61 protein-coding genes, 2 pseudogenes and 1 riboswitch (1 of these 64 cut by a window edge) are annotated in these 54,226 nt (G+C 62.8%); of the genes and pseudogenes, 35 read left to right on the plus strand and 28 right to left on the minus strand.

Translation table 11 applies throughout. The features are described 5' to 3' along the window. Nucleotides 1-73: 73 nt before the first annotated feature. The 3 genes and pseudogenes from B7Y43_RS13195 to B7Y43_RS13205 form a co-directional block, all read left to right on the plus strand. Nucleotides 74-742: pseudogene (locus tag B7Y43_RS13195) on the plus strand (cold-shock protein); the annotation flags it as partial. 228 nt (nt 743-970) lie between these two features. Further along, a pseudogene (locus B7Y43_RS13200) lies at nt 971-1,357 on the plus strand (GNAT family N-acetyltransferase); the annotation flags it as partial. A 76-nt stretch (nt 1,358-1,433) separates the two neighbouring features. Beyond that, nucleotides 1,434-2,105 carry an aspartate/glutamate racemase family protein gene (locus B7Y43_RS13205; protein ID WP_374132127.1) on the plus strand — a complete coding sequence of 224 codons (672 nt, stop codon included), beginning with the start codon at nt 1,434-1,436 and terminating at the stop codon, nt 2,103-2,105. Nucleotides 2,106-2,191: 86 nt separating this feature from the next. Here the strand turns inward: B7Y43_RS13205 and B7Y43_RS13210 are convergent, their stop codons facing one another. The 5 genes from B7Y43_RS13210 to B7Y43_RS13230 all read right to left on the minus strand — a co-directional run bounded on the left by B7Y43_RS13210 (nt 2,192) and on the right by B7Y43_RS13230 (nt 6,535). Further along, complete coding sequence (locus tag B7Y43_RS13210; RefSeq protein ID WP_374132128.1) at nt 2,192-3,784, minus strand: ATP-dependent DNA ligase; 1,593 nt, start codon at nt 3,782-3,784, stop codon at nt 2,192-2,194. A gap of 10 nt (nt 3,785-3,794) precedes the next feature. After that, on the minus strand, nt 3,795-4,349 hold the full coding sequence (locus tag B7Y43_RS13215) for a DUF3833 family protein (RefSeq protein ID WP_374132129.1): 555 nt from the start codon (nt 4,347-4,349) through the stop codon (nt 3,795-3,797). Between the two features lie 92 nt (nt 4,350-4,441). Continuing rightward, nucleotides 4,442-5,134, minus strand: coding sequence for a phytanoyl-CoA dioxygenase family protein (locus tag B7Y43_RS13220; RefSeq protein ID WP_374132130.1), 693 nt, complete (start codon nt 5,132-5,134; stop codon nt 4,442-4,444). A gap of 110 nt (nt 5,135-5,244) precedes the next feature. Continuing rightward, complete coding sequence (locus B7Y43_RS13225; RefSeq protein WP_374132131.1) at nt 5,245-5,658, minus strand: VOC family protein; 414 nt, start codon at nt 5,656-5,658, stop codon at nt 5,245-5,247. A gap of 25 nt (nt 5,659-5,683) precedes the next feature. Beyond that, on the minus strand, nt 5,684-6,535 hold the full coding sequence (locus B7Y43_RS13230; protein ID WP_374132132.1) for a hypothetical protein: 852 nt from the start codon (nt 6,533-6,535) through the stop codon (nt 5,684-5,686). 287 nt (nt 6,536-6,822) lie between these two features. Here B7Y43_RS13230 and B7Y43_RS13235 point away from each other — a divergent pair, with 287 nt between their 5' ends. From B7Y43_RS13235 to B7Y43_RS13245, 3 genes are read left to right on the plus strand one after another with little or no spacing between them, the layout of a single operon-like run. After that, complete coding sequence (locus B7Y43_RS13235) at nt 6,823-7,335, plus strand: hypothetical protein (protein ID WP_374132133.1); 513 nt, start codon at nt 6,823-6,825, stop codon at nt 7,333-7,335. Between the two features lie 49 nt (nt 7,336-7,384). Next, the gene (locus tag B7Y43_RS13240; RefSeq protein WP_374132134.1) at nt 7,385-7,648 is read left to right on the plus strand and encodes a type II toxin-antitoxin system ParD family antitoxin; all 264 of its coding nucleotides are present in this window, start codon (nt 7,385-7,387) and stop codon (nt 7,646-7,648) included. Beyond that, complete coding sequence (locus tag B7Y43_RS13245) at nt 7,638-7,925, plus strand: type II toxin-antitoxin system RelE/ParE family toxin (RefSeq protein WP_374132135.1); 288 nt, start codon at nt 7,638-7,640, stop codon at nt 7,923-7,925. The genes B7Y43_RS13240 and B7Y43_RS13245 overlap by 11 nt, the downstream gene beginning before the upstream one ends. On the opposite strand, the gene B7Y43_RS13250 is transcribed toward B7Y43_RS13245, so the two are convergent. Together B7Y43_RS13250 and B7Y43_RS13255 are read right to left on the minus strand one after the other, a co-directional pair. After that, a complete protein-coding gene (locus B7Y43_RS13250) occupies nt 7,868-8,551 on the minus strand; it encodes a Fic family protein (RefSeq protein WP_294101948.1) in 684 nt (227 codons plus the stop codon). The two genes, B7Y43_RS13245 and B7Y43_RS13250, sit on opposite strands and share 58 nt — an antisense overlap. Further along, the gene (locus B7Y43_RS13255; protein WP_374132136.1) at nt 8,548-8,724 is read right to left on the minus strand and encodes a hypothetical protein; all 177 of its coding nucleotides are present in this window, start codon (nt 8,722-8,724) and stop codon (nt 8,548-8,550) included. Before B7Y43_RS13255 ends, B7Y43_RS13250 begins: the two co-directional genes overlap by 4 nt. Before the next feature lie 42 nt (nt 8,725-8,766). Between B7Y43_RS13255 and B7Y43_RS13260 the strand changes: the two genes are divergently transcribed. Continuing rightward, entirely contained in the window at nt 8,767-8,976 is a 210-nt protein-coding gene (locus B7Y43_RS13260) for a type II toxin-antitoxin system RelE/ParE family toxin (RefSeq protein ID WP_374132137.1), read from the plus strand. A gap of 34 nt (nt 8,977-9,010) precedes the next feature. Here B7Y43_RS13260 and B7Y43_RS13265 read toward each other — a convergent pair whose 3' ends face one another. The 4 genes from B7Y43_RS13265 to thiC are packed head-to-tail and all read right to left on the minus strand — an operon-like array spanning nt 9,011 to nt 12,160. Further along, the gene (locus tag B7Y43_RS13265; RefSeq protein WP_374132138.1) at nt 9,011-9,733 is read right to left on the minus strand and encodes a hypothetical protein; all 723 of its coding nucleotides are present in this window, start codon (nt 9,731-9,733) and stop codon (nt 9,011-9,013) included. A 2-nt stretch (nt 9,734-9,735) separates the two neighbouring features. Next, nucleotides 9,736-9,927 (minus strand): hypothetical protein, encoded by a 192-nt coding sequence (locus B7Y43_RS13270; protein WP_374132139.1) that lies wholly within the window; start codon nt 9,925-9,927, stop codon nt 9,736-9,738. Nucleotides 9,928-9,950: 23 nt separating this feature from the next. Further along, nucleotides 9,951-10,274, minus strand: a complete 324-nt coding sequence (locus B7Y43_RS13275) for a DUF2834 domain-containing protein (protein ID WP_374132140.1) — start codon at nt 10,272-10,274, stop codon at nt 9,951-9,953. Between the two features lie 2 nt (nt 10,275-10,276). Further along, entirely contained in the window at nt 10,277-12,160 is a 1,884-nt protein-coding gene (gene thiC / locus B7Y43_RS13280) for a phosphomethylpyrimidine synthase ThiC (RefSeq protein ID WP_374132141.1), read from the minus strand. 55 nt (nt 12,161-12,215) lie between these two features. Further along, nucleotides 12,216-12,327: riboswitch (TPP riboswitch) on the minus strand. Between the two features lie 108 nt (nt 12,328-12,435). On the opposite strand from thiC, the gene B7Y43_RS13285 reads away from it, so the two are divergent. Continuing rightward, nucleotides 12,436-13,344, plus strand: a complete 909-nt coding sequence (locus tag B7Y43_RS13285) for a hypothetical protein (protein ID WP_374132142.1) — start codon at nt 12,436-12,438, stop codon at nt 13,342-13,344. A gap of 99 nt (nt 13,345-13,443) precedes the next feature. On the opposite strand, the gene B7Y43_RS13290 is transcribed toward B7Y43_RS13285, so the two are convergent. The 3 genes from B7Y43_RS13290 to B7Y43_RS13300 all read right to left on the minus strand — a co-directional run bounded on the left by B7Y43_RS13290 (nt 13,444) and on the right by B7Y43_RS13300 (nt 15,618). Then, nucleotides 13,444-14,319: a MipA/OmpV family protein gene (locus tag B7Y43_RS13290; RefSeq protein ID WP_374132143.1), complete on the minus strand. Its 876-nt coding sequence runs from the start codon at nt 14,317-14,319 to the stop codon at nt 13,444-13,446. Nucleotides 14,320-14,408: 89 nt separating this feature from the next. Continuing rightward, complete coding sequence (locus tag B7Y43_RS13295) at nt 14,409-14,873, minus strand: DUF2141 domain-containing protein (RefSeq protein ID WP_374132144.1); 465 nt, start codon at nt 14,871-14,873, stop codon at nt 14,409-14,411. Then, on the minus strand, nt 14,764-15,618 hold the full coding sequence (locus B7Y43_RS13300) for a sterol desaturase family protein (protein WP_374132190.1): 855 nt from the start codon (nt 15,616-15,618) through the stop codon (nt 14,764-14,766). Before B7Y43_RS13300 ends, B7Y43_RS13295 begins: the two co-directional genes overlap by 110 nt. A 136-nt stretch (nt 15,619-15,754) precedes the next feature. On the opposite strand from B7Y43_RS13300, the gene crtY reads away from it, so the two are divergent. The 6 genes from crtY (at nt 15,755) to B7Y43_RS13330 (ending at nt 22,293) form a co-directional block, all read left to right on the plus strand. After that, complete coding sequence (gene crtY, locus B7Y43_RS13305) at nt 15,755-16,942, plus strand: lycopene beta-cyclase CrtY (protein WP_374132145.1); 1,188 nt, start codon at nt 15,755-15,757, stop codon at nt 16,940-16,942. Continuing rightward, on the plus strand, nt 16,939-18,420 hold the full coding sequence (locus B7Y43_RS13310; RefSeq protein WP_374132146.1) for a phytoene desaturase: 1,482 nt from the start codon (nt 16,939-16,941) through the stop codon (nt 18,418-18,420). The genes crtY and B7Y43_RS13310 overlap by 4 nt, the downstream gene beginning before the upstream one ends. Then, a complete protein-coding gene (locus B7Y43_RS13315) occupies nt 18,417-18,824 on the plus strand; it encodes a surface-adhesin E family protein (RefSeq protein WP_374132147.1) in 408 nt (135 codons plus the stop codon). Before B7Y43_RS13310 ends, B7Y43_RS13315 begins: the two co-directional genes overlap by 4 nt. Beyond that, complete coding sequence (locus tag B7Y43_RS13320) at nt 18,821-19,402, plus strand: LOG family protein (protein ID WP_374132148.1); 582 nt, start codon at nt 18,821-18,823, stop codon at nt 19,400-19,402. Before B7Y43_RS13315 ends, B7Y43_RS13320 begins: the two co-directional genes overlap by 4 nt. After that, entirely contained in the window at nt 19,399-20,358 is a 960-nt protein-coding gene (locus tag B7Y43_RS13325) for a phytoene/squalene synthase family protein (RefSeq protein WP_374132149.1), read from the plus strand. The genes B7Y43_RS13320 and B7Y43_RS13325 overlap by 4 nt, the downstream gene beginning before the upstream one ends. 105 nt (nt 20,359-20,463) lie before the next feature. After that, the gene (locus B7Y43_RS13330; protein WP_374132150.1) at nt 20,464-22,293 is read left to right on the plus strand and encodes an ABC transporter ATP-binding protein/permease; all 1,830 of its coding nucleotides are present in this window, start codon (nt 20,464-20,466) and stop codon (nt 22,291-22,293) included. Here the strand turns inward: B7Y43_RS13330 and B7Y43_RS13335 are convergent, their stop codons facing one another. From B7Y43_RS13335 to B7Y43_RS13345, 3 genes are all read right to left on the minus strand, one after another. Further along, nucleotides 22,294-23,196, minus strand: a complete 903-nt coding sequence (locus B7Y43_RS13335; protein ID WP_374132151.1) for a hypothetical protein — start codon at nt 23,194-23,196, stop codon at nt 22,294-22,296. An 82-nt stretch (nt 23,197-23,278) separates the two neighbouring features. After that, nucleotides 23,279-24,079, minus strand: coding sequence for a glucose 1-dehydrogenase (locus B7Y43_RS13340; protein WP_374132152.1), 801 nt, complete (start codon nt 24,077-24,079; stop codon nt 23,279-23,281). Beyond that, nucleotides 24,076-24,843 (minus strand): hypothetical protein, encoded by a 768-nt coding sequence (locus B7Y43_RS13345; RefSeq protein ID WP_374132153.1) that lies wholly within the window; start codon nt 24,841-24,843, stop codon nt 24,076-24,078. The genes B7Y43_RS13340 and B7Y43_RS13345 overlap by 4 nt, the downstream gene beginning before the upstream one ends. A gap of 51 nt (nt 24,844-24,894) precedes the next feature. On the opposite strand from B7Y43_RS13345, the gene recQ reads away from it, so the two are divergent. From recQ to B7Y43_RS13385, 8 genes are all read left to right on the plus strand, one after another. Then, on the plus strand, nt 24,895-26,658 hold the full coding sequence (gene recQ / locus B7Y43_RS13350; protein WP_374132154.1) for a DNA helicase RecQ: 1,764 nt from the start codon (nt 24,895-24,897) through the stop codon (nt 26,656-26,658). After that, nucleotides 26,655-27,083 carry a TIGR01244 family sulfur transferase gene (locus tag B7Y43_RS13355; protein WP_374132155.1) on the plus strand — a complete coding sequence of 143 codons (429 nt, stop codon included), beginning with the start codon at nt 26,655-26,657 and terminating at the stop codon, nt 27,081-27,083. The genes recQ and B7Y43_RS13355 overlap by 4 nt, the downstream gene beginning before the upstream one ends. Before the next feature lie 7 nt (nt 27,084-27,090). Beyond that, on the plus strand, nt 27,091-27,480 hold the full coding sequence (locus B7Y43_RS13360) for a hypothetical protein (RefSeq protein ID WP_374132156.1): 390 nt from the start codon (nt 27,091-27,093) through the stop codon (nt 27,478-27,480). A 9-nt stretch (nt 27,481-27,489) separates the two neighbouring features. Beyond that, nucleotides 27,490-28,455 carry a sterol desaturase family protein gene (locus B7Y43_RS13365; protein WP_374132157.1) on the plus strand — a complete coding sequence of 322 codons (966 nt, stop codon included), beginning with the start codon at nt 27,490-27,492 and terminating at the stop codon, nt 28,453-28,455. Then, entirely contained in the window at nt 28,389-29,975 is a 1,587-nt protein-coding gene (locus B7Y43_RS13370; RefSeq protein ID WP_374132158.1) for a GMC family oxidoreductase, read from the plus strand. The genes B7Y43_RS13365 and B7Y43_RS13370 overlap by 67 nt, the downstream gene beginning before the upstream one ends. A 17-nt stretch (nt 29,976-29,992) precedes the next feature. After that, a complete protein-coding gene (locus B7Y43_RS13375; protein WP_374132159.1) occupies nt 29,993-30,184 on the plus strand; it encodes a hypothetical protein in 192 nt (63 codons plus the stop codon). Nucleotides 30,185-30,304: 120 nt separating this feature from the next. Next, on the plus strand, nt 30,305-30,994 hold the full coding sequence (locus B7Y43_RS13380; protein WP_374132160.1) for a YafY family protein: 690 nt from the start codon (nt 30,305-30,307) through the stop codon (nt 30,992-30,994). A 101-nt stretch (nt 30,995-31,095) separates the two neighbouring features. Further along, entirely contained in the window at nt 31,096-31,467 is a 372-nt protein-coding gene (locus tag B7Y43_RS13385) for a VOC family protein (protein WP_374132161.1), read from the plus strand. Between the two features lie 152 nt (nt 31,468-31,619). Here B7Y43_RS13385 and B7Y43_RS13390 read toward each other — a convergent pair whose 3' ends face one another. The 4 genes from B7Y43_RS13390 to B7Y43_RS13405 all read right to left on the minus strand — a co-directional run bounded on the left by B7Y43_RS13390 (nt 31,620) and on the right by B7Y43_RS13405 (nt 34,363). Then, on the minus strand, nt 31,620-33,071 hold the full coding sequence (locus tag B7Y43_RS13390) for an ammonium transporter (protein ID WP_374132191.1): 1,452 nt from the start codon (nt 33,069-33,071) through the stop codon (nt 31,620-31,622). Between the two features lie 23 nt (nt 33,072-33,094). Continuing rightward, a complete protein-coding gene (locus tag B7Y43_RS13395) occupies nt 33,095-33,433 on the minus strand; it encodes a P-II family nitrogen regulator (RefSeq protein ID WP_374132192.1) in 339 nt (112 codons plus the stop codon). A gap of 159 nt (nt 33,434-33,592) precedes the next feature. Then, entirely contained in the window at nt 33,593-33,799 is a 207-nt protein-coding gene (locus B7Y43_RS13400; protein WP_374132162.1) for a putative signal transducing protein, read from the minus strand. A 3-nt stretch (nt 33,800-33,802) separates the two neighbouring features. Further along, entirely contained in the window at nt 33,803-34,363 is a 561-nt protein-coding gene (locus tag B7Y43_RS13405; protein WP_374132163.1) for a pyridoxamine 5'-phosphate oxidase family protein, read from the minus strand. Between the two features lie 45 nt (nt 34,364-34,408). Here B7Y43_RS13405 and B7Y43_RS13410 point away from each other — a divergent pair, with 45 nt between their 5' ends. Continuing rightward, nucleotides 34,409-34,660: a type II toxin-antitoxin system CcdA family antitoxin gene (locus B7Y43_RS13410; RefSeq protein ID WP_374132164.1), complete on the plus strand. Its 252-nt coding sequence runs from the start codon at nt 34,409-34,411 to the stop codon at nt 34,658-34,660. Next, nucleotides 34,660-34,956 (plus strand): CcdB family protein, encoded by a 297-nt coding sequence (locus B7Y43_RS13415; RefSeq protein WP_374132165.1) that lies wholly within the window; start codon nt 34,660-34,662, stop codon nt 34,954-34,956. The genes B7Y43_RS13410 and B7Y43_RS13415 overlap by 1 nt, the downstream gene beginning before the upstream one ends. 10 nt (nt 34,957-34,966) lie before the next feature. On the opposite strand, the gene tldD is transcribed toward B7Y43_RS13415, so the two are convergent. Both tldD and B7Y43_RS13425 read right to left on the minus strand, forming a co-directional pair. Further along, entirely contained in the window at nt 34,967-36,397 is a 1,431-nt protein-coding gene (gene tldD, locus B7Y43_RS13420) for a metalloprotease TldD (protein ID WP_374132166.1), read from the minus strand. A 19-nt stretch (nt 36,398-36,416) separates the two neighbouring features. Then, the gene (locus tag B7Y43_RS13425; RefSeq protein ID WP_374132193.1) at nt 36,417-36,647 is read right to left on the minus strand and encodes a zinc-finger domain-containing protein; all 231 of its coding nucleotides are present in this window, start codon (nt 36,645-36,647) and stop codon (nt 36,417-36,419) included. A 95-nt stretch (nt 36,648-36,742) separates the two neighbouring features. On the opposite strand from B7Y43_RS13425, the gene B7Y43_RS13430 reads away from it, so the two are divergent. The 9 genes from B7Y43_RS13430 (at nt 36,743) to B7Y43_RS13470 (ending at nt 47,088) form a co-directional block, all read left to right on the plus strand. Further along, nucleotides 36,743-37,279 carry a hypothetical protein gene (locus B7Y43_RS13430; RefSeq protein WP_374132167.1) on the plus strand — a complete coding sequence of 179 codons (537 nt, stop codon included), beginning with the start codon at nt 36,743-36,745 and terminating at the stop codon, nt 37,277-37,279. Between the two features lie 32 nt (nt 37,280-37,311). Next, nucleotides 37,312-37,692: a glyoxalase gene (locus B7Y43_RS13435; protein WP_374132168.1), complete on the plus strand. Its 381-nt coding sequence runs from the start codon at nt 37,312-37,314 to the stop codon at nt 37,690-37,692. A 76-nt stretch (nt 37,693-37,768) separates the two neighbouring features. Then, complete coding sequence (locus B7Y43_RS13440; protein ID WP_374132169.1) at nt 37,769-38,749, plus strand: ABC transporter ATP-binding protein; 981 nt, start codon at nt 37,769-37,771, stop codon at nt 38,747-38,749. Continuing rightward, a complete protein-coding gene (locus B7Y43_RS13445; RefSeq protein WP_374132170.1) occupies nt 38,750-39,139 on the plus strand; it encodes an endonuclease domain-containing protein in 390 nt (129 codons plus the stop codon). Then, complete coding sequence (gene nadB / locus B7Y43_RS13450; protein ID WP_374132171.1) at nt 39,136-40,716, plus strand: L-aspartate oxidase; 1,581 nt, start codon at nt 39,136-39,138, stop codon at nt 40,714-40,716. The genes B7Y43_RS13445 and nadB overlap by 4 nt, the downstream gene beginning before the upstream one ends. A 204-nt stretch (nt 40,717-40,920) precedes the next feature. Then, entirely contained in the window at nt 40,921-41,970 is a 1,050-nt protein-coding gene (gene bla, locus B7Y43_RS13455) for a class A beta-lactamase (protein ID WP_374132194.1), read from the plus strand. 60 nt (nt 41,971-42,030) lie between these two features. After that, nucleotides 42,031-42,747 carry a 2OG-Fe(II) oxygenase gene (locus tag B7Y43_RS13460; RefSeq protein WP_374132172.1) on the plus strand — a complete coding sequence of 239 codons (717 nt, stop codon included), beginning with the start codon at nt 42,031-42,033 and terminating at the stop codon, nt 42,745-42,747. Nucleotides 42,748-42,820: 73 nt separating this feature from the next. After that, complete coding sequence (gene polA, locus B7Y43_RS13465; protein WP_374132195.1) at nt 42,821-45,574, plus strand: DNA polymerase I; 2,754 nt, start codon at nt 42,821-42,823, stop codon at nt 45,572-45,574. Further along, complete coding sequence (locus B7Y43_RS13470) at nt 45,571-47,088, plus strand: lipopolysaccharide biosynthesis protein (RefSeq protein ID WP_374132173.1); 1,518 nt, start codon at nt 45,571-45,573, stop codon at nt 47,086-47,088. The genes polA and B7Y43_RS13470 overlap by 4 nt, the downstream gene beginning before the upstream one ends. 19 nt (nt 47,089-47,107) lie before the next feature. On the opposite strand, the gene purH is transcribed toward B7Y43_RS13470, so the two are convergent. From purH to B7Y43_RS13490, 4 genes are all read right to left on the minus strand, one after another. Next, the gene (gene purH / locus B7Y43_RS13475) at nt 47,108-48,697 is read right to left on the minus strand and encodes a bifunctional phosphoribosylaminoimidazolecarboxamide formyltransferase/inosine monophosphate cyclohydrolase (protein WP_374132174.1); all 1,590 of its coding nucleotides are present in this window, start codon (nt 48,695-48,697) and stop codon (nt 47,108-47,110) included. 33 nt (nt 48,698-48,730) lie between these two features. Next, a complete protein-coding gene (locus B7Y43_RS13480) occupies nt 48,731-50,467 on the minus strand; it encodes a heparinase II/III family protein (protein ID WP_374132175.1) in 1,737 nt (578 codons plus the stop codon). Next, a complete protein-coding gene (gene rpe / locus B7Y43_RS13485) occupies nt 50,464-51,126 on the minus strand; it encodes a ribulose-phosphate 3-epimerase (protein WP_374132176.1) in 663 nt (220 codons plus the stop codon). Before rpe ends, B7Y43_RS13480 begins: the two co-directional genes overlap by 4 nt. Before the next feature lie 88 nt (nt 51,127-51,214). Beyond that, entirely contained in the window at nt 51,215-52,528 is a 1,314-nt protein-coding gene (locus B7Y43_RS13490; RefSeq protein WP_374132177.1) for an RsmB/NOP family class I SAM-dependent RNA methyltransferase, read from the minus strand. Between the two features lie 50 nt (nt 52,529-52,578). On the opposite strand from B7Y43_RS13490, the gene B7Y43_RS13495 reads away from it, so the two are divergent. After that, on the plus strand, nt 52,579-52,746 hold the full coding sequence (locus B7Y43_RS13495; protein ID WP_374132178.1) for a DUF1674 domain-containing protein: 168 nt from the start codon (nt 52,579-52,581) through the stop codon (nt 52,744-52,746). A gap of 11 nt (nt 52,747-52,757) precedes the next feature. After that, nucleotides 52,758-53,774 carry a hypothetical protein gene (locus tag B7Y43_RS13500; protein ID WP_374132179.1) on the plus strand — a complete coding sequence of 339 codons (1,017 nt, stop codon included), beginning with the start codon at nt 52,758-52,760 and terminating at the stop codon, nt 53,772-53,774. Nucleotides 53,775-53,787: 13 nt separating this feature from the next. Here B7Y43_RS13500 and B7Y43_RS13505 read toward each other — a convergent pair whose 3' ends face one another. Beyond that, a protein-coding gene (locus B7Y43_RS13505; RefSeq protein WP_374132180.1) for an NAD(P)H-dependent glycerol-3-phosphate dehydrogenase crosses the window boundary here: on the minus strand, nt 53,788-54,226 show its end. The gene runs 542 nt beyond the window's last position; 439 of the gene's 981 nt are visible here — the last part of the coding sequence; its start codon lies off the right edge, out of view; it ends in the stop codon at nt 53,788-53,790.

Here is a 54,226-nt window from a genome sequence, read left to right on the forward strand (position 1 = left end):
GGAGACCTGCGTTTGTCGTCCGACGCTCGGGTTCTTGCATCAATTACGGGCGAACCGGGAAGACGAACAGGGCATGAGTTTCGATAAAGGGCGCCGCGGGGATCGCGGCGGGCGCGGCAAAGACAAGCGCGATGGTTTTGGCGAAGGCGGTTTCGACAGCGGCTTTGGTGGCGGTGACCGATTCGGTGGTGGCGGTGATCGCTTTGGCGGTGGCGGCGATCGCTTCGGTGGCGGTGGCGATCGCTTCGGCGGCGGCGGCGGTGGGTTCCGCAGCGGCGGCGGCGGCGGCTTTGGCGGCCCCGGTGGCGGTGGCGGCGGTCGCGGCATGCCCCCCCAGGTTGTTGGGGAAGGCACCGGCGTCGTCAAATTCTTCAACGGGCAAAAGGGCTTTGGCTTTGTTGTTCGCGATGATGGCGGCGAAGATGTGTTCGTGCACATCAGTGCTGTCGAGCAGGCCGGGCTGACCGGTCTGGCCGAGGGTCAGCCCTTGGGCTTCACGCTCGTTGATCGTGGTGGCCGCATTTCGGCGACTGATTTGAAAATTGATGGCGAGCCAATGCCCGTCGAGGACCGCGGCCCGCCGCGCGATCGCGACGCTGGCCCGGGTGCCCCCCGTGGTGGTGCCGGCGGCGCCGGCGGTCCACAGCGCCAGCTGACCGGGGAAAAGGCAACCGGCACGGTCAAGTTCTTCAACGCGATGAAGGGCTTCGGCTTCATTCAGCGCGATGACGGCCAGCCCGATATAAGCCGTTCCGGCTTACGGATGACGACCAAAAACCCGGTGCGCAACCAGCGTGCCGGGTTTTTGCCTTTTTGGGGAAGCAACCGAATGACGATCGCGATTCGTCCGGCGACGTCGGGCGACCTACCCTTGCTGAGTGCGCTGATCGAGAGCGCCTATCGCGGGACGACGGCCCGCAGCGGATGGACGCATGAAGCTGACCTGCTTGGCGGGCAACGCACCGATCTTGACGCCCTTGCCGAATCGCTCGCCGACCCCAGCCATTGCCTGCTCGTCGCCAGCACGAGCGACCACCTGATCGGCTGTGTCGAGATCACCGACAAGGGATCAGGGCTGTGCTATCTCGGGTTGCTCTCGGTCTCCCCAGAGGGCCAGGCACAAGGCCTGGGCAAGCAGCTGATCGCTGCCGCCGAAGCCGAAGCGCAAACCCGCTTTGCCGCCAGCATCATGGAAATGACGGTCATCCGGCAACGGGCCGAGCTGATCGCCTTTTACCAACGCCGCGGCTACCAATTGACCGGCGAAGAACGCCCCTTCCCCTATGGCGATGAACGCTTCGGCCAGCCCCGCCGCGATGACCTGGGGTTCGTGGTGCTCGCGCGCGATCTCGCTTAGGCTGCCAAGATTGGCAGGTTTTGGCGGCCGGGCAGGATAATGGCGCCGCCTAAAATTGTGTTACCGGGAGATGCAGGTGCAGATCGGATTGATAGGCGGTATCGGCCCCGCTGCGCAGGACTATTATTGCCGACAATTGATCCGCCTTTTCGCCCAGGCTGAACGGTCCTTGGACATGACCATTGTCCATGCCGACACCCCAACGCTGTTGGCCAATTTGGCCGCTGATCGACGCATAGAACAGGCGGACATTTTCGCGAACTTGGCCGACCGGCTCGATCGGGCTGGCGCTGACCTTATCGGCGTAACATCAATCGCGGGCCATTTCTGCCGTCATGAATTCGCTGCGCGCTCCCCCCTGCCGGTGGTGGACATGATTGATGCGGTGGCGCACGATGTTGCAGAACATCGCTTTGAGAAGATTGGTATTTTAGGAACGCGTACCGTTATGGAATCGCGCTTCTATGACGGCCTTGCAAGCGTCGATGTCATATCACCACCGGGATCAGCGCTGGATGGCGTCCATGCGGCTTATGTCGAAATGGCCAAGACCGGCCGAGCAACAACAGCGCAGCGCGCCATTTTTCACGACGCGGCAACGCACATGATCAACACCTCGGGCGCCCAAGCAATCATGCTTGGCGGCACCGATCTTGCGCTTGCCTTCGATGCCGAAACTTGCCCCTTTCCGCTGGTGGATTGTGCGGCGATCCACGCCCGGGCGATCTTCAAAAAGGCGATTGGCTAAAGGCGCAACGCTGTTCACCAGCAATCCGGTCGTGAACGCCCTGCCTCGGGCACTGGCCGCCTATCACTTGTCGCCAACGCCAGCGATCACGTCACCAACCGCTTGAGCCCCGCCACCCTATCCGCCTCCGCTGCCGGCTTGTCGGTCCTGATCCGCGCGATGCGGGGAAAGCGCATCGCCACCCCTGATTTGTGCCGCTTTGACAAATGGATCGAATCAAACGCGATCTCCAGCACCAGCGTTTTTTCCACCTCGCGCACCGGCCCGAAGCGCGCCGTCGTGTGATCGCGCACAAATTTGTCGAGGAACTTCAGCTCTTGATCGGTGATGCCCGAATAGGCTTTTCCCACCGGCAGCAACTCGCCCTCCTCGGTCCAGCAGCCAAAGGTGAAGTCGGAATAGAAGGATGATCGCCGCCCGCTGCCGCGTTGCGCATACATCACCACGCAATCGGCGGTCAGCGGATCGCGTTTCCATTTATACCACAGGCCAGTCCGCCGCCCGGTGACATAGGGCGAATCGCGGCGTTTGAGCATCACCCCTTCGATCGCCGCATCGCGCGCGCCGTCACGAATCGCCTGCAGCGCAGCGAAATCATTGGCGTCGATAATCCGGCTGAGATCGAACCGGTCACCGTCCAGCGCGACAACAAACCGCTCCAACCGCGCGCGGCGGGCGTGCCAAGGCAGGTCGCGCAGATCAGTGGGCCCGTCGAACAGGATGTCATAGAGCCGGACAAAGGCAGGATAATCGGCCAGCATCCGTGCCGACACCGCCTTGCGCCCCAGCCGCTGCTGCAGCGCGTTGAAGCTCGCCGCCGCCCCGCCCTCGGCTGCGCTCCCCTGTGTATCGCCGCGCACCATCAGCTCGCCATCGACCATGCCGGGCGTCGCAAAGCCACGCGCGACATCGGGGAAGCTGGCGGTGATATCTTCCCCTGCCCGGCTATAAAGCCGCGTCTCACCGCCGACATGGACGATCTGCACGCGGATGCCATCCCATTTCCATTCGGCGACATACTCATCCAGGCTGAGCTGCTGATCCTCCAGCGGATGGGCGAGCATGAACGATCGGAACACCGGCAGATGGGTGGCGGTCGGTTGCGGCGCGCGCCCCTCTCCCCAGGCGAACAGCGGCGCATAGGGCGGCGACAGGCCATGCCACACCTCCTCCACCGCATCGACATCCAGCGCAAAAGCCTGGGCCAGCGCGGTCTTTGCCAGCCGGGCGGATACGCCAATCCGCAGCGCGCCCGTGGCCATTTTCAGCACGGCAAAGCGCTCCGTCGCGCTAAGCCGGTCGAGCATCGCCGCCAGCACCGCCGGCCCCTCTGCCCGGCTGGCACCGGCAAGGCTATCCACCACAGTGCCAAGCGTCAGCGGGGCCAGATCGGCTCGAGGGCCAGGCGGATCGGGCCAGAGCAGCGCCACTGTTTCCGCAGTATCGCCAACATAATCACGGCTCATCCGGTACAGCACCGGATCGACTCGCGCCTCGATCAGCGCCCGGATGATCGCGGGTTTCACCGCCGGCATATCGAGATTGCCGGTCAGCGCAGCCATCGCCCAACCGCGATCGGGATCGGGCACGGCGCGCAGATAATCAGCGATCAGCTTCAGCTTGGCATTGCGCGACGGCGTGTAGATCAGCGCATCGAGCAAGGCAGCGAAGGACCGCATCGCCAGTGACCTATGGACCGACCCGGGTGATGATTTCATCCAGCACCGCCACGGTGATCCCGAACTTACGCACCACCATCACATTATGCGCTGATTGTCCGTCGGGCCGCAGTGTCAGGAACTGCTTCGCCCGATACCCGCCCTTCATCGTGAAGCGCAGCACCAGCCGGTTGCCCCGCGTTACCCCGGTGACGCCACTGATCGCGTCGGACAGCGTGCCCGTGTAATGATCAGGTGCCGTTTCGCGGATGCGCCATTGGCGCTTCTTCGCTGGCTGGCCCGCTTCCTCGACCATCTGATCAAGCACCAAGCTGCCATCGGGCTCCAAATGGCCAGTGCCGTGCACCGCCACGGGATGGCGCGTGCGCAGGATGACCTTCACCGTCGCGCGCCCCTCTGTCTGCCCGGCAAAAAAGTCGGTCGCGGCAAAATGGGGGGCGGGCGCGACGCGTTCCAGGCGCGGCATCGCCACGCAGCCGCTGAGTAGCATCATGCCCAGCACCAAGAGGAGGCCCATGCTGCGGCGCTGCCCGCGCCCCGTCATCGCTGATGCTGCTGTCTTCATGCCGCCCGTCTTCGGCGGTTGGGGATCGCGCTGCAAGCAGATTAGCGCTGGGGTCAGCGTAGCGCAGGCGTGCAGGATCAGTGCCCCTCCCGCTAGCCGGGCAGCCGATCGTCCCCGCCAAAGATCTCGCGCATATCCATGCGGACGCCGCGAATCGCCTCGCTCTCGCGGTGCTGCGCCTGCAGCGCGGCCACGGCATAGGACAGCAGCAGCGACCGGCGCGGCGCACCGCTGGCATTGCTGGTCGCGCCGTGGAGAAGATCGGGATCGAAGATCAACACGTCCCCCGCTTCGCCGGTCAGTATCTGCGGCGCCACTGATTCGCTGGCATCCATGCGATGCGATCCGGGCACCAGCTGCGTGGCGCCATTATCCGGGCCATAGCGGTCCAGCCACACCATCGCCGCCATCAACTGCCCGTGAAGGCCCACGCCATCGCGGTGCAGCGGTTGCGGCATATTGCCCTGGCGGGGCGCGCGCCCCTCCACCTGCGACAGGAAGAACGGCGCTTTCAATCGGTGACGGACCGCATCGATCAGCGCGGGCAAGCGGCAGACGCGCTGGACATATGGGTCCAAATCAACCTGGGCATGGCACCAGTCCATCTGGCGCGGGACCGGCCATTGGTCGGACGCCAGTACCCCGGCATCGAACGCCGCGCGCAACCGAACGATCCAGTCGGCCGGGACAGCATGCCGCAGCAGCAAATAGCCCTGCGTATCGAGCTGCCGCAGCGCTGCCGGATCAATCCAGCAATCGGGAGTTGAGAAGGGCGCGGCAGGCATGGCGCAAGGATAGGTGGCGGCAAGCAGCCGGGCAAGCCGCTGCGCTTGGCGGACGACTGGCCAACACCGCTTCTTCTATGGCGTGCAGCCCGACGGCTGCAGCGGCCCGCTCAGTCGGTCTCGGCGGATGGGGTGAACTCGACCAGATCCCATAGATTCCCGTAAAGATCGGCAAACACCGCGACCGTCCCGTAATCATGGGTGGCGGGCGGGCGGACCCACTTTACTCCAGCGGCAGTAAAGGCAGCATAGTCGCGCGCGAAATCATCGGTGGCGAGGAACAGGAAGACGCGGCCGCCGGATTGGTTGCCAATGGCCGCCACTTGCTCGGGTGAGGTGGCGCGGGCGAGGAGGATGGTGGTGGCGTTATCGGGCGCGCCGGGCGGGCGGATGGTGACCCATCTTTTGTCCTGTTCGGGCTGGTATGTGTCCTCCACCAGCGTGAAGCCGAGCTTGGCCGTGTAGAAGGCAAGCGCTTCGTCATAATCGCGGACGACAAGGGCAATGTGGGCCAGATGGGGCATGGCCAGCCTATAACGCGACCGAGCGCTATTTGGCGATCACCCAGCGGCCATCGCGAAAGCGGTAGAGATGGGGCGAAATGCAGCGTTCCTGCGCCGCGCAATCATCGACCACCGCCTGTTTGAGGTCTTCCAAAGCGGGTCCATCCGGCACCTGCCCGACGAAAACGATATGATCAGCCACGACGGTCATGAACAGGGTTGGTCCCACCCGGGCGGCGAGCTTCTCCCACGCCGGCAGGTCAATCAGCAGGCTCGCGAGATAGTGCTGCTCCGGATAGCTAACCGCCGCTTTGCGCAGCGCGGCTGGCTTGGGCAGCGGCGGGAGGATCGCGCGGGTCTGCGCCTCGGCAAGCGCCCAGGCCCGATCAGCGGAGAGGCCGAGCTTCTTGAGCGCGAGATCGCCGACCACCGCGACCGTGTCCTCGCTATCGGCGGCGAGCACCGCGTAAAGATCGTCGCCGATCGGGCGATATTTCGCGATATCGCCCTTCTCCGGGAATTTCGCGGCATAGGCATCGATGAAATCCATATAATCGCGATCACGAACGACCAGGCGCAGGCTGGCGGGGGTGGGATCGGGATGGGGTCGCGACATTTTCATAACGAAATCGGCCTTCGATGCCGCGCAATCGGCAGCGCTGGCGGTGCGGCAATAGCCGACCAGCGTGTCCAGGTTGAACGCCCCTTCGGTCCCGTCGGCGCGCGTGAAAAGGATGGTGAGCGGCTGATCCGGATCGGCGGTGAGCGTCGCGCCCGGCATCGCCTTGGCAAAGCGCGCCATCATGTCGGCGCGAAAACCGCGGGGCCGGGCAGCGGCAACGGCGGCGCAAGCGGCACCAAGCGCCAGCAGTGCCAACAGGACGACCAACACACGCATGATACCCTCTTGAAATAGCCGGGCGAGTTTAGGGGCAATGCACTGCGGGGCAAGCGAATCGTGCCGAAATGGAGCTGGTTGTTGATTGATATTGCCCAATATTTTGGCCAATGACGGGCGATGTAGACGATCACCTATTCTGAGGCGCGCGACAATCTGAAGCGCCTGATGGACACGGCGGCGGCTTTGGACGTGCTCAGCTGCCGGGATCATTATTGAATGCGGTAAAGCCCGGCGCGATCGATCAGCACTTTGCGGTTTGCACGGGCGCGCGATAGTAGCGTGCCATGCGCAGCTCGACATACCGCACCCGCCTCCGCGCGTTCCAGGCCATGCGCGGCGATGATCCGCCGCCGGGTTTTATCGCTGATCTGGAATTTCTGGAAAATCGCGATCTCGACCTGTCGGTGCGGATCGGCGGGATGCTGGCGTTCAACGCGCTGATGGTAACGATCGGCACGCACCCGATTTCGGCGAGCCCGGGCGCGCCGCTCAGCGTCGATGCCGCCAGCCAGCCAGTGCTGACGATCGCGAGCCTGATCGGGGTCGCGCCGCTGATCGCCTCGAGCGTGCTGTGCCTGCGCGCGCTGCTGCTGGGCGAGGAATTCGACACCGACGGGCTGGAGGGCGACGGTGACGACGGCCCGGCGAAGCTGCAACGCCGCCTGTTCGCGGCCTTTGTCCATTCGATCGACGCGCAAAGCCGCCTGCTCCGCCAAGCCGTGGTGACGACGCTGATCGGCGGCACGCTGACGCTGATGGTGTGGGCGGCGATATTGGCGGACAAGATGGGACGGTAACGAAGGCGCCTCGTTGCCAAAGTTAGCGCAGAATCGTATAAGCGTTCCGATGGCCCAGATGAACATCTCCATCCCCGAAGCCCTGAAAAGCTGGGCCGAGGCCCGCGTCGCTGAGGGCAGCTACAGCAGCACCAGCGACTACGTCCGCGATCTGGTACGCCGCGACCGGGACTATGCAGAGAAACTGAAGGCGTTGCAGGCAGCGATCGATGTCGGTCGGGCGTCAGGGGTGAGTGAACGCGATCCGTTCGAATATCTCGAAGAACTGCGCGCCGGGCTACGTGCGCAAGGCGCGAGTGCTGATGCGGCTTGAACTAAGTCGCCAGGCGGAAAACGATCTGGCGGATATCCGGGATTACAGCGTCGAGCAATTCGAGCTCGCGCGCGCGATCGGCTATCTCGACGCTATCGAGCAAGGGTTCCGGCGGATCATGATCTATCCGGAAATTGGGATTGTCCATGATACGATCGGGTCACCGGTCAAGTCGCTCGCCTGCCACCGGCATCGGATTTTCTACGCGGTGGAGGACGGTCAGTGCAGCTTGCGGTCCTTGGCGGCACCAGCGTCGGGGTTCTTCGCATCGTCATAGGCGGACAGCAATTGGGTCGCCAGGTGGCTGTCTAACAGCTTTTCCAGCGCCGAAAGATCGAGCGCCCCCGCCTCAAGCGAAAGATCGGCGGCCTCAAGCGCCCGGTAATAAGGCAGCTTGTCCGCTGCGATCTGTTCGGGAACGGTTTCGTGGCCGGGCAACCGATAGCCGATCTTGGCGCACAGCACGAAATAGGCGAGCGCGCGCGACGTGCGGCCATTGCCGTCGGTGAACGGATGAATCCAGTTCAGCCGCCACATCACATAGGCGCACAGGTTAAGCGCCGAGCCATCGGCGAAGTTATCCATCACATGATCGCACATCTCGTCGATCAGGCTGGTGACGAGATGCGCGGGCGGCGGGACGTGCTTGCTCAGGCCGATCTCGATACTGCCGGGCCGGAAGTTCCCGGCATAGGCCGACAGGCCGTCGAGCACGATCCGGTGCAGATCGAGAATGGTCGAGGTGCGGATACGGAACGGACGACCGCCGCGCACGACATCGTCGATGAGATCGAGCACGCGATCGAACTGCGCAACGGCATTCTCGGATTCGCGGCGCGCCTGTTCAAGGGGATCGGTGATCAGCGCAGCCTCTTCGGCTTTGCTGTGCCGATCGTCGCTCAACCGTTGTGCTTCCCGATTTTCTCTGCCGCCTCGTCAACCATTTCGCGCGTGACCCGGTCATTTTCGATATGCGCATTGCCATAGGCGAAGCTGCGGCGCTGCGCCTCTGCCTCTGCTTCCGACATCGGCCGGTCGCGCGATGCGTCGATCAGCTTTTGCAGCCTCGCGTCCATGATCGTCTCTCCTGTAAAGCCTTGTTTGAGCAAAATGCAGCCATGGTCGTCAACGGGAATGCGATGGAATGGTGGCTGGCGGAGTCGCCGGTGGAGCACGCCCTCCGCACGCTGGGCAGCGCGCTGACCGGCGATTATGCGGGCTATTGGCGCTGGCGGATCGGCGACTATCGCGTAGTGGCGCGGGTGGAGGATGCGCGGATTGCGGTGCTGGTGGTGCGCCTGGCGAATCTGCGGGAGGTTTATCAGTGACGATCTGATGCGTTAGTAAACCAAGGAGATAAGTCTATATCGAGGACAGCACTTCTATGGTGTCCGGATCGGGTACACCGTACTCAAATCTTTCTACGGCGGACTTTGCAGATTTGGCAATCAGCGATATTTCTTTTCGGCGCTCGCTATCCGCATGAATTGTCATATTTCTAAGTGCCAGCGCGGCATGATAGAAGATAAAGGGATTTTCTATCACAAAACGCTCTTCAAGCCAATTGAGATCACCGAGCTGAGGTTCCATTTGCATCATGGCGACTGCTGCCAATCGACTGCCCGGTGATCCGGAGCCTTTATAAACATTAATCAGTTTCGAGGTAGAGGGAGCTAATGCTCTCATCTTAATCAAGATTTGAGTCATAGCTGATGTTCTTGCGTAGCCAGATGGCATCGTATTTCGGATTGTATCGTACTCAAGACAGATACGATCTAGCTGCTTTATCAATTGCTGTGAGCCGAAGTCGGTCGCTTGGCTTTCAATTTTGGCTGCGGTTCTGATCTGTTCAGGCGTGACCTCACCTTTGGACGACTCCAAATGCGGCAAGGATGCCACTTTTTCCAATTCGGCCTCAAGGGCGCCAATCTTAACGGTCTGGATTCGATCGAGAATCGAGGGAATTTTCGTCACTGCACTGCTGATTGGCTTTCGATAAGCCAATAGCACTGTCAGAAGTACAATTGGCCATGCCAAGGCCGCAATTATTGCGGCGATAGCCGTCAAAAATGCTGGAGTCGCCATTTCTATTTCTCCACTGGCAAGTAAATCTCCCCGCCCTCCGCTTTAAACCGAGCGCTCATCTCCTCCATCCCCTTGATCGCCGCCGCCTTGCTCGCCGCTGCAATCTCCGCGCTGGTCGGCCCGGTGGTGATGAAGCCTTCGACGCCCTGGTTTTGCCTGCCAGCGAAGTCCCGCACTTCCTGCGCGATCTTCATCGAGCAGAATCGCGGTTATGCCCTCACGTAGCTAACTGCCGCAACCGCATCAGCAAATACAGCGCGAACCCCACCGCCACGCCCGGCACCATGCCCAGCACGATGCAGACCCAGCCATGCCGGATGCCATGGGTATGCCGCTCGTACAGTATCCATGCCGACAGGATTACCCAGCAGGCAAGCGTGTCGGCGGAATAGCCGCTGGCGTAAGGGTTGACGAAGCCCGCCGCGAAGGCGCCGATCACGTCGGGGTGAGCGATCAGCGGGGGCGTTACGACCAAGGCGAACACCGCCAGAAAGGCGAGTGCGGCGGCGATGATCACCGCCTTGAACACCCCCGCCGCCATGGTCAGCCCTCAGCGGGCATGTAGAGATCGCCGCCCGCCCGGTATTTCTCGGCCATCTCTTCCATCCCCTTGATCGCCGCCGCCTTGCTCGCCGCTGCCGTCTCGGCGCCCGTCGGGCCGGTGGCGATGAAGCCTTCGACGCCCTGGTTCTGCTTGCCGGCGAAGTCGCGCACTTCCTGCGTGATCTTCATCGAGCAAAACTTCGGCCCACACATCGAACAGAAATGCGCGGTCTTGGCGCCTTCTGCGGGGAGGGTCTGGTCGTGATATTGCTCGGCCGTGTCGGGGTCGAGCGACAGGTTGAACTGGTCGCGCCAGCGGAATTCGAACCGCGCGCGGCTCAGCGCGTCGTCGCGCAGGCGGGCCGCCGGGTGGCCCTTCGCCAAATCCGCCGCGTGGGCGGCTAGCTTGTAGGTTACCACGCCGACCTTCACATCGTCGCGGTCGGGGAGACCCAGATGCTCCTTCGGCGTGACGTAGCAAAGCATCGCCGTGCCGTACCAGCCGATCATCGCCGCCCCGATGCCGCTGGTGATATGGTCATATCCCGGCGCGATGTCGGTCGTGAGCGGCCCGAGCGTGTAGAAGGGCGCTTCGCCGCAGACCTCCAGCTGCTTGTCCATATTCTCCTTGATCTTGTGCATCGGCACATGGCCGGGGCCTTCGATCATGACTTGCACGTCGTGCGCCCAGGCGCGGTGGGTGAGCTCGCCGAGCGTGTAGAGCTCGCTGAACTGCGCTTCGTCATTGGCATCGGCAATGCTGCCGGGGCGGAGACCATCGCCGAGCGAATAGGCGATGTCATAGGCCTTCATGATCTCGGTAATCTCGTCGAAGCGCTCGTAGAGGAAGCTCTCCTTATGATGCGCGAGGCACCATTTGGCCATGATGCTGCCGCCGCGGCTGACGATGCCGGTCACGCGCTTGGCCGTCATCGGGATGTAGGCGAGGCGGACGCCGGCATGGATCGTGAAATAATCAACGCCCTGTTCGGCCTGCTCGATCAGGGTATCGCGGAAGATTTCCCAGGTCAGGTCCTCAGCCACGCCGCCGACCTTTTCCAGCGCCTGATAGATCGGCACGGTGCCGATCGGGACGGGCGAGTTGCGGAGGATCCATTCGCGCGTGTCATGAATGTTGCGGCCAGTGGACAGGTCCATCACCGTGTCCGCGCCCCAGCGGATCGACCAGACCATCTTGTCGACTTCATTCGCCACGTCGCTGGCAACGGCGGAGTTGCCGATATTGGCGTTGATCTTGACGAGGAAATTGCGGCCGATCGCCATCGGTTCCGATTCGGGGTGGTTGATGTTGTTGGGGATGATCGCGCGGCCGCGCGCAACTTCATCGCGCACGAATTCGGGCGTGACATGATCGGGGATGCTCGCGCCAAAGCTCTGCCCGTCGCGGATCAGTGCTTCCTTGGCGGCGGCGCGGCCCATATTCTCACGGATCGCGACATATTCCATCTCGGGCGTGATGATGCCGCGGCGGGCATAGTGCATCTGGCTAACGTTCATGCCGGGCTTTGCGCGCAAGGGGCGCTTCACGACATTGGGGAATTGCGGCACGCCCGCCGATCGATCGGGACCGGTCAAGCCGTTATCCTCGGGCCGGGTTTCGCGCCCGTCATAGGATTCCACATCGCCGCGCGCGAGAATCCAGTCGCGGCGCAGATTGGGCAGGCCCGCTGCAATGTCGATATGCGCAGCCGGATCGGAATAGGGGCCAGACGTGTCGTAAACGCGCAGCGGCGGCTCACCGCACGATGGCTCCAGCATGATCTCGCGCATCGCGACGTTGAGCGGCCCGACATGCACTTTCCGCGATCCGCGAATGGGGCCAGTGGTCACGCCGATTTCGGTGCGGGCGGGGATGTCTGCCATTCAATTCGCTCCAAGCTATCGAAGGAGCTACGAACGATTGCGCCGATCAACAGGATCGGTCTCGCGCGCCACTTCCTCCGCCGGTGTCAGCCGGATCAGGTTCAGCGGGTCGGAGGCTGCCGCCTCCCTCTCAAGCGCAGCCAACAGCGCTTCCCCGGGGATATGGCGAGGATAGTGCGAAGAAATGAGATAGTCCAGCACGTGATCGCGCTCGACAAAATCGTAACAGGGTAACAAGATAGCAATTGTCGAAAAGCATTTTCCATGGAGGTGATATGATCGCTCGCCCGCAGTGGTCTGCCGCCCTGTCCGTGATCTCAATGGCGATGGTCATGGCGTCGCCAGTCTCGGGCCGGTCTGCGCCTGCGCAAACCGCCCTCCCTGGCCCGGCCAGCACCACCAGCACCGACGGCAATGACATCGTGGTCGAGGGTTCACGCAAAACCCTGCGAAACATGCTGAAACAGACGCTGGATAACGGCCCACAAAACCAACTAGCCCGGTATGCGGACGGGTTTTGCCCGCGCGTTGATGGCTTTCCCGAAGAATGGTCGCCGATTATCGAAACGGTCGTGCGCAACAATGCGGCCGAGGCTGGGGTGCAGGTGAAGAATGCCGGATGCCGGCCCAATGCGCTGATCCTCTTCACAGACCATCCGCAGCAATTGATGGTTGATCTCGACAAGGCTAGCCCCTCGCTTTTGGCTCATTTGTCGGCGGGGCAGCGGCAATTGCTCTTGGGCAAGAAGCGCGCCGTCTATTCCTCTCGGGTCGTCCAGCAAGTCGATCGCGAGGGCAATGCCATTAGCGACGGCATCTCCCGCAGTTTCGGAGCGACCCGGATATCGGCCAATGTCCGATCGGATATCCTGCTCTCGGTCGTCGTCATCGATATCAACCAATCGCCCGGTAAATCGCTGCGCCAGCTCGCGGATTTTGCGACAATGCACCTGCTGCTCAACCTCACGGTCAAAACACTGGACGAAGCGAACCCTTCTTCGGTCCTGTCGCTATTCATGCCACATGAAGGGATGGCGGTGCCGCAACGATTGTCTTTGATCGATCGCGCGACGCTCCACGGCCTCTATGTTCCCCGCAGCAACAACTTTACCGCACAAGAACAGCGTGAACGGATCATCGGCACCATCAAGAAGGGCTATCGCGCAATCGCGGCGGCGGAGTGAAGCAGCGGCGCTGCGCTGCTAAATACCGCAAAATAGCGCTTGGATTTCCGTTGACCTAAATTCTATTCCAGTCGTGTCCGGCGCGCCCGGAACCGCCAATCAAAAAGTATAGCCGAGCCCGATGGCGCTATAGACTTGATTGGGATTGCCAGCGACGCTCGTCAACGGCGATCGCGCGAAATCGCCCTGCAACCGGCTGTAGGAGACCAGCGTAAAGAGCTGAAGCCCGCGTTGCAGATCGCCGGATAGCGCATAATTGAACAGCAGATTGGCGGTGTAATTTTTCACGCCGCCGCGCGGGCGGGCAAACAGCGGCAAGCCACTGCGCGCCGCGCCCGCAGCGTCGACCGCGAAATAGGTTTCGGCATAGCCATCGCCGACGATCGTGGCCGATCCGCCAATGCCGACATAAGCGCGACGGCTGATCGGCGTGCCATAATCAATCACCGGCATCAGCACATAGCTGTCATGAACACCGGTCACGTCGCGGACATAGTTGACCCGCACGGATAGCCGGTCATAGGGGCTAGTGATCACCCCGGTCTTGCCGATGCCGACATAACCGCCCACTTCGAGTGCCGCCCGGCGCCGACCCAGCGCGAGCACCCGGGTATCGATGATCCGTGCCGTACGATTGAGATTGAGGCTGACCACCGGCCCGAGCATCAAATCCCAGCTGGCCAGCGATTTGTCGCGGATCAGATCGGCAGAAAGCTGCAACCCGCGTGAGGAAAAGTTGATGCCATCGACGCGACCGCGCACCGCCGCCGCTGGGATCACCACATAATCATTGGAGCCATCATAGCTGGGGACCAGCCCGACACCGCCGCCAATGGTGATGGTATCGCGATCAAGCGCTGCTGGATCCACGTCGATTCGTGGGGGTGTCGGGCGATCAGCCTTCTTGGCAAAGGCCGGGCCAGCGATCACGGTGAGCGATACGACGGCGGTAAGCAAACGCAGACAAGACAACACGTTCTTCTCCCAGACAACGGAAAAATCCTAGCTTATGGTTAACGCCAGGCAAGCCGATTGTCTCCGCCCCCGCGGCAAAACTGCCCCGTTTAGAGAAGATACCGCATCTTTATTTCCTGTTGATCAGGTGCCGCGCCAATGTCGAACCGCGCCGAGGAAAATCGCGGCGGGCCGAATCGAATGATTGGGTTGCGCGAAAAGCCAAATCCTTCGCGCGGGATGCCAAGCAATGTATCGAGCTTGTTATTGCCATTGGCGTCATGGATCACCGCAACGGCATAGCTACCATAAGGCAGGTCATCGAAATGCACCTTGTGCATCGTGGCGGGAACCGAGCGAGTCACGGCGCGCGCATCATCGATACACCCGGGGAAATTCTTGGGGTCAGCCGTCAGACACAGGCGGAGTTCGCCGCGATCGGAACGCAGATTATCGATGGTGACGTCAAGCGTCGTGGTCAGCGCTGCCCCCGGCAACAGACCGACCAGGATCAGCGCCGCCCCCAGCCGACGCGTGAAGCGCTGTGCCGGACCGATGGGCTGTTGATCGCGCACGACCTGGCAGTTTGTCGAAACCACCGATTCCCCGGTCAGTCCCGCAAACATGGTCCCAGAAGCGAAAATATAGCCCATAATTGCACCTGTAGTCAGAGTGATGCCGCTGATGATGGCTCGCGGTAATCAACCATGCACCCATTGGCCCAGCCCAGATGAACCTAGGGAAAACTTCCCAACCCATATGGTTGGTTACCCCCATAACCGTCATTACCGTCAAAACCAATGCAAGCGCACCGATATGCACTGGAATGAGTAGCACAAGCAGCGGGATAACCACAGCGCCTGTTAGCGCTTCAATGGGATGAAACGCCATTGCCGCCCAGGCGGTGGGCGGTCGGCTGGCGTGATGCACCGCATGGGCGAGCTTAAAGGCCTTGGGCTGGTGCATCCAGCGGTGGGTCCAGTAAAACCAGCTGTCATGCAGAAAAAGATAGATCAGCACGGATACCGGCCAATACCATAACGGATAGGCAAATAAATCAGTGTAGATTTGCGTCCAACCATGCGCCTGCCATCCCCAGGCGACAATCCCGGTTGGTATCCCGTAAATGGCAGCGCTGGCTAAACTCCAGCCGATTTCGCGACGGATTTGCTGATCAAGCCCGGTATAAAGGCCGGGGTGGCGCCACCGCGTGATCGCCGCAAAGGCCCCGCTGACGATAAGATAGCGGATGCCGACAATCAGCGTCACAGCGACGGCCGAAGCGACAACACCAAATCCAACGGCAGATCCAATAACCATCATCGGGCCATATCGCATCCTGGGCTGATGCGAAACCACGCCGATTGGCGGCTGAACGGTGTTTTCTTCGAAAAACCATCGGGCAAAAGGCACAGGGAGGGTTTCGCGTCGGCACAAAAATCGGTTAGGCGGCGCTATGGCTACGACGATCAAGTGCGATCTCGCTGTCGTCGGTGGGGGGCTTGCCGGCGGGTTGATCACGCTTGCGCTCAGGAAAAAGCGCCCCGACCTGGACGTGCGGCTGATCGAAGGGTCGTCGTCGATCGGCGGCAATCATCTCTGGTCATTCTTTGCCAGCGACATTGCCGATGGCGATCGCTGGATCGTGGCGCCGCTGGTTTGCTATGGCTGGACGTCCTACGACATCAAATTCCCCGCGCATGGCCGGCCGATCAAGGCCAGCTATTATTCGATCGAATCCGAACGGCTTGATCTGCTGGTGCGCTCGTTGATGCCCGAAGGCGCGCTGATGCTCGGCCGCAAGGTGCTGGGCGCGAGCGCCAAGGCAGTGGTGTTTGCCGATGGCGACCGGGTCGAAGCCAAGGGCGTCATTGATGCGCGCGGATCGGGCGATCTGTCCAAGCTCGATCTTGGCTGGCAGAAATTTGTCGGGCGCGAATATGCGCTGACCGAACCGCATGATCTGGTGCGCCCGATCGTGATGGACGCGACGGTCGAACAGATTGACGGCTATCGATTCGTCTATTCGCTGCCCTTTTCAGCAACCCGGCTGTTCATCGAAGACACCTATTACAGCGACACCCCCGATCTCCACCGGCCCAAGCCCGGCGGCAGCAATGCCGATCCGATTGCCGAGCGGATCGATGACTATGCCCGCGCCAAAGGCTGGCGGACGGGGGAAATATTGCGCGAGGAAAGCGGCGCCTTGCCGGTCGCGCTCGGCGGGGATTTCGAGGAATATTGGCAAAGCGGCGGCAACAAGGTGGCCAAGGCGGGCATGCGCGCCGGGCTGTTCCACCCGACCACCGGCTATTCGCTGCCCGATGCCGTACGCACTGCATCGCTGATCGCGCGCGCGCCCGATCTTTCAGGCGCTGGCCTGCACGAACTGATGCACGGCTTTGCCCGAACGACATGGCGCAAGCGCGGCTTTTACCGCATGCTGGACAAAATGCTGTATCGCGCTGGCGAACCCGATGAACGATATCGCATTCTTGAGCGCTTTTACCGCCTCAACCCTGCGCTGATCGGGCGCTTCTATGCGGGACAAACCACGATGTTCGATCAAGCGCGGATCCTCACCGGGAAACCCCCGGTGACCATTGCCAATGCCATCAAGGCGCTCAGGAGCAAGCCCGCATGAAAACTGCAATTGTCATTGGTGCCGGCTTTGGTGGCCTGGCGCTCGCCATTCGCCTGCAGTCAGCGGGCGTACAGACGACCATCGTTGAAGCCCGCGACAAGCCGGGCGGCCGCGCTTATTGCTGGGAAAAAGAGGGCTTTGTCTTCGATGCTGGCCCCACCGTCATCACCGATCCGGATTGCCTGCGCGAACTTTGGTCGTTGTCGGGCCATGATATGGATGAGGACGTCACGCTTGCGCCCGTCATGCCCTTTTATCGGCTCAACTGGCCCGACGGCACCAATTTTGACTATTCGAACGACGATGCGCAGCTGACCGCCGAAATCGCCAAGCTCGACCCTGAAGATGTCGATGGCTATCGTCGCTTCCTGGACTATTCAGCCGGGGTCTACAAAGAAGGCTATTTGAAGCTCGGCCATGTCGCGTTTCTCGATTTCGCCTCGATGATCAAGGCTGCACCCAGCTTGATGAAATATCAGGCATGGCGCAGCGTCTATTCAGTCGTCTCCAGCTTTGTGAAAAGCCCCAAGCTGCGCGAGGCGCTGTCGTTCCACACCTTGCTGGTGGGCGGCAATCCAATGACGACCAGTTCGATTTATGCGCTCATCCATAAGCTCGAAAAGGACGGCGGCGTCTGGTTCGCGATGGGCGGCACCAACAAGCTGATCGCCGGCCTGGTCACACAGTTTGAACGCATCGGCGGGGTGCTGCGGTTGAACGATCCGGTCGCCAGCATCGACACGCTGGGCGATCGCGCGACGGGCGTCACCACCGAAAGCGGCTGGCACGGTGATGCCGATGCCGTGGCCAGCAATGCTGACGTGATGCACAGCTACCGTGATCTGCTGAAATCCTCACGCAGTGCGCAGCGGACAAAGAAGCGGCTTGAGCGCAAGCGCTATTCGCCGTCGCTGTTCGTGGCCCATTTCGGGTTGAAGGGCAATTTCCCCGAAATTCCCCACCACATGATCCTGTTCGGCCCACGCTATAAAGGGCTGCTGTCCGACATTTATGATCACGGCGTGCTGGCCGAGGATTTCTCGCTCTATCTCCACCACCCGACCGTCACTGATCCGAGCATGGCGCCTGAGGGGTGCTCGACCTTTTATGCGCTGTGCCCGGTGCCGCATCAGGGCAAGTTTCCGGTCGACTGGAACGAGGTTGGCCCGATCCTGGAGAAGCGCATCCTTGATGAGATCGGCAAGCGGTTGATCCCCGACATCCACGACCGGATCGTCACCAAATTCCACTATGCGCCAAGCGATTTCAGCGCCGATCTCAATGCCCATCTGGGCAGCGCGTTCAGCCTGGAACCAATTCTCTTGCAAAGCGCTTTCTTCAGGGTCCACAATCGCGACGATAATATCCCAAATCTTTACTTTGTTGGTGCAGGTACACATCCCGGTGCGGGGATCCCCGGCGTTGTCGGCAGCGCCAAGGCCACCGCAGGTCTGATGTTGGAGGAGGATCGGCAATGATTTCAGTGGTGGCGAGCAGCGCCCTGTGGCTGAGCGCGGCATTGATGACGACGAGCGAGGGCGCAACCTGGGCCTATGTCTCCGAAGGTAATCAAGGATCGTTGTGGTATGTCGATACGGGCAGCCTGCGCGATACGCCCGATGATGACGGGCAGCCAGTTCGCCAAGTGCTGATCAAGACCCAATATGCCGCCGTGAAGACTGGCCCGGCCAAGGAAATCAAGCGAGTGGTGTTGTTCAAATGCAGCGAAGAACTGTCCAAGACGCTGTCCTATACCGAATATAATCCGCTCGGGGAGGCAACGCGCAGCTATGCCTATCCCCTGCCTGCGTATGACGCCGTCATTCCCGGGACGGTGTTGGCAGGTGCCATGGCCAAAGCTTGCACGACGCAGCCCAAATGAAGCGACTTGCCGTTTATTGCGGCTCAGCGACACCAACTGATCCCGTGTACATCGAAGCCGCCCGTGCCGTTGGGCGCGGGTTGGCAGCGCAGGGAATCGGCGTCGTCTATGGCGGCGGCCGACTCGGGTTGATGGGGGCAATTGCCGATTCGGCGCTTGCCGCCGGTGGCGAAGTGATTGGCATTATCCCGCAGGCGCTGGTCGATGCAGAGGTTGCGCATCGGGGGCTGACAGAGCTGCACGTGTGCCGGACGATGCACGAACGCAAACAGGCTTTTACGGATCTGTCAGACGGCTTTGTCACGCTGCCCGGCGGGACCGGCACGATGGATGAGCTGTGGGAAGCGCTAAGCTGGGCGCAGCTTGGCTATCACACCAAGCCGGTTGGCGTCCTCAACATCGCCGGCTTTTATGACGGGTTGATCACCTTTGCCGCCAAGATGGGCGAGGTCGGCTTTATCCGCCCCCAGCATCAAGGGCTGATGATCGTCGATGCCACGCTGGACGGGCTGCTCGCCAAGATGGCCGCGCATGTGCCCGCCACGACCATTGCCCAGATTGGCAGCAAAGACTTGTGAGCCATGCGCCCGCGCTGCCGGGCCGTGACGCCATTGTTGCCTCCGCTCAGGAATCGATCGCCCGGGGGTCGAAGAGCTTTGCCGCCGCCAGCCGCCTGTTTGCCCGATCGACCCGCGAACGCGCCTGGCTGCTCTATGCCTGGTGCCGCGCGTGCGACGATCTCGCCGATGGGCAAGACCATGGCCATGGCATAACGGTGGTGGATGATCCGCAGGCCCGGCTCGCGCTGCTCACCGCGCAAACCGAAACGGCTTTGGCCGGGCAATGGGTCGGCGATCCTGCCTTTGACGCGCTGCGTATCGTTGCTGCCGAAATCAGGCTGCCGCATGGCTTTGCCCATGATCATATTGCCGGCTTCGCGCTCGACGCCGCCGATTGGCGGCCACAGACCGAAGATGATCTGCTGCGCTATTGCTATCACGTCGCCGGGGTTGTCGGCTGCATGATGGCGGTGGTGATGGGGGTCGATCCGGGTGACGAGGCGACGTTGGACCGCGCCTGCGATCTTGGCATCGCCTTTCAGCTCGCCAATATCGCCCGCGATGTCGGCGAAGATGCCAGTGTTGGACGCTGTTATTTGCCGGTCGATTGGCTGGACGAGCTGCAGATTCCGGCAGGCGCGCTGATGGCGGCTGAACACCGGCCAGCCCTTGCGCTGCTGGGTCAAAGGCTCGCCGATCGCGCCTCTGCCTATGAAGCCAGCGCGCGCTACGGCACGCCAGCGCTGGACTTCCGATCGGCCTGGGCAGTGCTGGCCGCCGCTGGCATTTATGGCGGCATTGGTCGGGAGGTTGCGCGGCGCGGTGGCCAGGCCTGGGACCGGCGCGTAACGACTTCGACTGGGCAAAAGATCGGCTGGATCTGGCGCGCCGGCAGCGAAGCCGCCAACCGCGCACGCCGCTATCCGCCAACCGGGCGCGACCCGGCGTTGTGGGTGCGCCCGCGCCAGGCGTGATCAGCCCCTGATCGTCTCCGTTCGGGAAAGAAACCCGCTGGGCGGCGCCCCTTTGCCTGCCGAGAAGCTTTCGTTCTGCGCAAGCGCACCCTACATGCAGCACGAATGCCACCCGATCTTTCCTCCGCGACTGACCGCCCAGAACCGCCCTTGTGGCCAATGCTGCGCCGGTTCCTGCCCTATCTGTGGCCCAAGGATCAGCCCGCGCTGCGCCTGCGCATCGTCATCGCGCTGCTGCTGGTCGTCGCGTCGAAGATCGTGCAGGTCTATGGCGCACCCTTTGCGCTGCAAGGCGTGGTCAACGACATGGCGGCGGGGGACCGCGGCGCGACGACGCTAATCCTGGCGCTGGTGGTCGGCTATGCCGCCGCGCGTTTTGGGTCTGTCCTGTTCGACAATTTGCGCAATGCGGTGTTCGAGCGAGTCGGGCAGGATGCGACGCGGCGACTGGCGGCGACCGTCTTCCGTCACCTGCACCAATTATCGCTGCGTTTTCACCTTGAGCGCCGGACAGGGGCGGTCACCAAGGTGGTCGAGCGCGGCACCAAGAGCATCGACACCATGCTCTATTTCCTGCTGTTCAACATCGCGCCGACGGTGCTTGAACTCGGGCTGGTGCTGCAGATCTTCTATTCGAAATTCGGGCTGTGGCTGGTGCTGGGCACCGTCGCGATGGTCGCGGTGTACATCGTCTTCACGCGGATCGTCACCGATTGGCGCAATGCGCTCCGGGCGCAAATGAACGACCTCGATACCGGTGCGGTGGCGCATGCCGTTGATTCACTGCTCAATTTCGAAACCGTCAAATATTTCGGCGCCGAGGAGCGCGAAGCGACCCGCTATGATGGCGCAATGGCGGCCTATGCGACCGCCGCGGTCCGCAACCAGAATTCGCTCGCCTGGCTCAACATTGGTCAGTCGCTGATCACTAATCTGATGATGGCAGGCGGCATGGGGCTGGTGGTGTGGGGCTGGAGCCAGGGCCAGTTCAACGCGGGCAACGTGGTGCTCGTCTCCACCCTGCTCGCGCAATTATTCCGCCCGCTCGACCTGCTCGGCATGGTCTATCGCACGATCCGCCAGGGCGTGATCGACATGGCGGCGATGTTCGACTTGATCGATGCCCCCGCCGAGGTAACCGACGCGCCCAATGCGCCTGATCTGGTGGTGGGCCCGGGCCATGTCCGCTTCGAAAATGTCGTGTTCGATTATGATCCGGCGCGGCGGATTTTGAAGGGCATCGATCTCGATATTCCCGCCGGGCATACGCTGGCAGTGGTCGGGCCATCGGGGGCGGGCAAATCGACCCTCGCCCGGCTGATGTACCGATTCTATGATCTGACCGGCGGTCGGATCACCATCGACGGGCAGGATATCGCGCATGTGACGCAAACATCCTTACGCGCCGCAATTGGCATCGTCCCGCAGGATACCGTACTGTTCAACGACACGATCGGCTATAATATTGGCTATGGCCGCGCGGGCGCGAGCCAGGCCGAGATTGAGGAGGCCGCGCGCGGTGCGCAGATCGCTGAGTTCATTGCGCGCCAGCCGGGCCATTATCAGGCGCGGGTGGGTGAGCGCGGCCTGAAATTGTCGGGCGGCGAGAAGCAGCGCGTGGCGATCGCGCGCACGCTTCTGAAAAATCCACCGATCCTGATCCTTGACGAGGCGACCAGTGCGCTCGACAGCCGCACCGAGAGCGATATCCAGGACACGCTCGAGGCAATCGGCAAAGGCCGCACCACCATCGTCATCGCCCATCGGCTGTCGACCGTCGTCAATGCCGATGAGATCGTCGTGCTTGAAGCCGGCGAACTGGTCGAGCGCGGATCGCACCAGGCCCTTCTCCGCAAGAACGGGCTCTATGCCGATATGTGGAACCGCCAGGCACAGGAACGCGCCGAAGAAGAAGGCGCGCTGGCGGCGGAGTGATCAGCGGCAGCTGAGCCGGATCAGCTTTGCCTTTTTGTCGAACACGATCGACGAACACCGTTCCAGCTGGTCGCGGCCAACAATCAGCACGTCACGACGATTGCCGCCGCGCGCGGTGACGACGATTTCTTCCGGATCAGCATCAGCATCGGGAATACCCGCAACCGACCCATTATCGCCGGTGCGCACGAACAGTTGCTCGATCGCCAGCGGGCCAACCGATAGCGGCCGCGCCAGCCGCATCGCCCTGACCGGGCGCTGAATGCCAAACGCAACCTCGGCGCGATCTGCCCCGCCATAAAATTGCCCGCCCAACCCCTCGGCAAGCGCCGCACCGGCACCCGCCGTCGCCAGCGTCTGGCGGTGTTGCGGATCAAACAGCACAATCAACGAGCGCTTACCGATTGCCACCCGGCCATAGCTGGGCCGGAAAGGTCCTTGATCGAGCGGCACCGCGATGGTCCGTTCGCCAGGCTGCGGCGCGCGCAGGTCGAACCGGACGATATCGACGGGCAAGCCCCCCGGCCCAACTGCCGCGTCAGCCCCTGTCGACCAGGGCCGATCGAACCAGACCACGCGACGGCGAAAACTGGCCTTGCTGACTTCAAGCCGGGTGACGCTGCTCTGCCCGGCGACCTTGACGGGCCCGACCTTGACGGCAAAGCCGAACAAGCCGCCATGCAACCCGATCCGCTGTGCAAAATCGGGGTTGAGCGTGGGGGCAGCGGGTGCCCAAGGGCTTATCCGCAGCCGCGCAGGCTGGCCACCGATCACCGCCGATACCACGCCATCGCCCCGCACCACATAGTCGATCGCCTTGGGTGCTGCGATCGCCGCACCGGTAAGGCAAGTCACCAACAGCAACAGCAGAGCTTTGGGGGCATGGGCAGCAACGCGCGACATCGATTGGAAACTCCTGCGTCGGCCATCAGCGCCGGGACTACATAACAGCTTGGTGGCGTGGCAAAATTAGGGCCGGACAAGATCAGCCGGGCGAAGCTGCCGATCCCGCTAGCAGGCCGCCATCGATATCAAATTCGCTGCCCGTGACATAGGTCGCCTCATCCGAGGCAAGAAACACTGCCATCGCAGCGACTTCCTCCGGCGTGCCAAAGCGTTTTAGCGGGGTATCCTTGGTCAGCGCCGTCATTCGTTCCGCCCGGTCGGGGCCCTCGCCCAGCATCGGCTCCCAAATGCCCGTCAGAATCGCGGCGGGGTGGATCGAGTTGCAGCGGACCTTCATCCCCTGCTGCGCGCACCACAGCGCAACCGATTTGGTATGGTTGCGGATCGCTGCCTTGGACGAGGCATAAGCGGCGGCCCCCGGAATGCCGACCAGCCCCGACCGCGACGACATATTGATGATCGCCCCCGTCCCCTGCGCCCGCATTGCCCGAATGGCGTAGCGACACCCCAAAAAGGTGCCGTCGAGGTTGATACGGTGCACGCGGTGCCATTCGGCGAGCGAGGCATGTTCGGGATCATGCGGGCCGCTGCTGTCTTCAAAGCCAGTGATGCCGGCATTGTTGACGAGGATATCGAGCCGTCGGTCGCGCTTGAGGAGTGCCGCCATTACCTCCTCCCAATCGCCCTCCTCGCCGACATCAAGCGGCAGGAAACGGGTGGTGCCGCCAATCTCGTTGGCAAGTTCGGCGCCCGCCTCGCCATCGATATCAGTAATCCAGACGGTCGCACCTTCCCCTGCAAAGGCGCGAACGATCGCCGCGCCAATGCCCCGTGCGGCCCCGGTCACCAGCGCGACTTTTCCTTTTAGGCGATCGGTCATGCGGTTGCTCCTTCATGAGTGCCGGCGCGCTGCGGCAGGATGAACAGCAGCGCAAGAATGGCGCCGCCAAGTACCAAAGTGGCGAGCGGACGACTAAAGGCCAGGCCACCATCGGCAACGGGTTTGTCGAGATAATCGCCGACGGTTGCCCCCAATGGCCGGGTGAGGATGAAGGCCGCCCAGAACAGGGCGACCCGCGAAATGCCGGTGCGGTAATAAGCCAGTACGATCAGCGCGAGTGCTGCCCCGAACAGCAATGCGCCGCCCTCATAGCCCAGCGGCGTATCGTCGGCGATCCAGTCGCCCAGCGCGGTGCCGAGCGTCTGCGAAAAGGTGATCGTGATCCAGTAAAAGATTTCCGCGCGGGGCGAATGGACGGTCTCTACCGAAATTGACCCCGTCATCCGCCACCAGACGACCAGCGACGCGACCACGCACGCCAGCAGCAGCAAAGATCCGCCCGCATACCCAATCCCCAGCGAGCGATCCGCGAAATCGGCCATCGTCGTGCCCGCTGTGGTCGAGGCGATGATCGTCGCCCAATAGAGCATCGGGTGAAACCGCCGCGCGGCAATCTGCGCCGCCACCAGCACAATCAGCGCGGCGAGAAAAATGCCGGTACCCGCCAGATAGCCAAGTCCCAACGTCATCGACACGGTATCGCCGCCCGTTTCCCCGAGCGTGGTCGCCAGAATCTTGATAATCCAGAACCCCAAGGTAACGGCGGGGACCTTGGTGAGAAGATCGCGATCGCTTTCAGTCATCGTGATCCTACCCCTTGCGGTGATGGCGGCTTGCCCGGTAGCGCAGCCCTTATGCCCACAACGCTCGACACGCTACAAAAGACCTTTGGCTTTCCGGCCTTTCGCGGCGTGCAGGGCGATGTCGTTGCGCGGGTGATGGCGGGGGAAAATACGCTGGCGGTGATGCCGACCGGGGCGGGCAAGTCTTTATGCTATCAGCTGCCCTCGGTGGTGCTGGAGGGGACGTGCGTGGTCGTCTCGCCGCTGATCGCGCTGATGCACGACCAGCTGCGCGCGGCGGATGCGATCGGCATTCGCGCCGCCACCTTGACGTCAGTCGACACCAACCAGGCCGAAACGGTGGCGCGATTCCGGCGGGGGGAGCTCGATCTGCTCTATGTCGCGCCTGAGCGGGCGTCGAACGAGTCGTTCCGCAATCTGCTGCGGCAGGCCCCACTTGCGCTGTTCGCGATCGACGAGGCACACTGCGTTTCCGAATGGGGGCATGATTTCCGCCCCGATTACCGGCTGCTGCGGCCCTTGCTTGACGAGTTCGGCGATGTCCCTCGGCTCGCGCTGACCGCCACCGCCGACGCGCATACCCGTGCCGATATCCTCGACCAGCTTGGCATTCCGAAGGACGGGCTGATCATCGCCGGGTTCGACCGGCCCAATATCCGCTACATGATCTCCCCGCGCGACAATACCGCGCGCCAGATCACCCAAGTGATCCGCGACACGCCGGGGCCGGGCATTGTCTATGCCCAAACCCGCGCCGCGACCGAGCGGCTTGCCGAACAACTCGCCAGCACCGGTCGGCCGACGCGCGCCTATCATGCCGGCCTCGACCCCGCCGTGCGTGCGCGCAACCAGGCGGCGTTTGTCCGGTCGGAGGATATGGTGATCTGCGCGACGATCGCGTTCGGGATGGGAATCGACAAGCCCGATGTCCGCTTCGTCGCGCATGCCGGGCTGCCCAAATCGATCGAGGCCTATTATCAGGAAACCGGCCGCGCCGGGCGCGATGGCGATCCATCGGTTGCGCATCTCTTTTGGGGCGCGGAGGATTTCGCCCGCGCCCAGCAACGCATTGCCGAGGTCGAGCCCGAGCGGCAGGCAACGGCGCGCGCACAATTGCAAGCTTTGTCCGGACTGGTCGAGACGGGCACCTGCCGCCGGGCGATGCTGCTGCGGCATTTCGGCGAAAATCCGCCCGCCGAATGCGGCAATTGCGATAATTGCCTGTCGAAACCCGCGCTGATCGATGCAACCGAGCTGGCGCGCAAATTCCTGTCGGCGGTGTACCGCACCGGGCAGAGCTTTGGCGTCGGCCATCTCGAAAAGGTGCTGACCGGCGCGACAGATGAGCGCGTCGAGAAAATGGGGCATGACCGGCTGAGCGTGTTCGGCATCGTCTCGGGCGCTGAAGCCGCGCTGATCCGGCCCTTGTCGCGCGCGTTGCAGGCACGGGGATTGCTGACCACCACCGAGCATGGCGGCCTGAGCCTGGGCGGAGACGCGCGCGCGGTGCTGAAGGGCGACGCACCGGTGCAAATCGTCGCGCCGCCAATCAAAAAACCCGGCGGCAGGCGGCGCGCGGCGGCGGCCGATATGCCCAATGATCCACTGTTCGAAGCACTGCGCACCAGACGCCGCGAGCTGGCGACCGAGGCCAAGGTGCCGCCCTATGTGATCTTCCACGATTCGGTGCTGCGCGAGATGGCCGCGCTGAAGCCAGCCTCGCGAGTGGCGCTGGGGCAGATTACGGGGATTGGCGCGCGCAAGATGGAGGCTTACGGTGATGCCTTTCTGGCCGTGATCCGGGAGTCACAATGATCCGCGTTCTTACCCCTGACTTTGCCGTCGCCCCGCAGATCGAGGTCGATGATCTGGCCGAAATCGCCGGCGCCGGATTCGTCGCTGTCATCAACAACCGCCCCGAAGACGAGGAAACCGGCCAGCCCGTCGGTGCCGCGCTCGAGGCCGCCGCTGCCGCGAGCGGGCTCAGCTATGTCGCGATTCCCGTCGGCCATGCCGGTTTCGGCCATCCCCAGCTCGAAGCGATGGCCGAAGCACTGGCAAGCGCGACCGGGCCCGTGCTCGCCTTTTGCCGGTCGGGCACGCGCAGCTGCAACCTCTGGGCGCTGACGATGGCAAAAGGTGGCGCCGACCCGGAAACGCTGGTGCAGCAGGCAGCGGGCGCTGGCTATGACCTGTCCGGCATTCGCCCCACGCTTGACGCCCTGGCAGCAGGCGCGTGACCACGCGATGAGCCTGACCCAGCTGATCATTTCCGTTGTCGGTGTGCTCGGCCTCGCGCTGCTTGCGCGGCTGTTGCGGCTGGGGGAGGGAAAGATCGCCAGCGCTGACGAAGCCTGCCGGATTGCCGAGGAAATGCTTGCCGGGTTCGAAGCGCGGCGCGCGATTGTCAGCAAGGACGGCGATGCCGCCTTAGTCGCGGGCAACGGCACCGTCGCTGTATTGAAGCGCCACGGGGCGAAGGTCGCCGCCCGTCGGCTGGTGCCACCGCTGCTGATTCGCGACGCGCCAGAGGGCGTGACGATCGACACGGGTGAACGCCTGTTCGGCGCCGTGACGCTGATCAACGTTTTCCCCGACGACGCGCGGGCACTGGCAGCGCCACTGACACTGGTGTAAGCAAGCGACATGAATTTGCCCGACCCCGTCTCCTATGCGGTTCCCGCCTTCATCATTCTGGTGTTGGCCGAGATGCTGGTGGCCTGGGCGCGCGACAAGAGCCGTTATGAGCCCAAGGACACGCTGACCTCGCTGTCGCTGGGTCTGGGCAGCACGATTGCCGGAGTGATCGTGGGCGGTGCCGCCTATGCGATTGCGCTTTGGGTGTGGCAGTTCCGCCTCTTTGATATTGGTTTTGAATGGTATTGGTTTCCGATCGTCTTCGTGATCGACGACCTGGCCTATTACGCCTTTCATCGCTCCGCCCACCGCGTCCGCTGGTTCTGGGCGAGCCATGTCATCCACCATTCGAGCCAGCATTATAATCTGTCGACTGCACTCCGCCAGACATGGACTGGCTTTTTCTCGCTCGGTTTCCTGTTTCGCTTGCCGCTGTTTTTGATCGGCTTTCCACCGGCGATGGTGTTCTTCCTGGCGGGGATCAACCTGATCTATCAGTTCTGGATCCATACCGAAGTGATCGACCGGATGCCGCGCTGGTTTGAAGCGGTGATGAACACGCCATCGCACCACCGCGCGCACCACGCCATCAACCCGCGCTATCTCGACAGCAATTATGCCGGGGTGTTCATCATCTGGGACAAGATGTTCGGCAGTTTCGTGGCGGAACGCGATGACGACCGGCCCCATTATGGCATCGTCAAACAGCTTGGCAGCTTCAACCTGTTATGGGCGGCGTTCCATGAATGGATAGGCATCGCCAAAGATGTGTGGGCAGCGCCGGGTCTACGTGCCAAGATTGGGTATATCGTTATGCCGCCGGGCTGGAGCCATGACGGTAGCAGAGACACATCGGAATCGATCAAGCAGCATTGGCTAAACAGCCAGGCAGGCCGAGGGGAAGAGACTTGGAAGAAGCCGATATCGTCGTCGTCGGGGGTGGATCAGGCGGGAGCGCCGTCGCCAGTCGGCTAAGCGAGGGCGGCACCTACAAGGTCGTGCTGCTCGAAGCGGGCGGCAAGAATACCGGGCTCCGCACGCGCATTCCGGGCTTCATCCCCTTCCAGACCGACAAGACCAACTGGCAGTTCGAAACCGTGCCGCAGGTGGGACTGAATGGCCGTCGCGGATACCAGCCGCGTGGCAAGGGGCTGGGGGGCTCCTCCGCGATCAACGCGATGATCTATATTCGCGGTAACGCCTGGGATTACGACAATTGGGCTGCAATGGGCTGCCCCGGCTGGTCGCATGCCGAGGTGCTGCCCTATTTCAAACGTGCCGAGAATAATGTGCGCGGTGCCGATGAATTCCACGGCGGCAATGGCCCGCTGCATGTCAGCAACCAGACCTCACCCAACCCCGGTTCGTTTGACTTTATCGAAGCGGGCGCATCGCTCCAAATCCCGCGCAACGACGATTTTAACGGCGCGCGGCAGGACGGCATTGGCATGTACCAGGTCACGCAGAAAGGCGGCGAACGCTGGAGCGCGGCGCGCGCCTATCTGGAGCCCGCGCGGGATCGCGCCAATCTGTCGATCATGACCGGCGTGACCGCCGAGCGCGTCCTGTTCGACGAAGGTCGCGCCTGGGGTGTTGCCTATACGCAGGACGGCGAATCGCGCGAGATCAGAGCGAAGCATGCTGTGGTGCTCGCCGGCGGGGTGTTCGGCACGCCGCAATTGCTGATGCTGTCCGGCATCGGCCCCGCCGCGCATTTGCGCGACCATGGCATTGCGGTGCGGATCAACCGGCCCGAGGTTGGCGAGAATCTGCAGGACCACCTCGATTATGTCGCGTCATATGAGACCAAGAACACACAGTTCCTGGGGCAGACGCTAACGGGCACGTTCAATTCGGCGCGCGCGTTGATCCAGTGGTTCCGCAAGCGCGAGGGGGCGATGACGTCTCCCTATGCCGAAAGCGGCGCGTTCCTGACGATGAACCCCGATGCGCCTTGCCCCGATGTGCAGCTGCATTTCGTGATCGCAGCGCTTGAAGATCACGGCCGGTCGAAAGTGACCGCGCACGGCTTTTCTGGCCATGTCTGTGTGCTGCGGCCCGAGAGCAAGGGCACGGTGCGGCTCGCCTCGATCGATCCACGCGCCGCGCCGTTGATCGACCCCGCCTTCCTCACCGATCCGCGCGACATCGACCTGATGAAAAAGGGCGTCAAGGCGATGTACCGCATCCTCGAAACCCCGCCGATGACCAAGTACGACGCACGCGACCGCAATCCCATCGATCTGAACGATGACGATGCGCTCGAGCGACTGATCCGGGCGCGCGCCGACACCATTTATCACCCGGTCGGCACCGCCCGGATGGGATCGGACGAGGGCGCGGTCTGCGATCCCAAACTGCGCGTGCGCGGGGTGACGGGGCTCTACATCGCCGATGCCTCGATCATGCCCAAGCTGATATCGGGCAACACCAATGCGCCGTCGATCATGATTGGCGAACGCTGCGCCGATTTGATACTGGCGGACCTCGCCTGATCGCCTAAAGCACGGGCGTGGATAGAAAAGACTGGAACCGCATCGGCCTCGCCGCCGCAGTGTTGCTTGTGCCCGGCGGGTTTCTGCTCGGGGCAACAATGCTGGCGCGGCGTGCGAGCAAGGCGGCCCCTGAAGGGCCAGTGACGCCCAAGGACGAGCCGGAAACCACCCCAGTTTCTGAACCGTCGCCGCCTGGCAGCCTCGATTAAGGGCGCAACTGGTTAGGCCCACTGGCTGGGCTTGTCCTGAAAATGCTGCAGGTTTGGGGTTGCTCTACTGCCAGTTAATGGCAGCATATGATGCTATTTCCTTCCGGGGAGGGCCGCATCATGTCTCGCTCGCAACGCCTGCTCGATCTGGTCCAGGTCCTGCGTCGCCATCGCCGGGCGGTAGCGGGCGCTGTGCTTGCCGAAGAACTCGGCGTGTCTTTGCGGACGCTCTATCGCGATATCGACACCTTGCGCGCGCAGGGTGCCCCTATCGATGGGGAGGCGGGCGTCGGCTATGTCCTGCGCCCAGGATTCATGTTGCCGCCGCTGATGTTTTCCGAAGAGGAGATTGAGGCGCTGGTGCTCGGCTCGCGCTGGGTATCGGAACGCGCCGACGGGTCGCTGGGCACGGCGGCGCGCAATGTACTGGCCAAGATCGGCGCGGTCCTGCCCGATGACCTGAAGGACGGGATTGAAGCGTCGGGCCTGTTAATCGGCCCCGGTCAGCGCATCGCCGCTGGCGACGCTGAATTGGCGACGATCCGCGCGGCAATCCGGTCCGAACGCAAACTGGCCATTGCCTATGCTGACGAGCAGGGCAGCATCACCCAGCGGACCATCTGGCCCTTTGCGCTCGCCTTTTATGATCGGGTGCGCGTTGTCGTTGCCTGGTGCGAATTGCGCGAAGATCATCGGCATTTCAGAACCGATCGAATCACGGCGCTTGATGTCGCGCCCCACCGAATGCCGCGCCGCCGCGCCGCGTTGCTCAAGGAATGGCGCGCGCTGCGGGGAATCCCGGAGCAATGACGCAAAGTGAACGACTACTGACATAAACTGGCAGTATGGCAGTTTAGATGTCTCTCGGTCGGCACCCAACCCCGGATGCCGCCGATCCGAGGAGACCTCGCATGTCAGATTTTAGTTTTCTGCTGCTGCACGTCACAGACCATGCCGCCAGCGCCCAGCTCTACGCCGCGTTGCTCGATATTCCAATCGTCGATCAAAAGCCCGATATTGCCCTGCTGCCGCTCAAGGATGGCGTGATGCTCGGCCTATGGTCGGCAGAAACCGTCGAGCCGACAAGCAGCGGCCAAACCGGGGCCAGTGAGGTGGCTTTCACTGTTGCTGATGCAGCCGCAGTTGAGGCGACCCATGCCGACTGGAAGCAGCGCGGTTTGACGATCGCGCAGGCGCCGACCCGGATGAGCTTTGGCACCACCTTTGTCGCGCTCGACCCCGATGGCCATCGGCTCCGCATCTTCGCGCCGGATGCCGCATAGGCCGATCCCGCCGAGCCCTCAGCATCCTCTCGGCATCCCGACCTCAAAAAAAGGGCCGGAGCGTTGCCGCTCCGGCCTTAGGATGTTCGCAGGAGGAACCTAGGTGGGGGTGCGCCACTGTCTTTAGCGACGGGCGGCGCACCCCGATCGTGTCAGTAGTTATAGGCGCGTTCGCCATGCTCGCTGATGTCGAGGCCATCGCTTTCGACTTCGGCGGAGGGACGAAGGCCAATCGTGTATTTCAGCAGCAGGAACAGGATCAGCGAAACGCCGCCCGACCACGCCAAGGTGATGCCCACGGCCTGTAGCTGGACCCAGAGCTGCGCGACAATGTCGTACTTTTCCGGGTAGAAGCCCGCCGGCGTCACCGTGTAATCGAAATAGCCCTGGCCACCGAGCGACGGCGCGGCGCAGATGGCGGTCCCGAGCGCACCGACGATCCCGCCGACGCAGTGGACCCCGAACACGTCGAGCGAGTCATCATATTTCAGCGCCTTTTTCACCGTCGTCACAAAGAAGAAGCAGACGATGGAAGCCACGAAACCCAGCACGATTGATGTCATCGGCGCTGCATAGCCCGAGGCAGGAGTAATCGCGACAAGGCCGGCCACGGCGCCAGTCGCGGCACCCAGCAGTGAAGGCTTTTTGTGGACGATCTGTTCAATCACCGCCCAGGCAATCGCCGCCGCCGCCGTGGCAACATAGGTGTTGATGAACGCCACCGTCGTCACGCCATTGGCTTCCAGGTTGGAGCCAGCGTTGAAGCCGAACCAGCCGACCCAGAGCAGGCTGGCCCCGATCATCGTCATAGTCAGCGAATGCGGTGGCATGGGTTCTTTGTTGAAACCAAGCCGGGGACCGATCACCAGACAGCCGACCAACCCGGCGATGCCTGCATTGATGTGCACCACCGTGCCGCCCGCGAAATCGAGCGCGCCTTTGCCCCACAGATAGCCTGTGTCGGTCGGGTTAGCGGGCAGGAAATCCGGGCCAGCCCAGTACCACACCATATGCGCGATCGGGAAATAGACGAGCGTCAGCCACGCGACCACGAAAATGATCAGCGGCGTAAACTTCACGCGCTCAGCAAACGCCCCGACGATCAAGGCCGGCGTGATGCAGGCAAAGGTCATCTGGAAGATCACAAAGGCATATTCAGGCAGATAAACGCCGTTTGAGAAGGTCGCCGCGAGCGTGCTCGCATCGACGCCCATCAGCATCACCTTGGAAAAGCCGCCGACAAAGGGCGCCGTATCGCCGCTGCCTGCGGTGAATGCCATCGAATAGCCCCAGCAGACCCAGACAAGGCTGGCGACCGACACGATCATCAGCACCTGCATCAGCACGCTCAGCATATTCTTGGTGCGCACCAAGCCGCCATAAAACAGCGCGAGGCCCGGCACCGACATCATCAGCACCAGCACCGACGAAATGAGCATCCAGGTCGTGTCGCCCTTGTTGACCATGGCAGCGGTGGGCACGAACGGCGCGGCCGGTGCTGCTGCTGCCGCGTCCTGGGCCCAGGCGGGAAGGGCAGCAAACAGCGTCGCGCTGGCCATCCCCAATCCTGCCAATTTGCCGGCCGTCTTCATTGAAAGCGTCATCATTGCCCCCTTCACTGACCGGCTCACAGGGCGGTCGTATCGGTTTCGCCGGTGCGGATCCGCACGGCCTGGCCCACATCGAGCACGAAAATCTTGCCGTCGCCGATGGATCCGGTGTTGGCTGCAGCCTGGATCGTTTCAATCACGCGCGGTGCCAGGTCCGTTGCGCAAACAACTTCGATCTTGATCTTGGGCACCATATTGGTGGTGTATTCCGCGCCACGATAAATCTCGGTCTGGCCCTTTTGCCGACCAAAGCCCTTCACCTCTGACACGGTCATCCCGGCGACCCCGATATCGGTCAACGCCTCGCGGACCTCATCGAGTTTGAATGGTTTGATAATGGCGATGACCAGTTTCAATCGCTTGCCCCCCAATAATTGTGCACGTGCGAGAAACATCTCAGCAAGGGGCATGCCAGAGTCACAAAATGTTGAAATATTGCGGTTTCGCGACACTAGCCAAGCAAGCCAGAGTCAAATTTTTGTGCAGTTGCGAAGGCCTGCCCAAAAAATAGGCAGTTATCGTGCCGCTTTTTCGACAATCGCCCGCGCGGCGGCGAGATCATCGGCATCGACCATCACGCGCACCGGGATCAAAAATGCGCTGCCATCGGCGATGCTGGCATGGCCATCAAAAGCGACCGCGAAAATATCCTCTGAATCAAGCAACCCGATCACGATATGCGCTTCGTTGCGATCGAATCGCCCGAGTTCGATGAGCGCCACGGCTCAGGCCATGGGGTCGAGCATGACGGTCTGCACCCGCACCGGCAGCCCGTCGATGCTCTTGTTGCGCTCGGCAATGCGGGCAAGGCGTTCAGCGGGGTCCTGCTGCGCATGGAAGCGAACCAGCGTGTCGCGTTCCTTCTCCAGCGTCATCTTCGGCACAGCCCAGCCGCAACTGGTCTGCAAGCTATCGACGGTGATGTCGAAGATCTGGCGGGTGCCCGGCAATTTGGGGAAATGCGCGGCGAGGCCGTCAAAGCCCGGATCGCCGATCACATGATAGCTGCCCGTCCCATAAAGCCGCAGAATCAGCGCCGGATTATCAAACGCGCAGAACATGATGGTGATACGGCCGTCTGCGGTCAGGTGCGCCTGGGTCTCATTGCCCGATCCACCAAGATCGAGATAGGCGACGCGGTTGGGCCCGAGCACGCGAAACACGTCCATCCCCTTGGGGCTAACATTAACGCGGGCCCCTTCCGCAGCGGTGGCGACGAAAAAGATCGGCTGTTTGGCAATGAAAGCGCGATGCTTGTCGTCGATCGCGGTAAAGAATTCGGCCATGGGCAATATCCTTGCGTTGACACGCATGTAACTTGCGCATAATTTATGCGCATGAAAATAGAGTCGATCCGTTCCAGCAAACGGAAAGCCGTCAATCTATCTCTCGATACCGGTGTCGTCGAGGCTGCGCGCGCAGTGGGTCTGAATTTGAGCCAAGTGTGCGAAGCGGCACTGCGCGAAGCAAGCAAGCAGGAAGAGCAAAGGCGCTTTCGCGAAGAAAATCGAGCAGCTTTCGATTACTGGAACAAATGGGTCGAACAGCACGGCCTGCCGCTGGAGAAATATCGGCAGTTCTGATGGCGCAATTCGACGTCTTTCGACTGTCCGACAGCAGTCTGGTGCTTGACTGCCAGTCTGACCTGATCAACGCTTACGAAACGCGTTTTGTCGTGCCGCTGATCGTCGCCGAGGCTGACGCAGTAATCATCCCGCGCCTCCACCCGCGCTTCCGCATCGAGGAAACCGATGTCGTTATGGTCACCCAATTCGCCGGAACCATTTCGCGCAGGGAACTGATGACACGGATCGGATCGCTCGAGCACGAGCGGCTTCGTATTATATCGGCGATCGACGTCTTGACGGGAAGTGGTTGACCGCCCGCCGCTAAACCGCCGTCCCGCCCACCGTCAGCCCATCGACCAGCAATGTCGGTTGCCCAACCCCCGCGGGCACGCTCTGTCCGCCCTTGCCGCACATGCCAACGCCCTCGTCGAGCGCCATGTCGTCACCGATGCCGATCACGCGGGTGAGGACGCTGGGGCCATCGCCAATCAGCGTTGCGCCCTTGATCGGCGCGCCGATCCGGCCATTTTCGACCAGATAAGCCTCGGTACAGCTGAACACGAATTTGCCCGAGACGATATCGACCTGCCCGCCGCCGAACGACTTGGCGAAGATGCCCTTCTTTACCCGCGAGAGCAGCTCTGCCGGATTATCGCGCCCGCCGCGCATGAAGGTGTTGGTCATCCGTGGCATCGGCGCGTGCTGGAAACTTTCGCGGCGGCCATTGCCGGTGGGGGCGACCCCCATCAGCCGCGCGTTGAGCCGGTCCTGAATATAGCCCTTCAAGATACCGTCTTCGATCAGGATATTCTCCTGGGTCGGCGTGCCCTCATCATCGATCGACAGCGAGCCGCGGCGGTCGTGCAGCGAGCCATCGTCGACCACCGTCACGCCGGGTGCCGCGACTCGCTCACCAACCCGGCCCGAAAAGGCCGAGGTGCCCTTGCGGTTGAAATCACCCTCCAGCCCATGGCCAATCGCTTCGTGGAGCAGGATGCCGGGCCAGCCGGGCCCGAGCAGCACGGTCATCTCACCCGCCGGGGCATCGACCGACTCGAGATTGACCAGCGCCTGGGCCAGCGCCTCATCAATCGCGCGATTCCAGGTGTCGGGGCCCATTAGCTGATCATAGAGATAGCGCCCACCGAGCCCGAAGCTGCCGGTCTCTCGACGGCCATTCTGCTCGACGACGATCGACACGTTGAGCCGCACCAGCGGGCGGATATCGGTTGCGATGAAACCATCGGGGCGGACGATCTCAACCACGCTCCAACTGCCCGACAGTGACACTGATACTTGCGCCACGCGCGGATCGCGCGCGCGCGCCGCCGCGTCGATTGTCTGGCACAGGTTCACCTTGTCCGCGAAGGGAACGAGATCGAGCGGATCGGCATCGGTATAAAGATGCCGGTTGGTGGCATTTGGCGGCGGCGCCTTGGCTGATGCCGACGGGTCAATCAGCGCCATTGTGGTGGCGGCGCGACTGATCGCGGCGGCGCTGATTTCATTGGCATGGGCAAAGGCGGTTGTTTCACCCGATACCGCGCGCAGGCCAAAGCCCGACTGGGTATCATAACTCGCGGTTTTCAGCCGCCCGTCGTCGAAACCAAATGCTTCCGATTTGCGATATTGCAGATACAGCTCGCCATCATCGGCGCGGGAAAGCGCGTCAGCGGTCAAGCGCTGCGCTTCGGCGGGGTCGAGTGCGCCAGCTGAATAGAGCAGGGCGCGGGGGTCAGCTATTTGGGTCATGCCCGGCAATATAGGGCGATTAAACGCTCGCGCCAGCGGGATGATCGGGCAAAGTCGATTGGTCTGCCCCGTCCGCCGCGCCGCCGATCAGCACGAAGCGCCGATCGCAATAGCCGCAATCGACATAGCCCTGCTCGTCAATTTCCAGGAACACGCGGGGATGGCCGAGCGCGGCCGGGATACCATCATGCGCGCCGTCACAGGCAACGCGGGACTGGGTGACGCGGGTGATTTCGGGTGGCGGGATCATGGGCTTCGCGATAGCAATGGTGGCGACGCACAGCAAGGCGCGGTCGTCATGGTAAAGGGCTTGAGACAATGCGGCGACCATTATGCGCGATCTTTATGGCCCTGCTGATCCCCACCAGCCTGGCCAGCGCACAAGAAGCCGCGCCCGGCGTGACGACAACCGCCATTCGCGCGGCTCTTGTGGGAAACTGGACGGGCAAGCTCGAATATCGCGACTATCAGGCCGATCGCTGGTTCGGCCTGCCGGTTACCGTATCGGTCGAGATGATGCGCGACGGGTTGACGTTGATCCGCCATGCTGATTTCGATGACGGCCCCAAAACCGGCATTGTCACGATCACCACGATCGCGCTGTTCGACCCCAAAACCAACCGCGAGCAAAGCGCCAGCTTCCGCAAAGGGCGCGAGACCGAGCTGACAACGACGACACTGCGGCTAACCCGCGCGGCGGCGCTCGATCGCTGGACGCTCGAAGAGACACAAGACGGCCAGGATGATGATCGCCCCGCGCGGATTCGCGAAACCACCACCCGTGATGGCGCGACGATGGTCACGCTGAAGGAAGTCGATTTCCTTGATGATAGCGGCGAGGCATGGCTCACCCGCAATCGCACCACGCTGACGCGCCAATAATGCAGCCATTTGTGGTGCTATAGGATCATTCGATGTCCGACACCCCATCCATCGGCGCGTTTGCCATCGTGCCAAGCAACGATCTGCCCAATGCCATCCCCTTTTGGGAGCGACTGGGTTTTGCGCGCGCAGGCGGATCAGACGACTATGTCATCATGGCCGGCTGGGGATGCGAAGTGCATTTGATCCAGGCCGGATCAGGCGCGTGGCGCGTTCCCGCTGAACATAATCCCTTCGGCGTCTTCATCCGCACCCCCGATGTCGACGCCATCGCCGCGCGAGTCGACGATTTGATCATCCGCCCGGGCGGCGTGCTGCGGCACCGCGAATGGGGCCTGTATGAAGTTGGCATAGCCGGACCCGACGGCCTGCTGGTCCGGGTTGGCTGGCCGTCGGCACGCGTTCGGGCGTAGGTTTGCGCATGCCATTTCCCGACATGTCCGTCGAAAATATTTGGCGACCCTGGCTTCGTGGCTTAAGCGGCTTGGCATGACCGACGCAGCCCATGAAGCCGCCATTTCGATCGACCGCCTGTCGAAAACCTATAGGGGCGGCAAGCGCGCGCTTGATGACGTCTCGTTCGATGTGCCCAGAGGCCAGATCTTCGGGCTGCTCGGTCCCAATGGCGCGGGCAAATCAACGCTGATCAATATCCTGGCGGGGCTGGTCAACAAGACCAGCGGCACCGCCTCGATCTGGGGCTTTGATATCGACAAGCACCCGCGCAATGCCAAGGTGTCGATCGGCATCGTCAATCAGGAAATCCTGTTCGATCCATTCTTTACGCCGGTTGAGACGCTGGAAATCCAGGCCGGCCTTTACGGCGTGCCCAAGGCGAAGCGGCGGTCGATGGAATTGCTGCGCGCGGTCCACCTGGAAGACAAGGCCAACGCCTATGCGCGCACCTTGTCGGGCGGCATGAAGCGGCGACTGATGGTCGCCAAGGCGATGGTCCACACCCCGCCGGTGCTGGTCCTCGACGAACCGACTGCGGGCGTCGATATCGAACTGCGCAAGCAATTATGGGATTATGTCCGCGAATTGAATGCGGGTGGCGTGACGGTGGTGCTGACGACGCATTATCTGGAGGAAGCGGAGCAACTCTGCGACCGGATCGCGATCATCAACCACGGCAAGCTGATCGCCAATGAACCGACCCGCACGCTGGTCGGCATGGCACAGGAAAAGCTGGTCGCGGTCACTGTCGACCGCGACATCGCCACGCCGCCCGACCATGGCAGCTTTGAGAAGATCGAGGTCAAGGGCGACCGGGTGCTGGAAATCACCTATCGCAAGGACAGCGTGAATGCCGGGCAAGTGCTCGCGGCGGTGCAGGCGGACGGGTACGGGATCGTCGATGTCTCGACCCGCGAGGCTGATCTGGAGGATGTTTTCCTCAACCTGACGCGGGCGAGCAATCCGCCTTCTCCCCTCCCGCTTGCGGGAGGGGTCGGGGGTGGGCCTGTGTGAATGCCGACCTGGCGGCCGAGAGATACCGCGCGCGCGCGGAAACTACGAAATGCTGCGACGCCTGCCGAGCGAAAGCTCTGGCTATATCTTGGCGCAAGTCGGCTCGACGGGCACAAATTTTCTCGGCAAATGCCGGATGGACCGTTTTACCCGGATTTCCTTTGCAGATCAAAACGACTCATCGTGGAAATCGATGGATACTCGCACGACACCGATCCGACGCGCGATGCGAAGCGGGACGATTACCTCAACTCACTTGGATATGTCGTGATGCGATTCACCAACGATGATGTCATGAAAAATGTAGACGGCGTGGTCTCAGCGATTGGGATCGCGCTTGCGGAAAGGCCCACCCCCAGCCCCTCCCGCAAGCGGGAGGGGGGTTTTTGACCCATATCACCGACATCCTCATCATCGGCTCCGGCGCCGCTGGCCTTACCGCCGCGCTCAACCTCGCTGATCAGTTCAAGGTGACGGTGCTCGCCAAGGGCGGGCTGAACGAAGGGTCCACCGCCTGGGCGCAAGGCGGGATCGCCGCCGTGCTTGAACCCGGCGATACTTTTGACAGCCATATCGAGGACACGATGATCGCCGGCGCGGGGCTGAATGACCGCGCGACCGTGGAATTCGTCGTCGAAAGCGCCCCCGCCGCGATTGCGCGGCTGGCCGAGCTCGGCGTGCCGTTCAACATGGAGGGCAACCTGCCGCATCTGACGCGCGAGGGCGGGCATAGCCATCGGCGGATCGTGCATGTCGATGACGCCACTGGCTGGGCGGTGCAGGAAGCGTTGCAGCGCGCCGCCGATCTGCACCCCAACATCACCCTGGTGCCCGATATGGTCGCCATCGACCTGGCGACCGGGCGGCATGAGGCGCGCTATTCGGGGTCGGGCCATGTCTGGGGCGTCTACGCCGTCAACCGCGCGACCGGCCGGGTCGAGCTGTTCACCGCGCGCGCCACCATCTTGGCGACGGGCGGCGCCGGGCGGACCTATTTGTTTTCCACCGCCCCTCGCGGCGCGACGGGGGACGGCATCGCGATGGCGTGGCGCGCGGGCTGCCGCGTCTCCAATATGGAGATGATGCAGTTCCATCCGACCTGCCTCTACAATCTCGACGTCAAGAATTTCCTGATCACTGAAGCGGTGCGCGGCGAAGGGGGGCATTTGCTGATCCCTGAAACCGGCTATCGCTTCATGCCCGATTTCGATTCCCGGCTTGAACTCGCCCCGCGCGATGTCGTGGCGCGGGCGATCGATCATGAGATCAAGCGGCTGGGGCTGGATTATGTCCATCTCGACATCAGCCACAAGGACCCGGCCTTTATTCGAGAACATTTCCCCAACATCTATGAAAAGCTGTTGGGGCTGGGCATCGACATGACGACCGATCCAATCCCCGTCGTGCCCGCGCAGCATTATACCTGTGGCGGGATCGTCGTCGATCTCGACGGGCGGACCGATCTGCCCGGGCTCTATGCCGCAGGCGAATGCACCGAAAGCGGGCTGCACGGCGCCAATCGGCTGGCGTCCAACTCGCTGCTCGAATGCTTTGTGTTTGGGGAGGCCTGCGCGCGGCATATCGCGGCCCATTGGGACGATCTGCCGCCGCCGCCCGCAATCCGCCCCTGGGACGAAAGCCGGGTCGAGGATTCGGACGAGGAAGTCGTCATCAAACAGAACTGGACCGAAATTCGCCGCTTCATGTGGAATTATGTCGGCATCGTCCGCACCACCAAAAGGCTCGAGCGCGCGCAACACCGTATTCGCCTGCTGACCGATGAGGTGAATGATTATTATGGGCATTTCCGCGTCACGCCCGATCTGATCGAGCTGCGCAACCTGTTGCAAACCGCCGAACTTATCGTGAAATCGGCGCTGCACCGCAAGGAAAGCCGGGGGCTGCATTATACGCTCGATTACCCCGACATGCTGCCCGATGCGCGCGATACGGTGCTGATGCCTTAACCAAATACTGACCATTTTCGGGAAGTTTCGCGGTTCATCGCGCTTTTACGGGTATTCATCGCAAGTGCGATTTATGCGTATACCGTATTAACGGCTACCGCGTCATGGTCTGGCATTCGTTCCGGGGGGAGGGTGAACAGCTTGGTTCAGCAGGGAAAAGATGTGACACTCGAACGGCACAATCCGGCACTTGCCGCCTTTGCGATGATCGCGCTGGCAGGGTGCGCTTCTACCTCCTCACCGCAAATTGCGCGGGTCGCCCCGCCGCCGACCCCCGCGCCCGTCTATCGCGTCAGCATGCCCGTTCCGCCATCTGCCCCGATCCGCGCGGTGGCACCCGCTGGACTTTCCGCCTCGATCAATGCCGTCCGCGCCCAATTTGACGGGACCGTTGGCATCGCCGTGCGCAGCGTCGACAAGGGCTGGTCAGTCGCCACCAATGGCGATCTGAAACTGCCGCAGCAAAGCGTCAGCAAATTATGGGTCGCGATGACGGTGCTTGATGCGCGCGATTCCGGGCGGCTGACGCTAGACGATCCCGTCACCGTCACGCGTGAGGATTTGACGCTGTTTCATCAGCCCATTGCCGCGATGGTGACTGGCGATGGCTATAAGGCAACCGTCGGTGAGCTGCTCCAGCGCGCGCTGACCACCAGCGACAATACCGCCAATGATCGGCTGCTGCGCTATGTCGGCGGGCCGGATGCCGTGCGGGCATTCATCAAGCGCAAGGGGCTGGGGGCGATCAATTTCGGCCCTGGCGAGCGCTTGCTGCAAAGCCAGACGGCGGGCCTGCAATGGAAGCCCGAATTCGCGCTGGGCAGCGCCTTTACCCGCGCCCGTGCCCGGCTGCCGCTGTCGACTCGGGTGCAAGCCTTTGAAAGCTACGTCAGCAACCCGCCCGACGGCGCCGCGCCATCTGCCATTGCCGGGGCACTGGCGATGCTGAAAAAGGGTGAGCTGCTGTCATCGCCGTCGACCAGCTATCTGATCTCGACGATGGAATCATCGAAGACCGGCCGGCAACGGCTGCGCGGTGCCGTGCCCGAAGGCTGGCGTTTTGGTCATAAGACCGGCACTGGCCAGGATCTCGCCGGGCGCACAGCGGGCTATAATGATGTCGGCATCCTGACCGCGCCCGATGGGCAAAGCTATACGCTGGCCGTGATGATCGGCGATACCCCGCGCCCAGTCACCGAACGCCAGGCATTGATGCAATCGGTGGTCGCCAGCGTGGTTGCGTATCACCGCTAAAGACAGTTCGACCGCAAGCTGCGGGATGGCCTTGCCCGGATAAACCGGCAGGGCCACGCCATGGATAATGACAGCATCGACGCGCGCATCGCTGCGCAGGATTGGCCGACCATCACCGCCGCGCTCGACGCGCGCGGCTGGGCGATCCTACCCGCCTTAATTAATCCCGACTCAGCACGCGCCACCGCCGCGCTGTTCGATGACGATGCCCGGTTTCGCAGCCGGATCGTCATGGCCCGGCACGGCTTTGGCAGCGGCGACTATGGCTATTTTGCCCATCCGCTGCCGCCGCTCGTCTCGCGGCTCCGCCGCACGCTCTATCCGCAGCTGACCGCGCTGGCTGATCACTGGCACGAACGGCTGGGCAATCCGGCCCGCTTTCCCGCTGCGCATCAGGACTATCTGGCGCGCTGTCACGACGCCGGACAGCAGCGACCGACACCGTTGCTGCTGCGCTACCGCAGCGGCGACTATAACTGCCTACACCAGGATCTGTACGGCGCACATGTCTTCCCGCTGCAGGTCGCGATCCTGCTGTCGCGCCCGGGGAGTGATTTCAGCGGCGGCGATTTCGTCATCACTGAACAGCGCCCCCGCCAGCAATCACGCGTCGATGTGGTGCCGCTTGGCCAGGGCGATGCGGTGATCTTTGCGGTCAACCACCGGCCCGTCCGGGGCAGCCGGGGCGATTACCGAGTGACGATGCGCCACGGCGTCGCCACGATCCGCAGCGGGGAGCGCCACACGCTCGGCATCATCTTTCACGACGCCCATTGATCCGGTCGGCCGGGCTGGCCGATTGCTTGCCGAAACACTTTGTACAGCGCGGCGGTTCGGCTATCTCTGCGCGATGCCTCATCTCTATCTTGTCGACGGCTCCGGTTATATCTTCCGCGCCTATCACCGCCTACCGCCACTGGCCAACATCCATGGCCAGCCAGTCGGGGCAGTGTACGGCTATACGACGATGCTGTGGAAGCTGGCCGACGAGCTCCACAAGGCCGACGGGCCGACACATATGGCGGTGATCCTCGACAAGGGCAGCCACACCTTTCGCAACGATCTCTATGATCAATATAAGGCGCACCGGCCACCCGCTCCCGAAGATCTGGTGCCGCAATTCCCGATGATCCGCGATGCCACCCGCGCTTTTTCGCTGCCGTGTATCGAGGAAGCGGGGCTGGAAGCCGACGATATCATCGCCAGCTATGCCAAGGCGGCGCTGGCGCAAGGGTGGGCCGTCACGATTGTCTCGTCCGACAAGGACCTGATGCAGCTGATCGCGCCCGGGCTCGACATGTATGATACGATGAACAATCGGCGGCTGGGGCCGGGTGATGTCGTCGAAAAATTCGGGGTTGGGCCGGATCGGCTTGGCGATGTGCTCGCGCTGATGGGCGACAGTGCTGATAATGTGCCGGGCGTGCCGGGCATTGGCCCCAAAACCGCTGCCAAGCTGATCCTGGAACATGGCGATCTGGAAGCCGTGCTTGCCGCCGCGCCGGCGATGAAGCCCGGCAAATTGCGCGACAATTTGATCGATCATGCTGAAATGGCGCGGCTGTCACGCATCCTGGTGACGCTGAAGGATGATGCAGCTCTACCCGATCCGCTCGATGATCTGGTGTTAAAGGGCATCCCGGATGCGCCGCTGCGCGCGTTCCTTGACCATCACGGCTTCAAATCACTGCTCGCGAAACTTTCCGCCGTCAGCGATACGCCCGTCGCCACCCCGCAAGCGGTGCCCGCCGAGCAGGATCCGGCGATCGATCTGGATCTGTATGAAACGGTGGTCGATCTGGCGGCACTGGATCGCTGGATCACCCAGGCACGCCAGCAGGGCTGGATCGCGGTCGATACCGAGACCACGGGCATTGATGCGACCCAGGCCGAGCTGGTCGGGATCAGCCTGGCGCTCGCCCCCAATCGCGCCTGCTATATCCCAGTCGCGCATGGCGGCACGGACATGTTCGCCGAAAAGCCGGAACAGCTCGACAAAGGCGTCGTGATCGCCAAGCTGAAGCCATTGCTTGAAGACCCAAGCGTGCTGAAGATCGGCCATAATCTGAAATATGACATGATCATCCTCGGGCGGCTGGGCATCGATGTCGCGCCGTTTGATGACACGATCCTGATGAGCTTTGATCTTGATGCCGGGTTGCACGGGCACGGCATGGACGAGCTGGCGATGCTTCACCTTGAGCATAAATGCATTGCCTTCAAGGACGTGGTCGGCACCGGCAAGAGTCAGCGTGGTTTTGCCGAAATCGATTTGAAGACCGCGACGCGCTATGCCGCTGAGGATGCCGATGTCACGCTCCGCTTGTGGCGCCGCTGCAAACCCCGGCTGGCGGCCGAAGGCGCGACGCGCGTCTATGAAATGGTCGATCGCCCGCTCGCCCCCGTCATCGCGCAGATGGAGCGCCACGGCATCAAGGTCGATCGCGATCGGCTGGCGCAGCTGTCGAGCGAATTTGCCGCGCAGATGGCGACGCTGGAGACCGAGATTCACGCCTTGGCGGGAATGCCCTTTACGATCGGCAGCCCCAAGCAATTGGGTGACGTGCTGTTCGAACAGATGGGCATCAAGGGCGGCCGCAAGGGCAAATCGGGCGTTTATTCCACTGATGTGACCGAACTCGAAAAGATCGCCGCTGACAAGGCGTCGCCTGGCGCAGTGATCGCCGCGCGCGTGCTCGACTGGCGCCAGCTGTCGAAACTCAAATCCACCTATACCGATGCGCTGCAGGCGCAGATCAACCCAGCGACGGGCCGCGTTCATACCAGCTATTCGCTCACCGGCGCGCAGACTGGGCGGCTGTCCTCCACTGACCCCAATCTGCAGAATATCCCGATCCGCACCGAAATCGGCCGCCAGATCCGCGATGCCTTTGTCGCTGAACCCGGCAATGTACTGCTCGCCGCCGATTATTCGCAGATCGAGCTGCGCCTGGCCGCGCATATGGCCGATGTGCCCGCGCTCAAACAGGCCTTTGCCGATGGCGCCGACATCCATTCGCTGACGGCGCAGGAATTATTCGGCGAGGTTAATCGCGACACGCGCGGGCGCGCCAAGACGATCAACTTCGCGATTCTCTACGGCATCAGCCGCTGGGGGCTAGCCGGGCGGCTTGATGTGACCCCAGACGAAGCGCAGGCGATGATCGATCGCTATTTTGACCGCTTCCCCGGCATCAACAATTATATCGCGACGACGATCGAACAGGTGCGCGAGCGCGGCTACACCACCACCTTGTTCGGGCGGAAATGCCATTTTTCGCGGATCAAATCCCCCGTCCAGCATGAGCGCCAGGGGGCAGAGCGCGCCGCGATCAATGCGCCGATCCAGGGCACCAGCGCCGACATCATCAAACGCGCGATGGTGCGGATGGGACCGGCCCTCGCCGAAGCGGGCCTCCCCCATGTCCGCATGCTGCTGCAAGTCCATGACGAACTGGTGTTCGAACTGCCTGAGGGCGATGTCGCCGCCGCCAAACCGGTGATCGAACGGGTAATGGCGACCGCCGCCGAACCCGCCATTACGCTGTCGGTCCCGCTTGGGGTGGAGATTGGCACCGGCAAAAGCTGGGGCGCCGCGCATTGACGGTCACGCCGCGCACGCCTGCATCCCCGGCTTCCCCGGCATCGGACGATATTGCCGCCATCGCCAAGGGCGGGCGGACCAATGTCATTGGCTTTGCGCTGCGGCTGGCCGCGCGCGTACCGTTCCTGTTCGTTGCCGGGCGGCTTTACGGGGCCGATATGGTCGGGCGGTTCGCGCTTGCCGTGGTGGCGGTGGAACTGGCGGCGCTGATCGCGACCTTGGGCATGAAGCGCGGCCTGGCCCAGGCGCTGTCCGAAAGCGACCGGCCACATGCACATGTCGCCTGGGATGCGCTCGCGGTCGCACTGATCGCGTCGGTGGTTGCCAGTGCGCTGCTATTCGCCTTTCCCGGCATCATGTACCGGGCGGGGGCGCCGATGGGCATTGCGCGGCTGCTGCCGGGGATCGTCGTTGCCATCGCCTGGTCCGATCTGACGCTGGCCGCGCTTGCCTATCGCCATAATGTCAGCGCGACGGTGACGGCACGGGCAGTCATCGAACCCTGGACGATCAGCATCGCCGCCACCGGCCTGTATTTCATTGCGCCGCATGACGGGCTGGAAATTGCCTATATGCTGTCGATGGTCGCGGCACTGATCGCCTCGATCGTCCCCTTTGTCCGCAGTTACGGCATGCCGCACGGCTGGAAGCCAAGGCTGGCGACGATCGCGACGCTGGCGCGCCAGAATATGCCGCTTGCCGGTGCGGACGCGATCGAATGGGCAACGCGCAATGTCGATCGCTTCATCCTGGGCCAGCTGTTCGCCCCCTCGGTGGTCGGTATTTATTATATGGCGCAGCAAATCGCCTCCCTACCCGGACGGCTGAAGAGCAGTTTCGATCCGATATTGGGCCCGGTGATCACCACCAGCCTGGCGCGCGGTGACAAACAGGCCGTGGCGCGACAGATCAGGCAAGTGGGATTTTGGATCATGGCCGCGCAAGGTTGCCTGGCATTGATGGGATCGATCCCCGGCGAAGCCGTGATGGGCACCATCGGGCCGCAATTCGTCGCCGGCACTGCTGCCCTTGCCTTTTTGCTGACCGCAGAAGTTGTCTCCTCAATGGGGGCGGTGTCCGAAAGTGCGCTGGTCTATGTCGCGCGTCACCGCAATCTCATGATCTCCGCCGTGATGCTGACGGTCCAGATCAGCCTGAGCTTTGCGCTGATCTTTGCGATGCGCGCGGTCGGTTGGCCCCCCAATTATCAAGCAGCGGGACCAGCGGTTGCCCTGATGCTGTCCTATGCGATCACCTCAATCATCAAATCACGGCTGCTGTCTTCGCTGCTGGGTGCACCAATATCGGGCTGGCGCTGGCCAATGCTGTGGGCAGCGCTTGTCGCGATCGTGATCGGTACGGCCTTTACCGCCCTGCCGCATCGGTTTGAATGGGTCGAACTGGTCTTCGGCTTGCCCGCGATCGCCGCGAGCTATGCCTTTGTGCTGTGGAAATGGGCCTTTGGGCCAGAGGATCGCGCGCTGTTCAAGCTGAAGCCCCCTGCCGCCGCCTGATCAGTATCCGCAATCCCAATCAGTGGCGGAAATGCCGCATGCCGGTGAAGATCATCGCCAGCCCGGCATCATCCGCTGCTGCAATCACCTCGGCATCGCGGATCGACCCGCCCGGCTGAATCACCGCCGTCGCGCCTGCTTCAACCGCTGCCAGCAAGCCATCGGCAAAGGGGAAGAACGCATCCGACGCCACTGCAGATCCGATTGTGCGGGCTTGCGACCAACCCGCCTTTTCAGCAGCATCGCGCGCTTTCCAGGCCGCGATCCGCGCCGATTCCAGCCGGTTCATCTGGCCTGCCCCAATGCCCGCCGTCGCCCCATCCTTGGCGTAAACGATCGCGTTGGATTTCACATGCTTGGCGACTGTCCAGGCGAAACGGCAATCGGCGAGTTCGCGCACCGTCGGCTGACGTTTGGTCACCACCTTCAGCGCATCGTCGCCAACCGCTCCATTGTCGCGCGACTGGACCAGCCAGCCGCCCGCGATTGATTTGGCAAACAGCCCGCCACGGGCCGGATCGGGCAGCGGCCCGGTCAACAACAGCCGCAAATTCTTCTTGGCGGCAAACAGCGCCATCGCTTCCTCATCGGCATCGGGGGCAATGACGACTTCGGTGAAGATGCCCGTAATCGCCTGCGCGGTTGCTGCATCAAGCGGGCGGTTGAGCGCGATGATCCCGCCAAAGGCCGATACCGTGTCGCAGGCAAACGCCTCGGCATAGGCCGCCTCGATCGTCGCCGCTGTCGCGACTCCGCAGGGGTTGGCGTGCTTGACGATCACGCAGGTCGGCGCGGCATCACGAAATTCGCTGACCAGGTCGAGCGCGGCATCGGCATCATTATAGTTATTGTAGCTAAGTTCCTTGCCCTGCACCTGTCGCGCCTGGCCAATCCCGCGTGCCGCCGGGCCGGTCGCCGCATAAAAAGCCGCAGACTGGTGCGGATTTTCGCCATAGCGGAGAATATCGCCGCGCTTCAGGGTCAGCGGCAGCGTTTCAGGAAATTGCTCGCCCTGGTCCGCAAAGCCAAACCAGCTGGCGATCATGCCATCATAGGCGGCCGTCGCCGCAAAGGCGCGCGCGGCGAGCCGGCGGCGCAGATCGAGCGTGGTCGCGCCGCTCTGCGCATCCATTTCGGCGATCAGCGCGCCATAATCTGCCGGATCAGTGACGATCGCGACAAAGGCGTGGTTCTTCGCTGCCGATCGCACCATGGACGGCCCGCCAATATCGATATTCTCGATAATCTCGGGCCGGTCAGCGCCCTTGGCCACGGTTGCTTCGAACGGATAGAGATTGACGACGACCAGATCGATCGCGCCGATGCCATGCTCGATCATCGCTGCGACATGCGCGGGGTCATCGCGCACCGCGAGCAGCCCGCCATGGACGATCGGGTGAAGCGTTTTCACGCGTCCGTCCATCATTTCAGGGAAACCGGTCAGCGCACTGATGTCGCGCACCGCCAACCCGGCATCGCGGAGCGCCTTAGCCGTGCCCCCGGTTGAGACCAGTTCAACCCCGTGGCGCACCAATGCCTGACCAAGATCGACAATGCCGGTCTTGTCGGAAACTGAAAGCAGCGCGCGCGTGATGGGAACGGGGGTCATCTCAATCTCCAGGATTGCGGCACCCCTGCCCGCTCAGCGCGCGCGCTTCAAGGCCCAGCTGACATTGGCGCCCCCCGCCGGGGCTTCGGCGGTGACGACCAGTTGATGGGTTGGCTGCGGGCGGCCATCGCCGTCAACCCACAGACTGTCTTCAATCGCGAGTGCGCCGCCCCGGCAGCGAAACTGCCAGAGCGATCCCGACGGCATTCGCAGCAAGGCCGCCTGGCCGTCCGCGGTCGGGGAGACTTCGACACCGGCACCAAGATGAAAACGCACGGCAAACGCCGTCATGCTCGCTTTGCGCTTCCGCCCGGCCGGCAACAACATATCCTCACCCCGCAAATCGCGCCCATCAGCGGAGAGAATCAACTGGCGGCGATGCAGAAAACCGAAACGACGGGCATAGCCATCATGGCTGGCCTCGATCCGGCTCGACGTATCGCTTTCCTGGCGGCTCAACTCGACCTCGCCGACACCGCGACCAAGCGTGCCATCGCTATGGATGGCGGTGGAATTGCTGTCACCAACCACCAAGGTGGAATGCGCCGCCGTCGTCCGCAACCCCTCTGCCAGACCAGCAGACACGGGCGCGGTGACACTGCGCGCACCGCCGCAATTGACGATCAGCCGCTGCGCGCCATCGGAAAACTCAAACGCCAGCGTCGATCCGCAGCCCCCCTCAACCAGCCGCGCGACGGGCGGTGGGGCGGCATCGATGATCAGCACGCTTTGTCCCGCCGACAGCCGTTGATAGCCCCAATCGCGCGCCTGGCGCAGCGGCCGGGCCCGCACGCCGGTGGCGGTCACAACCTGATCAACCACACTGCCCGGCACCGGCCCGCCGCCTTGCCAGCTCGATAGCCCGTGATCGCCAAGACAAATGCCAAGCAGCGCTGGCACCATCGCGTTGATCGTCTCCTCCAGCCGGGCGGGCGGCTCCAGTCGGCGGGCGACATAGGCTTCCCTGAGCGCGGTGAGCAGCATGATGATATCGAGCTGCGCGGCCGGCGCACGCGCCACTGATCCGCCATCATTGAACACCGATGCATCGATAGCGCGGTTCAACCCCGCTTCGCCCATTTTGCGCCGAACATCGCCTGCCGGGATCAGCAGCCCGGCGGTAACAACCCCGCACCAGGCGGCAATCCGTGGCGCACCGGGAGGGACCTTATCAGCACAGCGATCAAGATGGCGCGCGCCCCGCGCCAGCGTGTTGAGCACCAGTGACCGGTAAACGAGATCCGCCGATGACAGGATCAGCGGCGCATGCGCCGTCCAGGCCATGATCCGCCGCCCCCAATGGTCCGCGCGCCAGGCCGGCTCGGCCACGGTATCGGCATGCGCCGCCAGCCAGGCCCGCATCAGCTGTTCAGCGATGGGGGCGGCCTGCGCGCGGGTGGCGACGCTCGACAAATCCCGCAACCAGGCGCTGCTGTGCAGATAATCAGCGATGCTTTTCGAAAAATCGGGCTTGGCGAGGGTGAGCGTATCGATCGGCCGCTGCTCGCCGCGCACCGCGACAATGCCCTCCAGCAACGCCGCGCCGCGCTTCAGATCGCCAAGAAAGGGATCATCGGGCACGGCGATGAGCTTGAGCGGATAGCGCCCTTTCAGCCGCAATCCGTGGATCGGGGTCCGCCAGGTCAGCCGGTGCAGCCGTTCGGTCAGTTGCTGCGCGAGCGACAGCCCCTTGTCGCCGCCAAGCCTGACGAGCCGCTTGCCCTCTTCGATCCCGTCGGCACCGGTCTCGCGATCGCCCAGCTCGGTCACGATCCCCTTAAGGCCGCGATATTGGCGGCATAATGGTCAGGCCCACCGCGAAACGCCGCCGTGCCCGCCACCAGCGCGTCGGCCCCGGCCTCGACACAGGCGCGCGCGATCGTCGCATCCACCCCGCCATCGACCTCAAGATCGATCGGCTTGCCCAGCTTGTCGATCATCTTGCGGATCGCCTCGATCTTGCGGAGCTGCGACGTGATAAAGCTCTGCCCGCCAAAACCGGGGTTGACGCTCATCACCAGCACCAGATCAACCTCTTCCAGCACATAATCGAGCATCTTGGCCGGCGTAGCGGGGTTGAGCACGACGCCAGCGCGCTTGCCGAGCGCCTTGATCCGCTGCAGCGTACGGTGAAGATGCGGGCCCGCCTCTGGATGGACGGTGATCGTATCGGCACCGGCATCGGCAAAGGCATCAAGATAGGCGTCGACCGGCGAGATCATCAAATGCACGTCGAATGGCTTGGTCGTATGCGGGCGCAGCGCCTTGATCACCGCAGGGCCGATCGTGATGTTGGGCACGAAATGCCCATCCATCACATCGACATGGATCCAGTCCGCCCCAGCGGCGTCGATCGCGCGAATTTCCTCCCCCAGACGGGCAAAACCGGCGGAGAGGATGGACGGCGCGATACGGACAGGGTTCGACATGACGGGCATGTAGCAGAGTGCGCCGTGCCCGCAAGATTCCTAGCCCCAAGAATTCACCTGGCAAGATTTCTCCCGGCAAGATTTCTCGTCAGGCGGTGCGCATCATCCGCACGATGAAAAAGCCGTCACACCCGCCCAGATCACTGCCCGGATCGGATAATGTCCCCGGCAATGTGCGCAGCCAGCCGCGGGGATGCGCGGTCATGCCCACCGGCAGCTCGTCAGGCAGCACGCGATCAATCGCGAAATCGGCGCGGCTGGCAAAAAAGGCCTCAAGCTGCCCCTCGCCCTCGGCCGGTTCGAGCGAACAAACCGCATAGACCAGCACCCCGCCCGGCCGCACCCAATCAGCGGCACGCGCCAGCAATTGCGTCTGAAGCGCGGCCATCTCGGCGATATGCGAGGGCAGCACGCGGTGGAGCACATCGGGATGGCGGCGGAAAATGCCCGTCGCGCTGCACGGCGCATCGAGCAGCACCGCATCAGCGGGCGCGGGCGGTGCCCATTTCAGCGCATCGGCGGTGACGATATTGGCCTGGAGATGCGTGCGCTCGAGATTATCACGAAGTCGCGCCAGACGACTTTCGTTATTGTCGACCGCCGTCACCTTCCACCCGCCAGCCGCGAGCTGCAGCGTCTTGCCCCCCGGGGCGGCGCAAATGTCCAGAACATGGCCTTCGCCGCGCCCGATCAGCCGGGCGGGCAGCGACGCGGCCAGATCCTGCACCCACCAGCTGCCCTCACCAAAGCCCTCCATATCGGGAATCGCGGCGTGATCGGCCAAGCGCAGATGGCCGGGCATCAGGCTCACCCCGTTCAGCCGCGCGGCAAGATCGTCGGTCTGGGCGGCATCGGCGAGCGTCAGGTCAAGCGCGGGCGGCACCGCCAAAGCGCGTTCGGCGGCCATCACCATCGCATCGCCCCAGGCCGCTTGCCAGCGCAGCGCGACGGGCATCGGCAGCGCGGGATGTTCGGGCAGCGTCGCATTGCCGCGCACCAGCGTGCCGAACACGCCATGGACGAGTTTTCTGGGGCCGCCATCGACCAGCGGCAGCACCGTCGAGATCGCGGCATGCGCGGGCGTCCCCAGCGCTAGCGCCTGAACAAGCGCGATGCGCAGCGCCATCCGCGCCTTGGCATCATCGGGCAGCGCGCGCTGAGTGGCTGAATCGATCAACGCATCGAGATCAGCCATCCGCCGCAATGTTTCGGCGGCAATCACATGGACCAGCGCGCGATCGTCAGCGCGCGATATATCGCGCGATGCGGGCCCCAATGCCTGTTCAAGCGGTGTCCCGCGCCGGATCACCGCATCGAGCACGCGCAGCGCCGCGCGGCGAACGGGAACGCCGGGGGCATCTTCGGGCGGTTTTGCGGTCGATTGAGGGGGACGCACTTGCAACGGCTCCTGTCAGGCCCGATTTCAGGGCAGATCATCTTTGGAGACCCGCCATGGGCCAGCGCCCGCCCCATGTGAAGCCACCCGCCCATCTTTCCAAGAGCCCGCCGCTGCCAGCGCCCGAGCCGGTGGTAATCGACGAGACCGAACAAGACCCGCTGGGCCTCAACCCGGTGCGCTACGGCGATTGGGAGCTGAAAGGGATTGCGGTGGATTTTTGAAGGCCTAACGGATGAGCCAGTCCGAGAGCGACAAGGAGCCATCAATGCTGCCGATCCGGCCTGTCCTTGTCGCCGCTGCGGCGCTATTTTTCTGGTTGCCAAGCGTTTCTGCAGCAGATCGAAAGCCCGCCCCACCGCCGCTCGTCGTTCCGGAAAATGGCCAGGCGGTGCTGACGATCAATGGCCAGCAAGTGCAGGCGTTCCTGTCGCCCGGCATGCCGAACGACGTCTATCTGTCGCGTGCGACCGCCGTTTCGCTGTTCGGCAACGAGGCCGAAGTGTTTGGGAAACCTTTCGGGATCGACATCGGCATCCTGTCGATCAATGTCGGCGGCGGCGGCGCGCGGATCGGGCCAATCAGGATCGCCGGACACTCGGCACCCATCGCGCTTGGTTCGGCTGACATACTGGCACCGGGCCGAGCGCAATGGTTCGAAACCAATGCCTATGGGTTCGCAGACGCCCTGGCCGGTCCTTATGCGCTGCCATCCCCCATCGTTGAGTTTAAGTTGCGGGCCGTTCGGGAGGATGAGGCGAGCGTCACCGTCCCGCTTGGCAGCCGCAATGCCTGGTGGCTTGCGACAACGCCGAAGACAATCGGCAAAAAGCGCGTTCATTTCGCGTTCGCCCCGCAGTTTAAAGATACGGTCGCCAGTGCAGCAGCCGGCGCGGCGATTGTGCGCGACCTTGGCGGCAGCTTCAGCGGGGTGCCTCAACCAGTCGAGATATCTTATGGCGTTCGTCGCTTGGCACGTGAGGTGACATTGGCTCGTCCACTCGTCATCGGCAATATTTCGATCGACAAGATCCTGGTCCGAACGCGCGGCTATGGCAGTGCCGAGTCGATTGCCGACCCCAGTGAAATCGCCCCCGAGGCAGCGGCCAAGGAAATCCTCGTCAAAGGCAAACGCCGCACGATGCCACCGTCCTACGTGGTCTATGTTGGCGCCGATGCCCTAAAGGGCTGCTCGTCGATTCGTTATGACAAGAGCGCCGCGCTGATCACGCTCTCTTGCCGGCCCGAATAATTACGGCCGCCGCCTAAGCCCGGTTCTCCACCCGAAGCGGCCGCGCCAGCAGCGCACCCACCACGTCGCGAACTGGCGCGCCGTCCAGCAGCGCGCAGACCGCATCAACCACGGGCATATCCACCCCCGCCGCCCGCGCCGCGGCCTGCAGGACGGGCGCGGTAAAGGCCCCTTCGGCCACGCTCAGCTTGCACGCGAGCAGATCGGTCGCCGCTTGCCCCTGCCCCAACCCGACGCCCAGCGAAAAATTGCGCGACGAAGTCGACGAACACGTCAGCACCAGATCGCCGAGCCCCGACAGCCCCGTCAGCGTTTCCGCCCGCGCCCCGCGTGCCAACCCAAAGCGCGTCATTTCCGCAAAGCCGCGCGCGATCAGCGCGGCGCGGGCGTTCTGGCCGAGCCCCGCCCCTTCCACCACCCCGCACGCAATCGCGAGCACGTTCTTCACCGCC

Source organism: Sphingomonas sp. 28-62-20, assembly GCF_002281505.1.

Excerpts from the sequence above, each read along its gene's own strand:
- B7Y43_RS13340 (WP_374132152.1), bottom strand. The coding sequence starts at position 24,079 with ATGACCGATCGCCTAAAAGGAAAAGTCGCGCTGGTGACCGGGGCCGCA.
- B7Y43_RS13260 (WP_374132137.1), top strand. The coding sequence starts at position 8,767 with ATGGTCGTCAACGGGAATGCGATGGAATGGTGGCTGGCGGAGTCGCCG.
- B7Y43_RS13390 (WP_374132191.1), bottom strand. The coding sequence starts at position 33,071 with ATGACGCTTTCAATGAAGACGGCCGGCAAATTGGCAGGATTGGGGATG.
- B7Y43_RS13215 (WP_374132129.1), bottom strand. The coding sequence starts at position 4,349 with ATGAAGACAGCAGCATCAGCGATGACGGGGCGCGGGCAGCGCCGCAGC.
- B7Y43_RS13385 (WP_374132161.1), top strand. The coding sequence starts at position 31,096 with ATGTCAGATTTTAGTTTTCTGCTGCTGCACGTCACAGACCATGCCGCC.
- bla (WP_374132194.1), top strand. The coding sequence starts at position 40,921 with ATGATCGCGCTGGCAGGGTGCGCTTCTACCTCCTCACCGCAAATTGCG.
- B7Y43_RS13425 (WP_374132193.1), bottom strand. The coding sequence starts at position 36,647 with ATGATCCCGCCACCCGAAATCACCCGCGTCACCCAGTCCCGCGTTGCC.
- tldD (WP_374132166.1), bottom strand. The coding sequence starts at position 36,397 with ATGACCCAAATAGCTGACCCCCGCGCCCTGCTCTATTCAGCTGGCGCA.
- B7Y43_RS13345 (WP_374132153.1), bottom strand. The coding sequence starts at position 24,843 with ATGACTGAAAGCGATCGCGATCTTCTCACCAAGGTCCCCGCCGTTACC.
- polA (WP_374132195.1), top strand. The coding sequence starts at position 42,821 with ATGCCTCATCTCTATCTTGTCGACGGCTCCGGTTATATCTTCCGCGCC.
- B7Y43_RS13270 (WP_374132139.1), bottom strand. The coding sequence starts at position 9,927 with ATGAAGATCGCGCAGGAAGTGCGGGACTTCGCTGGCAGGCAAAACCAG.
- rpe (WP_374132176.1), bottom strand. The coding sequence starts at position 51,126 with ATGTCGAACCCTGTCCGTATCGCGCCGTCCATCCTCTCCGCCGGTTTT.
- B7Y43_RS13435 (WP_374132168.1), top strand. The coding sequence starts at position 37,312 with ATGTCCGACACCCCATCCATCGGCGCGTTTGCCATCGTGCCAAGCAAC.
- B7Y43_RS13460 (WP_374132172.1), top strand. The coding sequence starts at position 42,031 with ATGGATAATGACAGCATCGACGCGCGCATCGCTGCGCAGGATTGGCCG.
- recQ (WP_374132154.1), top strand. The coding sequence starts at position 24,895 with ATGCCCACAACGCTCGACACGCTACAAAAGACCTTTGGCTTTCCGGCC.
- thiC (WP_374132141.1), bottom strand. The coding sequence starts at position 12,160 with ATGGCAGACATCCCCGCCCGCACCGAAATCGGCGTGACCACTGGCCCC.
- B7Y43_RS13300 (WP_374132190.1), bottom strand. The coding sequence starts at position 15,618 with ATGGTTATTGGATCTGCCGTTGGATTTGGTGTTGTCGCTTCGGCCGTC.
- B7Y43_RS13225 (WP_374132131.1), bottom strand. The coding sequence starts at position 5,658 with ATGCCCCATCTGGCCCACATTGCCCTTGTCGTCCGCGATTATGACGAA.
- B7Y43_RS13310 (WP_374132146.1), top strand. The coding sequence starts at position 16,939 with ATGAAAACTGCAATTGTCATTGGTGCCGGCTTTGGTGGCCTGGCGCTC.
- B7Y43_RS13445 (WP_374132170.1), top strand. The coding sequence starts at position 38,750 with ATGCCGACCTGGCGGCCGAGAGATACCGCGCGCGCGCGGAAACTACGA.
- B7Y43_RS13320 (WP_374132148.1), top strand. The coding sequence starts at position 18,821 with ATGAAGCGACTTGCCGTTTATTGCGGCTCAGCGACACCAACTGATCCC.
- B7Y43_RS13335 (WP_374132151.1), bottom strand. The coding sequence starts at position 23,196 with ATGTCGCGCGTTGCTGCCCATGCCCCCAAAGCTCTGCTGTTGCTGTTG.
- B7Y43_RS13360 (WP_374132156.1), top strand. The coding sequence starts at position 27,091 with ATGAGCCTGACCCAGCTGATCATTTCCGTTGTCGGTGTGCTCGGCCTC.
- purH (WP_374132174.1), bottom strand. The coding sequence starts at position 48,697 with ATGACCCCCGTTCCCATCACGCGCGCGCTGCTTTCAGTTTCCGACAAG.
- B7Y43_RS13285 (WP_374132142.1), top strand. The coding sequence starts at position 12,436 with ATGATCGCTCGCCCGCAGTGGTCTGCCGCCCTGTCCGTGATCTCAATG.
- B7Y43_RS13415 (WP_374132165.1), top strand. The coding sequence starts at position 34,660 with ATGGCGCAATTCGACGTCTTTCGACTGTCCGACAGCAGTCTGGTGCTT.
- B7Y43_RS13410 (WP_374132164.1), top strand. The coding sequence starts at position 34,409 with ATGCGCATGAAAATAGAGTCGATCCGTTCCAGCAAACGGAAAGCCGTC.
- B7Y43_RS13430 (WP_374132167.1), top strand. The coding sequence starts at position 36,743 with ATGGCCCTGCTGATCCCCACCAGCCTGGCCAGCGCACAAGAAGCCGCG.
- B7Y43_RS13230 (WP_374132132.1), bottom strand. The coding sequence starts at position 6,535 with ATGCGTGTGTTGGTCGTCCTGTTGGCACTGCTGGCGCTTGGTGCCGCT.
- B7Y43_RS13245 (WP_374132135.1), top strand. The coding sequence starts at position 7,638 with ATGCGGCTTGAACTAAGTCGCCAGGCGGAAAACGATCTGGCGGATATC.
- B7Y43_RS13255 (WP_374132136.1), bottom strand. The coding sequence starts at position 8,724 with ATGGACGCGAGGCTGCAAAAGCTGATCGACGCATCGCGCGACCGGCCG.
- B7Y43_RS13330 (WP_374132150.1), top strand. The coding sequence starts at position 20,464 with ATGCCACCCGATCTTTCCTCCGCGACTGACCGCCCAGAACCGCCCTTG.
- B7Y43_RS13275 (WP_374132140.1), bottom strand. The coding sequence starts at position 10,274 with ATGGCGGCGGGGGTGTTCAAGGCGGTGATCATCGCCGCCGCACTCGCC.
- B7Y43_RS13235 (WP_374132133.1), top strand. The coding sequence starts at position 6,823 with ATGCGCAGCTCGACATACCGCACCCGCCTCCGCGCGTTCCAGGCCATG.
- B7Y43_RS13220 (WP_374132130.1), bottom strand. The coding sequence starts at position 5,134 with ATGCCTGCCGCGCCCTTCTCAACTCCCGATTGCTGGATTGATCCGGCA.
- B7Y43_RS13265 (WP_374132138.1), bottom strand. The coding sequence starts at position 9,733 with ATGGCGACTCCAGCATTTTTGACGGCTATCGCCGCAATAATTGCGGCC.
- B7Y43_RS13365 (WP_374132157.1), top strand. The coding sequence starts at position 27,490 with ATGAATTTGCCCGACCCCGTCTCCTATGCGGTTCCCGCCTTCATCATT.
- B7Y43_RS13495 (WP_374132178.1), top strand. The coding sequence starts at position 52,579 with ATGGGCCAGCGCCCGCCCCATGTGAAGCCACCCGCCCATCTTTCCAAG.
- B7Y43_RS13500 (WP_374132179.1), top strand. The coding sequence starts at position 52,758 with ATGAGCCAGTCCGAGAGCGACAAGGAGCCATCAATGCTGCCGATCCGG.
- B7Y43_RS13440 (WP_374132169.1), top strand. The coding sequence starts at position 37,769 with ATGACCGACGCAGCCCATGAAGCCGCCATTTCGATCGACCGCCTGTCG.
- crtY (WP_374132145.1), top strand. The coding sequence starts at position 15,755 with ATGGCTACGACGATCAAGTGCGATCTCGCTGTCGTCGGTGGGGGGCTT.
- B7Y43_RS13240 (WP_374132134.1), top strand. The coding sequence starts at position 7,385 with ATGGCCCAGATGAACATCTCCATCCCCGAAGCCCTGAAAAGCTGGGCC.
- B7Y43_RS13380 (WP_374132160.1), top strand. The coding sequence starts at position 30,305 with ATGTCTCGCTCGCAACGCCTGCTCGATCTGGTCCAGGTCCTGCGTCGC.
- B7Y43_RS13405 (WP_374132163.1), bottom strand. The coding sequence starts at position 34,363 with ATGGCCGAATTCTTTACCGCGATCGACGACAAGCATCGCGCTTTCATT.
- B7Y43_RS13355 (WP_374132155.1), top strand. The coding sequence starts at position 26,655 with ATGATCCGCGTTCTTACCCCTGACTTTGCCGTCGCCCCGCAGATCGAG.
- B7Y43_RS13210 (WP_374132128.1), bottom strand. The coding sequence starts at position 3,784 with ATGCGGTCCTTCGCTGCCTTGCTCGATGCGCTGATCTACACGCCGTCG.
- B7Y43_RS13315 (WP_374132147.1), top strand. The coding sequence starts at position 18,417 with ATGATTTCAGTGGTGGCGAGCAGCGCCCTGTGGCTGAGCGCGGCATTG.